This is a genomic window from Sphingomonas sp. ABOLH, from assembly GCF_003951715.1.
Classification (GTDB): domain Bacteria; phylum Pseudomonadota; class Alphaproteobacteria; order Sphingomonadales; family Sphingomonadaceae; genus Sphingomonas; species Sphingomonas hankookensis_A.
Map to the genome: position 1 here is coordinate 1 of NZ_QQWV01000010.1, position 57,671 is coordinate 57,671.

The 57,671-nt window shown below is 67.6% G+C and carries 46 protein-coding genes, 1 tRNA gene and 1 pseudogene (1 of these 48 running past the window's edge); 23 read left to right on the top strand and 25 right to left on the bottom strand.

All coding sequences use genetic code 11. From position 1 onward, the window contains the following. From CA237_RS06840 to CA237_RS06850, 3 genes are all read left to right on the top strand, one after another. Positions 1-1,432, top strand: a 1,432-nt coding sequence (locus CA237_RS06840) for a carboxylesterase family protein (RefSeq protein WP_126013449.1), incomplete at its 5' end; no start/stop codon positions are given. Continuing rightward, on the top strand, positions 1,429-2,163 hold the full coding sequence (locus CA237_RS06845) for a GDSL-type esterase/lipase family protein (RefSeq protein WP_066691785.1): 735 nt from the start codon (positions 1,429-1,431) through the stop codon (positions 2,161-2,163). The genes CA237_RS06840 and CA237_RS06845, both read left to right, overlap by 4 nt. A 257-nt stretch (positions 2,164-2,420) precedes the next feature. Continuing rightward, the gene (locus CA237_RS06850; protein WP_066691782.1) at positions 2,421-2,753 is read left to right on the top strand and encodes a hypothetical protein; all 333 of its coding nucleotides are present in this window, start codon (positions 2,421-2,423) and stop codon (positions 2,751-2,753) included. Between the two features lie 99 nt (positions 2,754-2,852). On the opposite strand, the gene CA237_RS06855 is transcribed toward CA237_RS06850, so the two are convergent. The 4 genes from CA237_RS06855 to asd all read right to left on the bottom strand — a co-directional run bounded on the left by CA237_RS06855 (position 2,853) and on the right by asd (position 7,683). Further along, complete coding sequence (locus CA237_RS06855) at positions 2,853-3,740, bottom strand: ROK family protein (RefSeq protein WP_066691779.1); 888 nt, start codon at positions 3,738-3,740, stop codon at positions 2,853-2,855. A 5-nt stretch (positions 3,741-3,745) separates the two neighbouring features. Then, positions 3,746-5,617: a M61 family metallopeptidase gene (locus CA237_RS06860; protein ID WP_084401668.1), complete on the bottom strand. Its 1,872-nt coding sequence runs from the start codon at positions 5,615-5,617 to the stop codon at positions 3,746-3,748. 178 nt (positions 5,618-5,795) lie between these two features. Then, positions 5,796-6,620, bottom strand: coding sequence for an amidohydrolase family protein (locus tag CA237_RS06865; protein ID WP_126013452.1), 825 nt, complete (start codon positions 6,618-6,620; stop codon positions 5,796-5,798). Between the two features lie 163 nt (positions 6,621-6,783). Further along, positions 6,784-7,683 (bottom strand): archaetidylserine decarboxylase, encoded by a 900-nt coding sequence (gene asd, locus CA237_RS06870; RefSeq protein ID WP_232308015.1) that lies wholly within the window; start codon positions 7,681-7,683, stop codon positions 6,784-6,786. A gap of 35 nt (positions 7,684-7,718) precedes the next feature. On the opposite strand from asd, the gene CA237_RS06875 reads away from it, so the two are divergent. Beyond that, positions 7,719-9,383, top strand: a complete 1,665-nt coding sequence (locus tag CA237_RS06875) for an aminotransferase class III-fold pyridoxal phosphate-dependent enzyme (RefSeq protein ID WP_126013455.1) — start codon at positions 7,719-7,721, stop codon at positions 9,381-9,383. 79 nt (positions 9,384-9,462) lie between these two features. On the opposite strand, the gene CA237_RS06880 is transcribed toward CA237_RS06875, so the two are convergent. The 4 genes from CA237_RS06880 to CA237_RS06895 all read right to left on the bottom strand — a co-directional run bounded on the left by CA237_RS06880 (position 9,463) and on the right by CA237_RS06895 (position 11,737). Beyond that, complete coding sequence (locus tag CA237_RS06880) at positions 9,463-9,657, bottom strand: hypothetical protein (RefSeq protein WP_066691771.1); 195 nt, start codon at positions 9,655-9,657, stop codon at positions 9,463-9,465. 19 nt (positions 9,658-9,676) lie between these two features. Further along, positions 9,677-9,880: a hypothetical protein gene (locus CA237_RS06885; RefSeq protein WP_232308014.1), complete on the bottom strand. Its 204-nt coding sequence runs from the start codon at positions 9,878-9,880 to the stop codon at positions 9,677-9,679. A gap of 519 nt (positions 9,881-10,399) precedes the next feature. Then, positions 10,400-11,011 (bottom strand): hypothetical protein, encoded by a 612-nt coding sequence (locus tag CA237_RS06890; protein WP_126013458.1) that lies wholly within the window; start codon positions 11,009-11,011, stop codon positions 10,400-10,402. 27 nt (positions 11,012-11,038) lie between these two features. Next, complete coding sequence (locus CA237_RS06895) at positions 11,039-11,737, bottom strand: methyltransferase domain-containing protein (protein WP_126013461.1); 699 nt, start codon at positions 11,735-11,737, stop codon at positions 11,039-11,041. A gap of 202 nt (positions 11,738-11,939) precedes the next feature. On the opposite strand from CA237_RS06895, the gene CA237_RS06900 reads away from it, so the two are divergent. Both CA237_RS06900 and CA237_RS06905 read left to right on the top strand, forming a co-directional pair. After that, positions 11,940-12,863, top strand: coding sequence for a UDP-2,3-diacylglucosamine diphosphatase (locus tag CA237_RS06900; RefSeq protein WP_084401666.1), 924 nt, complete (start codon positions 11,940-11,942; stop codon positions 12,861-12,863). Next, positions 12,860-13,915, top strand: coding sequence for a glycosyltransferase family 1 protein (locus tag CA237_RS06905; protein ID WP_066691759.1), 1,056 nt, complete (start codon positions 12,860-12,862; stop codon positions 13,913-13,915). The genes CA237_RS06900 and CA237_RS06905 overlap by 4 nt, the downstream gene beginning before the upstream one ends. Before the next feature lie 126 nt (positions 13,916-14,041). Here CA237_RS06905 and CA237_RS06910 read toward each other — a convergent pair whose 3' ends face one another. The 3 genes from CA237_RS06910 to CA237_RS06920 all read right to left on the bottom strand — a co-directional run bounded on the left by CA237_RS06910 (position 14,042) and on the right by CA237_RS06920 (position 19,181). Next, positions 14,042-15,211, bottom strand: coding sequence for a carbohydrate porin (locus tag CA237_RS06910; RefSeq protein ID WP_066691756.1), 1,170 nt, complete (start codon positions 15,209-15,211; stop codon positions 14,042-14,044). 71 nt (positions 15,212-15,282) lie between these two features. Beyond that, positions 15,283-17,298, bottom strand: coding sequence for a methyl-accepting chemotaxis protein (locus CA237_RS06915; protein WP_066691754.1), 2,016 nt, complete (start codon positions 17,296-17,298; stop codon positions 15,283-15,285). Between the two features lie 209 nt (positions 17,299-17,507). Then, a complete protein-coding gene (locus tag CA237_RS06920) occupies positions 17,508-19,181 on the bottom strand; it encodes a methyl-accepting chemotaxis protein (protein WP_066691751.1) in 1,674 nt (557 codons plus the stop codon). Positions 19,182-19,552: 371 nt separating this feature from the next. Here CA237_RS06920 and CA237_RS06925 point away from each other — a divergent pair, with 371 nt between their 5' ends. Beyond that, the gene (locus CA237_RS06925) at positions 19,553-20,482 is read left to right on the top strand and encodes a DUF808 domain-containing protein (protein ID WP_066691741.1); all 930 of its coding nucleotides are present in this window, start codon (positions 19,553-19,555) and stop codon (positions 20,480-20,482) included. A 195-nt stretch (positions 20,483-20,677) separates the two neighbouring features. Here the strand turns inward: CA237_RS06925 and CA237_RS06930 are convergent, their stop codons facing one another. Further along, a complete protein-coding gene (locus CA237_RS06930; protein ID WP_232308012.1) occupies positions 20,678-21,895 on the bottom strand; it encodes a serine hydrolase domain-containing protein in 1,218 nt (405 codons plus the stop codon). A gap of 212 nt (positions 21,896-22,107) precedes the next feature. On the opposite strand from CA237_RS06930, the gene CA237_RS06935 reads away from it, so the two are divergent. From CA237_RS06935 to CA237_RS06950, 4 genes and pseudogenes are all read left to right on the top strand, one after another. Then, positions 22,108-24,924 carry a TonB-dependent receptor gene (locus CA237_RS06935; protein WP_066691739.1) on the top strand — a complete coding sequence of 939 codons (2,817 nt, stop codon included), beginning with the start codon at positions 22,108-22,110 and terminating at the stop codon, positions 24,922-24,924. 69 nt (positions 24,925-24,993) lie between these two features. After that, entirely contained in the window at positions 24,994-26,076 is a 1,083-nt protein-coding gene (locus CA237_RS06940; protein WP_126013464.1) for an arabinan endo-1,5-alpha-L-arabinosidase, read from the top strand. 1 nt (position 26,077) lies between these two features. Further along, positions 26,078-27,079 (top strand): arabinan endo-1,5-alpha-L-arabinosidase, encoded by a 1,002-nt coding sequence (locus tag CA237_RS06945; protein ID WP_066691735.1) that lies wholly within the window; start codon positions 26,078-26,080, stop codon positions 27,077-27,079. A 14-nt stretch (positions 27,080-27,093) separates the two neighbouring features. Further along, a pseudogene (locus CA237_RS06950) lies at positions 27,094-28,134 on the top strand (glycoside hydrolase family 43 protein); the annotation flags it as partial. Positions 28,135-28,251: 117 nt separating this feature from the next. Here CA237_RS06950 and CA237_RS06955 read toward each other — a convergent pair. Beyond that, positions 28,252-28,342: transfer RNA gene (locus CA237_RS06955), tRNA-Ser, on the bottom strand. A 90-nt stretch (positions 28,343-28,432) separates the two neighbouring features. On the opposite strand from CA237_RS06955, the gene CA237_RS06960 reads away from it, so the two are divergent. Next, positions 28,433-29,299, top strand: coding sequence for a peptidylprolyl isomerase (locus CA237_RS06960; protein ID WP_066691733.1), 867 nt, complete (start codon positions 28,433-28,435; stop codon positions 29,297-29,299). 3 nt (positions 29,300-29,302) lie between these two features. Here CA237_RS06960 and CA237_RS06965 read toward each other — a convergent pair whose 3' ends face one another. From CA237_RS06965 to CA237_RS06985, 5 genes are read right to left on the bottom strand one after another with little or no spacing between them, the layout of a single operon-like run. Beyond that, the gene (locus CA237_RS06965) at positions 29,303-29,917 is read right to left on the bottom strand and encodes a LysE family translocator (protein ID WP_066691731.1); all 615 of its coding nucleotides are present in this window, start codon (positions 29,915-29,917) and stop codon (positions 29,303-29,305) included. 4 nt (positions 29,918-29,921) lie between these two features. Further along, positions 29,922-30,500, bottom strand: coding sequence for an ABC-type transport auxiliary lipoprotein family protein (locus tag CA237_RS06970; protein ID WP_126013470.1), 579 nt, complete (start codon positions 30,498-30,500; stop codon positions 29,922-29,924). Between the two features lie 26 nt (positions 30,501-30,526). After that, positions 30,527-31,495 (bottom strand): MlaD family protein, encoded by a 969-nt coding sequence (locus CA237_RS06975; RefSeq protein WP_066691728.1) that lies wholly within the window; start codon positions 31,493-31,495, stop codon positions 30,527-30,529. Then, positions 31,495-32,346 carry an ABC transporter ATP-binding protein gene (locus CA237_RS06980; RefSeq protein ID WP_198158585.1) on the bottom strand — a complete coding sequence of 284 codons (852 nt, stop codon included), beginning with the start codon at positions 32,344-32,346 and terminating at the stop codon, positions 31,495-31,497. The genes CA237_RS06975 and CA237_RS06980 overlap by 1 nt, the downstream gene beginning before the upstream one ends. After that, positions 32,343-33,452 (bottom strand): ABC transporter permease, encoded by a 1,110-nt coding sequence (locus CA237_RS06985; protein ID WP_066691723.1) that lies wholly within the window; start codon positions 33,450-33,452, stop codon positions 32,343-32,345. The genes CA237_RS06980 and CA237_RS06985 overlap by 4 nt, the downstream gene beginning before the upstream one ends. A gap of 2 nt (positions 33,453-33,454) precedes the next feature. On the opposite strand from CA237_RS06985, the gene CA237_RS06990 reads away from it, so the two are divergent. Then, complete coding sequence (locus tag CA237_RS06990) at positions 33,455-34,189, top strand: HAD-IB family hydrolase (RefSeq protein WP_232308010.1); 735 nt, start codon at positions 33,455-33,457, stop codon at positions 34,187-34,189. Positions 34,190-34,448: 259 nt separating this feature from the next. On the opposite strand, the gene CA237_RS06995 is transcribed toward CA237_RS06990, so the two are convergent. Beyond that, the gene (locus CA237_RS06995; RefSeq protein ID WP_066691722.1) at positions 34,449-34,889 is read right to left on the bottom strand and encodes a hypothetical protein; all 441 of its coding nucleotides are present in this window, start codon (positions 34,887-34,889) and stop codon (positions 34,449-34,451) included. A gap of 129 nt (positions 34,890-35,018) precedes the next feature. Between CA237_RS06995 and ppc the strand changes: the two genes are divergently transcribed. After that, positions 35,019-37,694 (top strand): phosphoenolpyruvate carboxylase, encoded by a 2,676-nt coding sequence (gene ppc / locus CA237_RS07000; protein WP_066691720.1) that lies wholly within the window; start codon positions 35,019-35,021, stop codon positions 37,692-37,694. 633 nt (positions 37,695-38,327) lie between these two features. Here ppc and panC read toward each other — a convergent pair. Continuing rightward, on the bottom strand, positions 38,328-39,167 hold the full coding sequence (gene panC / locus CA237_RS07010) for a pantoate--beta-alanine ligase (RefSeq protein ID WP_066691718.1): 840 nt from the start codon (positions 39,165-39,167) through the stop codon (positions 38,328-38,330). An 84-nt stretch (positions 39,168-39,251) separates the two neighbouring features. Here panC and CA237_RS07015 point away from each other — a divergent pair, with 84 nt between their 5' ends. The 6 genes from CA237_RS07015 to CA237_RS07040 all read left to right on the top strand — a co-directional run bounded on the left by CA237_RS07015 (position 39,252) and on the right by CA237_RS07040 (position 44,466). Further along, the gene (locus tag CA237_RS07015; RefSeq protein ID WP_066691716.1) at positions 39,252-40,049 is read left to right on the top strand and encodes a division plane positioning ATPase MipZ; all 798 of its coding nucleotides are present in this window, start codon (positions 39,252-39,254) and stop codon (positions 40,047-40,049) included. Between the two features lie 6 nt (positions 40,050-40,055). Then, positions 40,056-40,310 (top strand): J domain-containing protein, encoded by a 255-nt coding sequence (locus CA237_RS07020; protein ID WP_126013476.1) that lies wholly within the window; start codon positions 40,056-40,058, stop codon positions 40,308-40,310. Between the two features lie 268 nt (positions 40,311-40,578). Further along, entirely contained in the window at positions 40,579-41,946 is a 1,368-nt protein-coding gene (locus CA237_RS07025; protein WP_066691711.1) for a phosphomannomutase/phosphoglucomutase, read from the top strand. Between the two features lie 144 nt (positions 41,947-42,090). Continuing rightward, entirely contained in the window at positions 42,091-42,846 is a 756-nt protein-coding gene (locus CA237_RS07030) for an exonuclease domain-containing protein (RefSeq protein ID WP_126013479.1), read from the top strand. Beyond that, positions 42,831-43,229 carry a hypothetical protein gene (locus tag CA237_RS07035; RefSeq protein ID WP_126013482.1) on the top strand — a complete coding sequence of 133 codons (399 nt, stop codon included), beginning with the start codon at positions 42,831-42,833 and terminating at the stop codon, positions 43,227-43,229. The genes CA237_RS07030 and CA237_RS07035 overlap by 16 nt, the downstream gene beginning before the upstream one ends. Before the next feature lie 322 nt (positions 43,230-43,551). Next, positions 43,552-44,466 carry a LysR substrate-binding domain-containing protein gene (locus tag CA237_RS07040; protein WP_066691703.1) on the top strand — a complete coding sequence of 305 codons (915 nt, stop codon included), beginning with the start codon at positions 43,552-43,554 and terminating at the stop codon, positions 44,464-44,466. A 265-nt stretch (positions 44,467-44,731) separates the two neighbouring features. Here CA237_RS07040 and CA237_RS07045 read toward each other — a convergent pair whose 3' ends face one another. The 4 genes from CA237_RS07045 to CA237_RS07060 all read right to left on the bottom strand — a co-directional run bounded on the left by CA237_RS07045 (position 44,732) and on the right by CA237_RS07060 (position 51,808). Beyond that, entirely contained in the window at positions 44,732-47,749 is a 3,018-nt protein-coding gene (locus CA237_RS07045) for an FAD-binding and (Fe-S)-binding domain-containing protein (RefSeq protein WP_066691700.1), read from the bottom strand. Next, entirely contained in the window at positions 47,749-49,119 is a 1,371-nt protein-coding gene (locus CA237_RS07050) for a VOC family protein (RefSeq protein WP_066691698.1), read from the bottom strand. The genes CA237_RS07045 and CA237_RS07050 overlap by 1 nt, the downstream gene beginning before the upstream one ends. Before the next feature lie 74 nt (positions 49,120-49,193). After that, the gene (gene astD, locus CA237_RS07055) at positions 49,194-50,615 is read right to left on the bottom strand and encodes a succinylglutamate-semialdehyde dehydrogenase (protein ID WP_126013485.1); all 1,422 of its coding nucleotides are present in this window, start codon (positions 50,613-50,615) and stop codon (positions 49,194-49,196) included. Continuing rightward, positions 50,612-51,808 (bottom strand): aspartate aminotransferase family protein, encoded by a 1,197-nt coding sequence (locus CA237_RS07060; protein WP_066691685.1) that lies wholly within the window; start codon positions 51,806-51,808, stop codon positions 50,612-50,614. The genes astD and CA237_RS07060 overlap by 4 nt, the downstream gene beginning before the upstream one ends. 236 nt (positions 51,809-52,044) lie before the next feature. Between CA237_RS07060 and CA237_RS07065 the strand changes: the two genes are divergently transcribed. After that, positions 52,045-52,932, top strand: a complete 888-nt coding sequence (locus CA237_RS07065) for an aldo/keto reductase (RefSeq protein ID WP_066691684.1) — start codon at positions 52,045-52,047, stop codon at positions 52,930-52,932. A 55-nt stretch (positions 52,933-52,987) separates the two neighbouring features. Here CA237_RS07065 and CA237_RS07070 read toward each other — a convergent pair whose 3' ends face one another. Next, positions 52,988-53,293, bottom strand: coding sequence for a hypothetical protein (locus CA237_RS07070; protein WP_066691683.1), 306 nt, complete (start codon positions 53,291-53,293; stop codon positions 52,988-52,990). Positions 53,294-53,610: 317 nt separating this feature from the next. Between CA237_RS07070 and CA237_RS07075 the strand changes: the two genes are divergently transcribed. After that, positions 53,611-56,040, top strand: coding sequence for a prolyl oligopeptidase family serine peptidase (locus tag CA237_RS07075; protein WP_066691681.1), 2,430 nt, complete (start codon positions 53,611-53,613; stop codon positions 56,038-56,040). 221 nt (positions 56,041-56,261) lie between these two features. Beyond that, positions 56,262-57,671 carry the 5' portion of an EAL domain-containing protein gene (locus tag CA237_RS07080; RefSeq protein WP_066691678.1) on the top strand. It continues 921 nt past the right edge of the window, so only the first 1,410 of its 2,331 coding nucleotides appear in the window; it begins with the start codon at positions 56,262-56,264; the stop codon falls past the right edge of the window.

The following is a 57,671-nucleotide window of genomic DNA, read 5'->3' on the forward strand; positions in this document are numbered from 1 at the left end:
AGCGACAGCCCCGACCCCACCCCGCGTCTCGGTCTCCGGCGGCATCGTCGAGGGCAGGGCCGAGGCCGACCGCATCCTCTTTCGCGGTATCCCCTTCGCCGCGCCGCCGCTGGCCGCCAACCGCTGGCGCGAACCGCAGCCGGTGGTCGAATGGACCGGCATCCGCACTACCACCGCCCGCGCGCCGGCCTGTCTCCAGAACGACTATGGCTGGAACCGCGCCGACCATGTGTTCGCCAGCGAGGACTGCCTGACGCTCGACGTCGGCACCCCGGCGCTGACCGGCAAGCGTCCGGTGATCGTGTGGATTCACGGCGGCAGCAACCGCGCGGGATCGGCGGGCGACATGGCGCTGTCGTCGATCGGCAAGCGCGGGGTCGTCGTCGTCGCCATCCAGTACCGGCTCGGCATCTTCGGCTTCCTGCCCCACCGGGCGCTGGCGGCGGAAGCGGAGGGCAAGAGCGGCAATTACGGCCTGATGGACCAGATCGCGGCGCTGCGCTGGGTTCGCGACAACATCGCCAAGTTCGGCGGCGATCCCGACAACGTCACCATCGCCGGGGAAAGCGCCGGATCGCAGGACGTGTCGCTCCTCCTCGCCTCGCCGCTGGCGCGCGGACTGTTCGCCAAGGCCGCGATGGAGTCGGGCACCCCCGGCTTCGGCCTGCCATGGCGTCCGCTCAAGGAAGCGTTCCGCATCGGCGACCAGTTGGACGTACTGCTCGGCACCCGTGGCAGCGCGAGTCTTCGCACCGTATCGCCCGCCGCGTTGCTGGCGGCCGACCTGAAGCTGCACGATGCGAAGCTGACCGCCGACGATTATCTCTATCTGCGCACGACCATCGACGGCGCGGTCCTGCCCGACACGCCCGACCGGCTGTTCGTCACCGCGCCGAAGCGTCCGGTGATTATCGGCAGCAACGTGCTCGAACTCGACCTGCCCGGCGGCCGTCCGGCACGCGACGGGTTCGTCGACCTGTCGTTCGGCGCCAATGCCGAGGGCGCGCGGACCTTCTACCGGCTCGACGAACCCGATCCGCTGCCGCATCCGCGCCTTGGCACCCGCGACCAGCAGATCGCGACCGACGCCACCTTCCGCTGCCCGGCGGGCAGCCTCGCCAACCTGCTCGCCACCCGCAACTGGCCGGTATGGCGCTACGAGTTCGACATGGCGCGCGACGGCGGGGCGGGGCCGACGACCCATGCGGCCGAGATCGACTATATCTTCAACGATCGCCGCGCCGGGCCGGTCTGGATGCAGGATTACTGGGTCGCCTTCGCCACCACCGGCGATCCCAATGGCGATGGCCGTCCGGCCTGGGCGCGCAGCGTCCGGGGCAAGCCCGCCAACATCCTGTTCGACGCCCGCGGCGCCACCCCGCGCGACGGCGACATCCGCCCGGAACTCTGCCGCCTGCAAGGATCGTTATGACCCCCGATCGTCGCCATTTCCTCGGCCTCGCCGCCGCGTCCGCGTTGCTGCCCGCTGCCGCCTGTGCCGCGCAGGAGGAAAGCTGGGAAGTGAAGCACCAGCGCCAGCTCGCGACCGACTGGCCGTGGCTGGGGCGCTATGCCGCCGACAATGCTGCGCTCGCCGCATCGGGGGCGAGGACCGACATCGTCTTCATGGGCGACTCGATCACCGAAGGCTGGCGCGGCAGCCGCCCCGCCTTCTTCCGCCCCGGCCGGGTCGGGCGCGGGATCAGCGGACAGACGACGCCGCAGATGGTGCTGCGCATGATGGCCGATGTCGTCGCCCACCGCCCGCGCTATGTGCACATCATGGCCGGCACCAACGACATCGCCGGCAATACCGGGCCGATGACGGCGGCGCAGACGCATGACAATCTCGCGATGATGGCGATGATCGCACGTCAGGCCGGCATCGGCGTGCTGCTCGCCAGCGTGCCGCCGGCGGACGGTTTCCCATGGAAGCCGGGCCTCGCCACCGTCGCCCCGATCCGCGCGATCAACGCCTGGGCGAAGGACTATGCCGCGAAGAACCGCATCACCTTCGTCGACTATACCCCGGCACTCGCGACGCCGGCCGGCGCGATGCGGCCGGGCTTTGCCGATGACGGCGTCCACCCGACCCCGGCCGGCTATGCCGCGATGGAGAAGGTACTGACCCCGATCCTGCGCGCCAAGGGCTTGCCGGCCTAGCCGCCCCCAAAACGTCACCCCAGCGCAGGCTGGGGTCTCTCGCGGCTCCTGTCCCGCCGACAACCGGGATACCCCAGCCTGCGCCGGGGTGACGTATGTGGCGGGGCAGGGGGCTTGCCTTCCGTCTCCCGAAAGCTGAACGACCCCGGCCAAGTCGCGACAATCCGACACAATTTTCCGTCCTTTGCGACAAACCCCTGCGACAGCCGTTCGCCATTTTCACCTTCGACCTTGATGGTCCGCAAAGGAGAAAAGGGATGAAGAAGTTCGCACTGATGCTCGCCGGCCTCGGCGCCCTGATGACCGCGCTGCCCGCCGCCGCCCAGCCGTGGCAGTCGGTCAACCAGCGCCAGGCGCAGATCGAACGCCGCATCGACCAGGGTATCCGGAACGGCTCGCTCAGCCGGCGCGAGGCGGTGAACCTGCGCGCCGAATTCCGCCAGATCGCCAATCTCGAACAGCGCTATCGCCGCTCGAACGGCCTTTCGATGCAGGAACGCCGCGACCTCGACCGCCGCTTCGACGCGCTGGCCTACAAGGTTCGCGTCGACAAGCACGACCGCAACGGTCGCCCGGGCTATCGGCGCTGAGCGCGGCAAACCGTATCCCCGCGCAGGCGGGGATCCAGGGCCAGGCACGCTGCGGTAGCATCTGACGCTCTGGACCCCCGCCTGCGCGGGGGTACGGTATCATTTCCCCGCGACGAACGCCCCGATCAACCCCGCTTCGTCGCCCAGCCGCCCCGGCACCACCACCGGCGTCGCGACCGGGGTCAGCAAGTTCGCCCGTACCCGCGCGTCGAGCGCTGCGATCAGACCGGTGGCATTGGCCAGCCCGCCCCCCACCGGCACGATCGTCGCCGACACCGCATGCAGCAGCATCGCGATCGACCCGCCGATCAGGTCGCAAAACCACGCGACCGTCGCATATGCCTTTGCATTGCCCGCCTCAGCACCCCGCGTGATCGCGATGCTGTCGGCGTCCACGCCATGCAGGAAGCGGTGCAGCCGCTCCAGGCCGCGCGCGCTGCCGATCGTGTCGAGACACCCGTGCCGCCCGCAACCGCAGGGGAACACCGGCATCGCATTGGCCGCGACGGGGCTGGCATGAATCACCTGCCCATGGCCCCATTCGCCGCCGATCCCGCCCGCACCGCTGACGATCCGCCCCCGCTCGACCAGCCCCCCGCCGACTCCGGTGCCCAGGATAATGCCGAACACCCGCTCATGCCCTTGGCCCACGCCCATCGCCGCTTCGGCCAGCACGAACGCATCGGCGTCGTTCACCACCCGCACCGGCTGCGCCAACGCCGCGCTGAGATCGCGCGCCAATGCCCGCCCGTCGATGCACGGAATGTTGGCGCTGGTGACCTTGCCGCTCGTCGGATCGACCAGCCCCGCGGTCGCGATCGACACCGAATCGCACGGCACCGCCTGTACCGCATCGGCGAAGGCCGCGACGAACGCCGCCCAGTCGCCGACCGGCGTCGCCGTCTTGCGTCGCCACAGGATCCGCGCATCACCGTCGAACGCGGCGATGTCGATGAACGAACCGCCGACATCGGCGCACAGCCGCACGACGCCTATTCCGCGCCCAGCCAGCCGGCCCGGAACGCCCGCTGCTGTGGCGTCGGCGTCCGCCCGACCGTCTCGCCGCGCACGATCTCCAGCGTCGGATCGGCCGCCGGGGTCAGCGTCGCCACCCGCTCGACCCCGCGCTGGCGATAGCGCAGCTCGGTGGGCGTCCCCGACTTCAATGCCGCAACCCCGGCATTCCACGCGGCCAGATCGCCGACCGGCTGACCGCCCAGCGACAGGATCACGTCGCCGCGATCCGCGCCGGCCGCGAACAGCGGCGTGTTCTGCGCCGGCGACAGCAGCAAAGTCACGCCGTCCTTCTCCTGCGTGGCATTGGTCCGCCCGATCCAGCCCTTGCTTGGGTTAGCGGCACGCAGCACCAGCCCCGCCTGATCCAGCAGCGGCGCGAAATCGGGCAGGAAGCTGCCCTCGATCGTCCGGTCGAAAAACTGGTCGGCAAACGCCTTGTCCCCGGTCAGCGTCGTGAGCGCCGCACGCAGGTCGGCAGGCGTATAGGGCTTTTCCGGCGCGCCATGTGTCGCCCACAACAGCCGCATATAATCGTCGAGGCTCTTGCCCGGAAAGCGCTGGCGCAGCTGCAGGTCGAGCGCGAGGCCGATCACCGCGCCATAGCCGTAATAGGACGAAAAGATGTTCGGCTCGACCGGATCGATCGCGGTCGCGGCATCGACGAACGGCGCGCGGAGACTCATCTCCTGTGGCGAGGCGTTGATCCGCGCGGGCAGGCGCGCCGGGTTGTTGACCACCCCGCTGACCATCCCGCCCATTTCGCCCAGCCATTCATCGACCGACGCCAGCCCGGCGCGGCGGATCGCCAGCGGCCCGTAGTAGCTGGTGAACCCCTCGGCCAGCCACAGCGACGGCGTGGGATTGGCGCGGGTGAAGTCGAACGGCTCCAGTTCGCGCGGGCGCAGCCGCTCGACATTCCAGCTATGGAAGAACTCATGCGCCAGCGTGCCGAGCTGGTCGTCGTTCGCCTGCGCCAGCGAGCGCTGATCGGTGATGATCGTCGAGTTGCGATGCTCCATCCCGTCGCCGGTCACCCACGGGCGATAATCGGCGATGAAGGTATAGGTGCCGAAATCATAGTTCGCCGGCGCGCCGAAGATCTTGATCTCCTCGGCCACCACCTTCTTCGCCTTTTCGGTGAAGCGGTCGAGATCGGCGGCGGTGCCGTCATGGTGCAGCGCCAGGCGGAATGTCTTGCCGGCCTCCTGCCATTCGCGAACCATGTGGTTCGACAATTCGGTCGGGCTGTCCATGAAATATTGCAGGTTCGGCGCCCAATAGCTGCCGGGCGCACTCCCGCCGGGCAGCTGCGTCGCGACCTTCCATGTCGGATCGGGGCTGGTGAAGCGCACGCTGATCGGCTGTGCGTCGTACCCGGTCGCCCACATAAAGGTCGCGGGCATGTTCAGATGCGCGTGGGTCGCATCGATCTGCGCATAGGTGCCATCGCCCCGGTCGGCATAGAGCGTGTAGCTGACGATCACCGTGCCGTCATGCCCGGCCACGCTCCAGCCATAGGGATCGGTGCGGATCAGCTTCAGCGGCCGTCCGGCGCCATCGGTCGCGCTGACGTCATAGACGTTCTTGGCGAATTCGTGGATCGCATAGCGCCCCGGCGACGACCGCGACATCTGCACCCTGAGCGGCCCGGCGGGCACGCCGCGCCACGTCGCGACGATCCGTGCTCGGTGATGCGCGGCTTGCGGGAACGACACGTCGTAGCGCACCGGCGCGTTCGCCCCCGGATCGCTGGCGACGGTCCGCGCGGGCATGACCGGCGCGGTCTGCGCTACGGCGGGCCAAGCGAGGCATGAGGCCAGCAACGCGGCGACCAGCGAACGAACCATGGCAATTCCCCTTCGAGTTGGCGTGCTTGTAGCGGGCGGCGGGGGCGTTTTGAAAGGGTGCGGGTGCCTCCCGAATTGTCGTACCCCCGCGCAGGCGGGGGTCCAGAGCCAGGAACGCCGCCGTTCGCGATGGGAAACTCTGGATCCCCGCCTGCGCGGGGATACGGTTCGACGGAAGCTAAACCCCGTAAAACTCCCGCGCCGCGCCCCCCATCAACCGCGCCCGCGAATCGTCCGACAACCCCGCCGTCAAGCCCTGCGTCGTCGCCAGCCAGTCGCCATACCCATCCCCCGCCGCCGACAGCACCGGCCAGTCGCTGCCCCACAGCAACCGCTCCCCGAACCAATCCACCAGCCGCGCGACCATCGGCGCCAGCGCCAGCGGATCGGCCCCCGTCGCCTGTTCGGTGCGCAACCCCGACAGCTTGCACCATACCGAAGGCCGCTCCGCCAGCGCCGCCATCCCCTTGCGCCAGTCCGCATCCCCCGGCGGCGCCGGCTTGGCGGCATGGTCGATCACGATCGGCAGGCCCGGCCAGCGATCCGCGAACGTCGCCAGCATGCCCAAATGCCGCGGCTGCACCAGCGCATCCAGCCTCAGCCCATGCTCGACCATCGCCGCGACCCCGCGCGCGACATCGCCCCGCAACAGCCAGTCGGTATCGCCGATCGCCTGCAGCATCGGCCGCAGCCCGACGAGCTTGCGCCGTGCCGCCAGCGCCGCGATCCGCGCCGGCGCGTCGGGGCTGTCCAGCGCGACCCAGCCGACCACCCCCGCCACCCACGGATCGCCCTCCGCCAGCTCCAGCAGCCAGTCGGTCTCGCGATCATCGGTCTGTGCCTGGACCAGCACCACCCGATCGACCGGCGCATCGCCCATCGCCGCGCGTACATCGGCCAGGTTGTAGCTGCGATACAGCACGCCATCACTCGGCGCCGGCCAGCCATGGAACGGCGCATCGATCCGCCACACATGCAGATGCGCATCGACGATGCCGCTCATCCCGTCCCCCTCCATCACCGACAGAGTGGCGCGGGGCAGGGGTTGAGCGCAACCCTGTCGTCATTCCCGCGAAGGCGGGAATCCATAGACGCTGACGGTTCGGCTCGATCCGCAACGGTGGCGGTTATGGACTCCCGCCTTCGCGGGAGTGACGAGGGAGACCCTAAATCGCCTCGACCACCGCTCGCTCGAACAACACTTCCCCCGCGCGCACCCGGTCGCCGGTCTGCACCCCGTCCGCCAGTACGAACGGCGCGGGCGTCAGCAGCACGATGGTCGACCCATGTTCGAACCACCCCATTTCCTGCCCCTGCACGACCGGCACATCGACATTGGCGACCGGCTCGGCCCGCTCGCGCAACAGCTTCACCGTGTCGAGGAACGTCAGCCGGATCGCCGCGACCAGGATCGCCGCCACCGGCACCAGCAGGATCGACGTCCCGTCGTCCAGCCGCATGCGCACGGTCGCCCGTTCGTTGCGGCAATACAGCCCGTCGACCCGCTTCAGCGCCGGCGGGTTCACGTTGAAACAATCGCCGGGAAAGTACCGCACCCGCTCGACCCGCCCGTCCTGGGGCGCATGAAACCGGTGATACATGCCGGCGGTCAGCCGCAGCGTCACGAAACTCCCGCCCAGATACGCCTCCCCCTCGCCCCCGGTCAGTTCGGCGATCGAATAGCGCTTGCCCTTGGCCTGCACGATGCTGTCGCCGGTGATCGGCCCGCTGGCGACGATGATCCCGTCTGACGGCGACGCCACCTGATGCGCCTGCGCCGCGAAGGTCCGCGCCCCCGGCCGCAGCCGCCGGATGAAGCAGGCATGCATCGAGCGCCAGCTTGTCTCCGCCGCATCGGACAGGTCGACATCGCAAAAGGTCCGCCACACCGCGATCGACGCCTTCGCCACCAGCGGCTGCTCGACCTTGCTGAACCACCCCATCGCGCGGGTCAGCGTCCGGCGCGGCAGCCAGTTGGTCGCGGCATAGTTCAGCGATTCGATATCGGTCAGCTTCGCGATGGCACGGGCGAGCGGCGAGGGAGCGGTGCGGTCCATGGCCGTCATCAATATTTCCTTATCGGGTCATATTTGCGTCAGCCATGATGGCTCTCGCCCCAGCTCTCGCAGCTACCTTCGCCGCCGGCGTCGCCGGTCTCGCCGCCACCAAGGGCCGCGCCCGTCTGCGGCTCAGCCGCGCCAAGCATGGCTCGCTCACCGGCCATGTCCGCTGGGGCCAGCGCATCGCGCGCCAGATCGCCTTCTACGACTATGACGACGCCCGCTTCTTCGCCGCCGACGACGCACCGGCCAACATCGCTGCGAAGCGCCGCGCCGGCTTCGAACGCCTTTCCGCGCTCTACGCGACCCGCTTCGCCAAGACGGTCGCTGCGACGAAGGCATTGCGCGAGGGGCTCTCCGACCTGCAATTCACCGGCCGCTACCGCGTGCCGTTCCAGTTCAGCGCGAAAGTCCGCGACACCCTAGCGACCGGTGCCTTCTACCAGTCGTCGTCGGGCGTGACCGTCACCGACCTCGACGGCAATGTCTTCTACGACCTTGCCGGCTCGTACGGGGTCAACCTGTTCGGCCATGATTTCTACAAGGACTGCATTGCGCAAGGGGCCGCCCGCGTCGCCGATCTCGGGCCGGTGCTGGGCACCTATCACCCGGTCATCGCCGCCAATGTCGACCGGTTGCGTGCGATCAGCGGCATGGACGAGGTCTCGTTCCACATGTCCGGCACCGAAGCGGTAATGCAGGCGGTGCGCCTCGCGCGCTATCACACCGGCCGCCGTCGCGTGGTCCGTTTCGCCGGGGCCTATCATGGCTGGTGGGGCGATGTGCAGCCCGGCATCGGCAACCCGACGCCTGCCGACAACACGCTGACCCTGTCCGAAATGTCCGACCGCACGCTCCACGTGCTGGCCACGCGCAAGGACATCGCCTGCGTGCTGGTGAACCCGCTACAAGCGATGCACCCGAACAAGGGCGCGCCCTCCGACGGCACGCTGGTCGACAGCAGCCGCTCGGCCCGGCTCGACCGCGCCGCCTATCGCGACTGGCTGGTGAAGCTGCGCGACGTCTGCACGCAGGCCGGCGTGGTCCTGATCTTCGACGAGGTGTTCATGGGCTTCCGCCTCGCAAAGTGCGGCATGGCCGAGGCGTTCGGCGTCCGGCCCGACATGGTGACCTATGGCAAGACGCTGGGCGGTGGCCTGCCCATCGGCGTCGTCTGCGGCCGCGCCGAGCTGATGAAGCGCTTCCGCCCCGAAGCGCCCGCCGACATCTGCTTCGCGCGCGGCACCTTCAACGCCCACCCCTATGTCATGGGCGCGATGGACGTGTTCCTCGAACGCCTCGACTCTCCGCAAGTGCAGGCGATGTACGAGGACGTCGACGCCCGCTGGGACGCACGCCTTGCCCGGTTCAACGAAGCGATGGCGGAGGCCGACCTCCCCGTCCGCGCCGCCGGCATGCAGACGGTATGGACGATCCTCTACACCGTCCCCTCGCGCTACAACTGGCTGCTGCAATATTATGCCCGAGCCGAGGGGCTGGCCCTGAGCTGGGTCGGCACCGGCCGCCTGATCTTCAGCCTGAACTATGACGACGCGGCGTTCGCCGAGGTCGTCGCGCGCTTCGTGAAGGCGGCACAGGCGATGCAGCAGGACGGCTGGTGGTGGACCGCGCCGGGCACGACCAACAAGATGCTGCGGCGACAGGTGCTGAAGGAAACCTTGGCGCGGCGGCTGGGGCGGGGCTAAGGCGTATTCCCGCTCCGCCTCCCGCGTAGGCACGGGACGGCCGGATCGGAGTCGGCGGCACCGCGATCGAGACGGCAGCCTACCCTCGCCGGGCGTCGGACGCCGCGTGCAATGCCTCGATGATCGCCCGGTTCGCCTGATGGCCTGACAGGTCCTGCGCTAGCGTGGCATAGCCCTCGCGACGCAGCGCCTGCCGGATCTGGTTCACCGAAAAAAAGTCCCCCGATGCGGCCAGTTCGACTGCGCGGGTGAGGGCGGGGGTGTCGCGGGTCATCGGGGGATCGCTCGCCGGGTCAGCCGTTGCGGACCCACGGCGTCCGCACGACCGTGCCGGCGATCAGCTTCTTGCCGAACGCCTTGCGCATCGTGTCGGCGGCGTCGCCATTCTTCAGCACGACATGCGTGCCGCCCGAATGCAGCGTCTCGATCGCGCTGATCGATGCGCCATGCTTGCGGCACAGTGACTCGACATCGGTTCGTGCGATGCTCACGTTCATCGCCCGCGAAGTCGTCACCGCGGTCGGGGTGCCCCGTCGCCAATCGTCCTGCATGTCGGTCCAGTCATCATTCGAGCAAACGGACCGCCGGGTCACGTGGAAAGGGTCGACTGGCCGGCGCCGGTAGCGGGTCCAGCCAGTATGGCGGGGCCACTTCCGATATGGGGTCGCGCCAGCGCGTTAACAGGTGGCGGGCGCGGATAATGTTGCAGGAGCGCAACGAGCATGGTCGTTCCGGCGTGGTCGTACTGGAAAGCACTTTCCTACACCGAGGCGCCCTGTCACGCTCGCCGCCGCTCTTTCTCCCGGTTGATCGACCAGCCCAACGAAATGCGACCGGTTCGCAAATGCGCGAAACCGGTCACGAGTGTGAACTTAGTGAACTTATTCCGGAAAAGCGTTTGTTTTCAGTGGGCCGCCACGGGCAAAGCCCGTGTCGTCGTCGGACGGCGCTTTTGGCGCCGCCGGCCGGCCGCCTAATGCGGCGCGGCGCAGCGTTCGCTGCGCCTTGCCCGGCGCTTAGTGCCGTGCAGCCTCCTGCAGATCCGTATCGATCCGCGCGCCCTTCAACAGTTGCACCGGCGCTTTCCGGTACAGGATGAAGTCGTTGAACGGATCGGTCACGATCTTGGTCGCCCACACCAGCCCGGTCATCACGTCACGCTGGATGAACAGCTGCACCACCCGGAACAGCAGCCCGCCCACCGCGAACGCCAGCCACAACAGCGCCAGATGCCGCAGGAACCCGACGAAGCCGACATGCGGTTCGAACACCCCGAAAAAGGTCGGGTCGAGCAGCAACGGGATCGGCGTCGCCGCCCACAGCCCCATGAAGACGACCTTGCGGAACAGGTTGTAGCCGACTTTGATCTCTTCCTTATGCGCGTGCGTCGCCTGGTTTACATGGTCGTAGGTCTTGGGCTCGAAGAAGAAATGCCCCGATTGCCGCGCGGTCATCGCCACCAGCCAACCGAGCAGGCTGGCCACCGCCGGATCGATCCACACCACGACATAGGCGATCAGGAACGTCGTCGCGCTGACGAAGTGCAGCGCCTGGTTGATGATGCTGTGATGGTAATAGCGATGATCGTCCCACCGCTGTTCCTGCAACGCTTCCTTGAATCCGGGCATCGATAAAGCCTTTGAAGATAAGGGTTTTCAGGCGGTCGCGCCGAGCGCGGGCGTCGGGTGGTTGTCCTGTCCGGCAGCGGCCGCGCGCCGGAAGCACACCAGCGAGAAATGGCCGAGCGGGGGCAGTGGCCGGCGCTCGACCAGCTCCGCGTGCGGGTTGCGCGCCGCCCAGTCGCCATAGATCGACCAGGGGAAATCGGTACGCCAGCCCAGCCGACTGGTGATAGGCATCAGCGCGCGCTCGATCCTGGCGCGCATGCCGGCCTCCGCGCCCAGCCGGGTCGCGATCACGATCATGCCGCCGGGCCGCACCACGCGCAGGAATTCGCTCAGGGCACGGTCGGGATGCGGCACCGCCGACACCACGTACTGCGCGACCACCACGTCGAACGACGCATCGTCGAAATCCAGCGCCTCGGCATCGCCGATCGCGATCCGCTCGACATGGTTGAGCTTCAGCCGGCGCACCCGGTCGCGCGCCTTGTCGAGCATCTGGTCGGCGATATCGATGCCGGTGATCCGGCTCTCGGCGCGGTAATGCGGCAGCGAGATGCCGGTGCCGACCCCCACCTCGAGGATGCGGCCGCCGACCGTCTCCGCCGCGTCGATCGCCGCACGGCGACCCCGCTTGAAGACGGGGCCGAACACCAGGTCATAGATGGGCGCCCAGCGATCATAGGCGCTCGCCACGCCGACGCGGTTCAGTTCCTGAGCCAATCCGTGCATTTCCTTGTCCAGCGCCGTGCGGCTTGTCTGGCCAATTACGATGACGGGATTCGATGACAGCCCAATGGCGCGGGCGTGTCAGCAAGGTTTCAGTTTGATGAGAACGGCCGTCACACCCGCGCAATACTATTGTCGCGCGGGGGCGTTACTGCGCCGGCATCGCAAGGACGCAAGTCCGGTCCACTGGCGTGGGGGAAGTACGATGACGACGGCATTTGTATCCCGGACCGATCGAAAGAATACGCAACCGCCGGTAAAGTCGCTGGCGCGCAAGATCCCCGACTGGATCAACGACCCGCAAAGCTATCAGGCGGAAGGACCCAAAAAGTCCTACCGCACCGTCTTCATCTCCGACGTCCATCTGGGCACGCCCGGATGCAGCGCGACCCAGCTGGTCGACTTCCTCCATTCGTTCGAATGCGAGACGCTGTATCTGGTCGGCGACATCGTCGATGGCTGGCAGATCCGTCGCGGCTGGTACTGGCCGTCGAGCCATAACGACGTCATCCGATCGATCCTGAAGTTCGCCCGCCGCGGCACGCGCGTCATCTACATCCCCGGCAACCACGACGAGGCATTCCGCGACTATACCGGCCTTGAATTCGGCGGGGTCGAGATGGTCGAGGAGGATATCCACGAAACCGCCGATGGCCGCCGCCTGTTGGTGCTGCATGGCGACAAGTTCGACGGCGTGGTGCTCTATGCCAAATGGCTCGCCTTCCTCGGCGACCATGCCTACACCGCGCTGCTCAAGGCCAACAGCGTGTGGAACTTCGCCCGGCGCAAACTCGGCCTGCCCTATTGGTCGCTGTCGGCCTATGCCAAGCATCGCGTGAAGAACGCGGTGAACTTCATCGGCCGGTTCGAGGAAACGGTCGCCCATGCCGCTGCCGAACACGGCGTCGACGGCGTGGTCTGCGGCCATATCCACACCGCCGAGATCCGCCGGATCGGCGATATCATGTACTATAACGACGGCGACTGGGTGGAGAGCTGCACCGCGCTGGTCGAGGATCATGCGGGCGCCATGTCGCTGATCGACTGGCGGGCCGAGACCTGGGAAAAGGAACTGGCGAAGTCGTCGGGCAAGGCGCCCGTCCCCGGCCGGGTGGTCGCCACCGCGTGAGGATCGCCATCGTCAGCGACGCGTGGAGTCCGCAGGTCAACGGCGTCGTCCGCACGCTCCAGACCACGATCGGTCGCCTGCAACAGCGCGGGCATATCGTCGAGACCTATACCCCCGACGGCTTCGCCACCCGGCCATGCCCTGGCTATCCCGAAATCCGGCTCGCCTTTGGCTGCGGACCGGAACTGGGGCGGCGGATCGCGGCGTTCCGGCCCGATGCGATCCATATCGCCACCGAAGGACCGCTCGGCTGGGCGGCACGGCGCTGGTGCCGGCGGCATGGGCTCCGCTTCACCACCTCGTTCCACACCAATTTCGCCGACTATCTGGCGATGCGCACGCACCTGCCCGCCGGGCTGTTCTGGCCGTTCCTGCGCCGCTTCCATGCGGCGGCCAGCGGAGTGATGACCGCCACCGCCCGCGTCGCCGCGTCGCTGCGCGACCATGGCATCGCCCATACGAAGCGCTGGTCGCGCGGTGTCGACCTGTCGCTGTTCAAGCCCGATGGCGGCCAACTCGACGTCGCCACCCTGCCGCGCCCGATCCTGCTCCATGTCGGGCGGATCGCGGTCGAAAAGAATATCGAAGCGTTCCTGTCGCTCGACGTGCCCGGCACCAAGCTGCTGGTCGGCGACGGCCCGGCGCGCGCCGAGCTGGAGCGCCGCTATCCGCTCGCCCGGTTCGTCGGGTTGAAGCAGGGTGCGGCACTCGCCGCTGCCTATCGCGCCGCCGACGTGCTGGTCTTCCCCAGCCGCACCGACACGTTCGGGCTGGTGATGATCGAGGCGCTGGCCTGCGGCACCCCGGTCGCGGGCTATCCGGTACCCGGGCCGCTCGACATCATCGGGACGGACGGCCGGGGCGGCGGCTCCGCACGGATCGGCGCGGTCGACGACGATCTGGCGGCGGCCGTTACCCAGGCGCTGACCGCCGACCGCGACGCCTGCGCCCGTGCCGGCACCGCCTATTGCTGGTCGCATTGCACCGACCAGTTCGTCGGCAATCTGGTCGATGCGGGATTGGGGACGCAGCCGACGCTGGCGGCGGCATAGCTTCGTCACCCCGGACTTGATCCGGGGTCCCGCTTCTTCTTCTGCGCGGTAAAACGCGGGAGGCCGGGTCAAGCCCGGAGCGACGCGTTGTGGAGCGTCGCGGCGCGCTCCACGTGCTGACCCGCCCTACAGCGCCTTCCAAGCCACGATCGCGCGCAGCCCCAGCACCACCGCATCGTCCGCATCCTGCAAACCACCCGGCCGGCGGACATATTGCACGTCGGGCTGCAGCGTCAGGAACGGCAGCACCGCGTCGCTATAGGTCAGCTCGACCATCCCTTCCGATCCGGCCAGCGCCGGTTCGCCCGGCGGATTGGCCTGGCGATAGGGGGTGCTGAGGTCGGCGCTCGCCACGCCGATCGACAGCTGGCTGCCGGGCCGGTCGGGAACGATGCCCCGCCCGGTCACGCCGAGCTGGAACCCGCCGGCAAAGGGAGTCGTCCGCCCATCGGACCATCCGGCGCGGGCAAAGGCGCGCCAATGCCCTGGCTGGTCGGCCTGTCCGGCCAGATCGGTCTCGACCGAGGCATAGACGCCGTGCGACGCCGCCTCGCCCGGGCCGGTGGTGACGCCCGGCGGGATGATGCGCGGCTGGCGCCGGCTATAGGCCCAGCCGCCCAGCGTGAACGACAGCCGCCCCTGCCACCCGGCCTCCGCCACGAACAGCGTCGAACGCCGGCCGCCATCGTCGGTGGTGCCGCGCGGCGCACGGATCGCGACCGCCTGGACATAGTTCCGCTCGTCCCCGGCGCGCAGCCGGATGGCAAGGTCGGTGCGCGGAAAGATCGACGGGCCGTTGGGACCGGTCGCCGCCAGTTCGGACCCGATGCCGAATGCCGGCGCGATCAGGTGCGACGCGGCGTCGTTGGCGTAGAATTCGCTGTTCAGGTCGTATCTGCCGACCAGCACCGACAGCCGGTCATCGGCGAAACTCTGCTGGATCCATGCCTGGTACAGCAGCAGGTCGGCCCCGGCGACCTCGATATTGTTCACGCCCTGCAACGTGCCGGCGATGTCGTTGGGCCGCCCGCCCAGATTGTTGAGCAGGCTGGCAAAGGCGGTGCCGCCCCGCCAGCCGACCGCGCGGTCGAGGTCGAGCGAGGCGAGCAGGTCGAGATTGTCGAGATAGCGTGCCCCGCGCGCATCGCCCGCCGCCACCCCGACCACATCGCCTTTGTACACCAGGTCGATGGCCAGCGGCCCGGCCGCTTCGTCCTGCGCCCGTGCCGGCGTGACCAGCATCGCCATCGCCATCGCCGTCCCGATCGCCGCATTCCCCAACCAGTTCCGTCCCATGCAACGTCCCCCTGTCGATGCCTGCGATCGCGACGGCCGCCCCCATGGCGGGGGGCGGCGCGCCGGTCAGGTCAGGCTGCCTGTCCGAAAGCGTCGTCGTCGTCGTCCGGCCCGCCCTGCGTCAGGTCGAGCGCAAAGCCGCGCGCGCGGGCCTGCTGGTCGGCGACGGTGTTGATCCTCGTCTTGGGCGCCGCCGCCTTGGCCGGCTTGCGCACCGGGCGCCGCGTCGCTTCGTGGCGTTCGGCCTTGACCCGGAAGAAGGCGATGCTCGACTGCAGCTCCTCGGCCTGACCCGCCAGTTCCTCGGAGGTCGAGGTGATCTGTTCGGCTGCCGACGCGTTCTGCTGCGTCACCGTGTCGAGTTGTTGCAGCGCCTGGTTGATCTGCGATGCGCCGATATCCTGTTCGCGGCATGCGGCGCTGATCTCGGCGACCAGCTCGGCGGTCCGGCGAATGTCGGGGACCAGCTTGGTCAGCATGTCGCCGGCCTGCGCCGCCGCCTGCACCGTATCGCTCGACACCGAACTGATCTCGGCGGCTGCCGCCTGGCTGCGTTCGGCGAGCTTGCGGACTTCGGATGCGACGACCGCGAAGCCGCGGCCATGTTCGCCGGCACGCGCCGCCTCCACCGCTGCGTTCAGCGCCAGCAGATCGGTTTGACGCGCGATTTCCTGCACGATGCCGATCTTTTCGACGATGGTCCGCATCGCACCTACCGCGCGATCGACCGCGATGCCGCTCGTTTCGGCGTCCTTCGACGACTGGCGCGCGATCTTTTCGGTCTGGGCGGCATTGTCGGCATTCTGTTTGATGTTCGCCGCCATCTCTTCCATCGAAGCGGAGGCTTCCTCGGCAGAGGCGGCCTGTTCGGTCGCGCCCTGGCTGACCTGTTCCGACGAGGCGGAGAGCTGCTGGCTGCCGCCCGCGACATTGTCGGCAGCGGCGGTCGCGTCGCCCACGACATTGCGCAGCCGCTTGGTCATCGACACCAGCGCGTTGCCCAGCTGGTCCTTGTCCGACAGCGGCTGGTGATCGACGGTCAGGTCGCCCGCGGCGATGGTATCGGCCAGCGCGGCCGACTTGCGCAGACCGGCGAGCATCGACACCACCGCATGGCCCAGCTGGTCCTTGTCCGACAGCGGCTTCGCATCGACCGACAGGTCGCCCAGCGCGATGGTGTCGGCCAGTGCCGCCGACTGGCGCAGGCCGTCGACCATCTTGACCATCGCATGGCCCAGCCGGTCCTCGTTCGACAGCGGCTTGTGGTCGACCGACAGGTCGCCCAGCGCGATCGTATCGGCCAGTTCTGCCGACTTGCGCAGCGACGCGGTCATGCGGTTGACGGTGTCGACCAGGTCCTTGATCTCGTCATTGCTGGTGACGACGACCTCCTTGTCGAGGTCGCCGACCGCGACCGCGTCCAGCGCGACGCTGACCCGCTTCAGCCCCTGCGCAACGATCCGGCTGATCCACAGCGCGCCGGCGATGGCGATTGCGCAGGCGAGCAGCCCGGCAACGATCAGGATCAGGCGGGCCTGGCTATAGGCTGCGGCGGCCTCGGCCTTGGCCTCTTCCATGCGCGACGTGCTGCGTCCGATCAGGACGTCCAGCGTCTTGGCGATCGTCACCACCCGGTCGCGTGCATCGGTCAGGCTCAGGCGCGCGGCCTCGGCATTCCTGTTTTCCAGGCCCAGTTGGCGGATCCGGGCGTTGATCGCCTTATATTCGTTCCAGTTGTTCGCGACCGTCGCCCAATCGGCCTTCGACCGTTCGGTCGAATTGGCCATCGCATCGCTCAGCAGCGAATCGAGTTCGGTAACCCGGGTGGCCGCGCTGTTTGCGAATTCGCGATTCTGGGCGTCGTCATCGGTCAGTGCCATGTTCTTTTCGAACCGCACGATATCGAGCAACGCCACCTTGATATTGAGATTGCGAACCTGTCGCGTCGCCGGGCCTTCGATCACGTCGACCAGGCCGCTGTTCATCGCCGACATTCGCGAGACGCTGAGGATGATGATCGCCAGCATCATCAACAATACGACTCCGAATGTCGCGGATAGCTTGGTCTTTATCGTAACGCGTTTCATCGAATTCCCTAACATGTCTGGTTTCCGGTCACCCATTATTCCCCGGGTGTTGTCCGCCAGACTAAATCTCAAAAATTGAGATATTGTTTGCGGGCGTTTGATGCGTGGTCCCTTCGCCGTTGGCGTGACGCGCCGTCGCGAAGGGGAGGGCGATCCGCCGGCTTTGGTGAAAGACGCGGCGGATCGTCGGTTCGGGCGGTGCCGTCCGGTCAGGCGGCGTGTTCGAAGGTCACGTCGTCGCTATCCGGGCCGCCCTGGGTCAGGTCGAGCGCGAAGCCGCGCGCGCGGGCCTGCTGGTCGGCGACCGAGTTGGGCTTGGCTCGGGCGGCCGCCTTGGGCTTGGCGGCCACCGGCTTGCGTGCCGCCGGGCGCTTCGCCGCCTTGCCGCTGCCGTCGTCGACGCGGAAGAAGGAAATGCTCTGCTGTAGCTCCTCTGCCTGACCCGCCAGTTCCTCGGAGGTCGAGGTGATCTGTTCGGATGCCGACGCGTTCTGCTGCGTGACGGTGTCGAGCTGTTGCAGCGCCTGGTTGATCTGTGACGCGCCGATATCCTGTTCACGGCATGCGGCGCTGATCTCGGCGACCAGTTCGGCGGTCCGGCGGATGTCGGGGACCAGCTTGGTCAGCATCTCGCCTGCCTGTGCCGCGGCCTGCACCGTGTCGCCCGACACCGCGCTGATTTCGGCAGCGGCGGTCTGGCTGCGTTCGGCCAGCTTGCGGACTTCCGATGCGACGACCGCGAAGCCGCGACCATGTTCGCCGGCGCGCGCCGCCTCGACCGCCGCGTTCAGCGCCAGCAGGTCGGTCTGGCGGGCGATTTCCTGCACGATGCCGATCTTCTCGGCGATGACCCGCATCGCACCGACCGCACGGTCGACCGCGACGCCGCTCGCCTCGGCGTCCTTCGACGACTGGCGCGCGATCTTCTCGGTCTGGGCGGCATTGTCGGCGTTCTGCTTAATGTTGGCGGCCATCTCTTCCATCGAAGCGGATGCTTCCTCGGCAGCGGCAGCCTGTTCGGTCGCGCCCTGGCTGACCTGTTCCGACGAGGCGGAGAGCTGCTGGCTGCCCCCCGCGACACTGTCCGCCGCCAGCGAACTGTTGCCGACCACGCTGCGCAGCCGCTCGATCATCGAATTGGTCGTGTCGACCAAATCCTTGATCTCGTCGTTGCTCCGCACCGTGATCGTCTGGGTCAGATCACCACCGGCGACCTGGGTCAGCGCGCTGCCCAACTGCTTCAGGCCACGCGACACGATCAGGCTGACCCACACCGCGCTGCCGACCGCGATCAGGATTGCAGCAATGGCGACACCGACCAGCATCGTCCGCGCATCTTCATAGCTGGCGGCGGTCTTGGTCTTTGCCTCGGTCATCAAGCCATCGTTGATCGAAACGATTTCGTCGAGCGAGCCGTACATATTCTTGACGGCGTCGCGGGATTGAGAAAGCGACAGGAGCCCTGCATCGTCGCCCTTGCCTGCAAGAGCAAGGGTGCGGACGTTCTGATTGATCTGTTTGACTTTTTCCCATGCCACCGAGACTTCGGTCCAGCGCGGCTTCGCGGTCGCCGACGCGTTTTCCACCGCCTGTCGGATCAGGTCGCTGGTCGCCGCGATCTTGGATAGCGATTCCTGATCGAACTCGCGGACCTGTGCCGGATCCTTCGACAGGGCCATGTTCTTTTCGAGGCGAATGATTTCGTTCACCTCAACCTGTACGCGCAGCGACCGGGCCTGTCGCTTGGCCGGGCCGTCGATGACGTCGACGATATCCGTATTCATGTGCGACATCTGACTGACGCCGATCGCGACGATGGCAATCAGCATCGTCACGATGATGGCGAACGTCACTCCCAGCTTCGCCTTGATTGTCGACCGCATACTTCTCTCCCGACCTTATGCGAGAGCCGAAGTCCGCAAATTACGGAATTAGGCCTACTCGTATACGACACCACGTAGAGACCCGGCTTTAAGAAGACCTTGCCGGGATTTTAACTATTCCCGAAGGGATGTTAACCGCGGACCCGCAAGACGCCGATACTGGCCTCGATGTTATGCGTGTGTCGATGACGGCACTTTCCATAAAGCGGCGCGCCAGCAATGGTTTGATACGATCGCGCATCAAATTTGTCATGCTTGGCGGACGTCGTCGAGCCATTCGACCCGTTAACCAAAAAATTTGTGGCCCACTGTCCATGGCGTTGCCGCACGGCTGCCGCTACCGGTCGGGCCGAGGAACTAGGGGACAGGCGATGGCTGGTGGATTGGTTGCGCTGCTCGACGATATCGCGGCGATCGCGAAGCTGGCGGCGGCATCGCTCGACGATGTGAGCGCGGCGGCCGGACGCGCCGGGGCCAAGGCGGCGGGCGTGGTGATCGACGATGCTGCGGTCACCCCGCGCTATGTCGTCGGCCTGTCGCCTGCGCGCGAACTGCCGATCATCGGCAAGATCGCGCTGGGGTCGCTGCGCAACAAGCTGCTGATCCTGCTGCCCGCCGCGCTGATCCTCAAATTCTTCGCGCCCTGGGCGATCACCCCGATCCTGATGGCGGGCGGCGCGTTCCTGTGCTTCGAGGGGGCGGAAAAGGTCCTCGCCCCGCTGTTCGGCGGTCATCATGCCGAGGAAGCGGCGACCCCGACCGACCCGGCCGAGCTGGAGCGTACGCAGGTCAGCGGCGCGATCCGCACCGACATGATCCTGTCGGCGGAAATCATGATCATCGCGCTCAACGAACTGCCCGCGCTGTCGATCTGGATGCAGGGCATCGCGCTGGCGGTGGTCGGCATCGCGATCACCATCGGCGTGTACGGCGTCGTCGCGCTGATCGTGAAGATGGACGATATCGGGCTGGCGCTGGCCCGCCGGTCGAGCGCGCTGGCGCAGAGTGTCGGGCGCGGGCTGGTGAAGGCGATGCCGGTGGTGCTCAAGGCGCTGGCGCTGATCGGCACGGCGGCGATGCTGTGGGTCGGCGGGCAGATCATCCTGCACGGGCTGGAGGAGTTCGGCTTCGCCACGTTGCCGCACCTCGTCCACGACACCGCGCATCATGTGGCCGAGGCGGTGCCGGGGCTGGGCGGGGTGCTGGAATGGATCGTCAACGCGGCCGGCGCGGCGGTGTTCGGCGTCCTGATCGGCGGGGTCATCGCCGGCGTACTGCACGTCCTGCCGAAGAAGCATTGAGGGGCCACGTCCGCTCGGTTTTGTTACCCCCGTTCGGTTCGAGCAGTTTCGAGCTTGTCGAGAAGCGTCCGTCGAGAACCCTGTGTTCGGGGCAACCCCTTCTCGACTACGGTTCTCGACAGGCTCGAACCTGCGCTCGAAGCAAACGGGGTCGGGGGTCGGGGGTGGGGCGCGAAGGGAGCAGGGGAGGCAAAATCACCTTCCCCGTGCCAACCGCTCCTCGGTCGGCGTAAACGCCGACCCCGTCGCCGCCGCCACCGGCACATCGGTCGCGAAATAGGCGACGCCGGTCCCGCGCCGCAGATCGACCCACAGCCCCGAGCGCAGGCCATAGGCGTCACCGGCATGACCGATCCGCATCCGCCCGTCGCCGAACGGGTCGTCACGGCACCCCCGCACCGGCGTCGCAAGGAACGTCACCGCCAACCCATAGCGGCACATGAACCCCGCCTGTTTCGCTCCCGTCGTCGCATCGCTGCCGGTGTCGCCGTTGGTCCCGTCCCAGGTCCATTGCGGCGTGGTCAGCAGGGCAAAGGCGCGTGGGGACAACAATCGCCCGCGGTCCCCCTGGCCCCGGCGCAACAGCATCCGCCCGATCGCCGCCAGCCCCCGCGCCGAGATGCGCAGCCCCCCTTGCGGCGAGAACATCGCCCCGTTCACCCCCGCACGCCACCGCGACAGGTCGCACGAACCGTCGCGCGCCGGCTCGACCGGGCAGGCGGGCGGGCGGCCATGATGGTCGTCCTTGGTCGGCTTGCCCGCGCGATACTGCACCACCGCCCGCGCCGACACGCCCGGCGCGCAACTCGCCCAGTTATAGCAGGCCTCGATACCCAGCGGCGCGAACACCAGCCGCTGCATCGCCCGGTCGAACCGTTCGCCGGTCGCGCGTTCGATCACGCTCGCGACGATCGGGAAGTTCAGATTGGCATAGGCGAACCACGTACCCGGCGCATGGGCGGCGTCCCATGCTTTCGGATCCGCTAGCACCGGGGCCAGTTCGGCATCGAGCGGCAGGACATAATCGACCCCGTCGACGATCCCCGCCCGGTGCGACAGCAGCATCCGCAGCGTGATCGGCACGTCGGGAAAACGCGGATGCCGCAGCCGCCAGCCGAGCAGATCGGATACGTCCGCATCGAGATCGAGCCGCTTGGCATCGACCAGTCGCAACACCGCGATCGCCGTTACCAGCTTGGAAATGGACGCGACGCGGACCGGATCATCGGCGGTGACCGGACGGTTCGCGGCGATATCGGCCAGTCCACGCGTGACGACCGCCGTTTCGCCCTGTCGGTCGAACGCGACGCGCACTTCGGCAACGGGTTGCGCCGTGGCAGCGGCGAGCAAGGCGACGATCGGCATGACGCCTTCGTACCGCTTCGCCGCCGCCGCTGCCACTATGCCGGTCATGCACCATCGAGCATATCGACCATCGGCATCCGATAGTCAGACAAACGAATCCGCCGAACAGTCCGGCCTCTCTTCGGTAATCGCGTCCAGTTGTTGTTAGCGATAACGGCGCGATGATCCGAAGCTGTGCCGCTTTTTTTCGATTGCCAACACGCAATCAGCTGATATTTGTCAGAGTATTATAAAAACAGAAAATCGTTTGGGGGGGATATATGCGCGGCATAGCTACGATTCTGGCGTCGGTTTCGGCCTTGGCATTTCTGCCATCACCGGCATCGGCACAGGACACATCGGAAGTCCAGTCGTCGCCGGATGTCGCGTCGGTCACGTCCGAAGCCGAGGATGAAATCGTCGTCACCGGGGTCCGCGCCTCGATCGTCGGCGCGCTGAACGTCAAGCGCAACGCGACGCAGGTCGTCGACTCGATCGTGGCCGAGGATGTCGGCAAATTGCCCGACAACAATGCGATCGAAGCGTTGCAGCGGATCAGCGGCGTGCAGGTCACGAACCGCACCGGCGGCGAAGCGGCGGCGATCTCGATCCGCGGCCTGCCCGACGCGCTGACCACCATGAACGGGCGCAACATCTTTACCGCATCGGGTCAGGCCTTTGCGCTGGCCGATATTCCGGCGAACCTCGTCAAGCGGATCGACGTGTACAAGACGCGCGCCGCCGACCAGATCGAAACCGGCATTGCCGGACAGATCGACGTGTTCACCCGGCGTCCGTTCGATTTCAACGGCTTCGCCATCTCGGGCGTCGCGCGCGGCATCTACAACGAACAGGCCGACAGCTTTAACCCGAACGTATCGGGCCTGATCAGCAACCGCTGGGAAACCGGGATCGGCGACATCGGCGTGCTGGTCAGCGGCAGCTATGCGCGCACGAAGTTCCGCGACATGAGCGTGACGTCGGGCGCGATGGTGCCGTTTGTGACCGAAAACCCGCCGCCGGGCTTCACCCCGTTGCAGCGGGTCTTCCCCGAAAGCGGCGCCTGGGTGCCCGGGACCGAGCGCGGCCTGCCCTATGCCGCCGGATCGACCTTCCTGCTCGGTGGGCGGCAGGTGCCCTATTATCTGTCGCGCGACGCGGTGTTCAGCCCCGACGTCGCCGGCACGCGCGAGCGTCCGGCGGTCAACGCCGCGGTGCAATGGTCGCCGAACAACAGCTCGACCTACACCGCCGAAGTCTTCTGGAACCAGTTCAGCGCGACGACGCAGAACAGCCTGTTCTTCAGCTTCGTCGACTGGTGGGGGTCGCTTGGCGCCAACCCCAAATCGACGATCGAGCTGTATCCCGACACCAACATCATCAAGGCGCGCTCGGTCGGCGACGTCTATGGCTTCAACAGCGGCGACTATACCCGGTCGAAGACCAACAGCTTCGTCTATGCGCTGAACGGCGACTGGAAGGTCGGTGACAATGCGCGGATCACCGCCGACTTGTCGTACCAGAACAGCCAGTTCGACACGCAGTTCCTGGCGATGCGGATCGATCGCGTGGCCAAGCGGATCGATGTCGACTTCAACACCCGCAACGGCATTCCCGCCTATAATTTCGACAACAACGCGCTGCTGACCGACCCGACCCAGTGGAATGTCGGCGAATTCTACGACAACGCCAACCGGTCGAAGGGTGACGCCCTTACCCTGCATCTGGATGGTGAGAACCGCTGGGACGAAGGCTTCCTGCGCCGCGTGAAGGCCGGCATCCGCATCGACGATCGCAATGCGATGGATTCGGTGCGGGCGCAGGACGCGCCCGGGCTCGGTCGGCGGTTGTCGACGCTCGATCCGGGCCTGCAATTGCTCAACAAGGACTTTTTCGACGGGCGCGCCAGCGTGCCGACGTCGTGGCTGGTCCCCAACGGCACCTATATCTACGAAAATGTCGATGCGATCCGCCAGCTCTACAAGGGCAGCGTCGCACCGGGGTTCAAGCTGTCGAACGCGCTCAGCCTGACCGATGTGTTCGACATCAACGAGATCACGATGACCGCCTATGCGATGGCGGACGGGCAGTTCGACCTGTTCGGACGACCGTTCTTCGTCCAGGCGGGCGTGCGCTACACCGATGTCGACACCAATTTCGTCTTTACCGACCGCTATAACGGCCGGGTGACCAGCGCGTCGAACGGCACCAGCCGTTTCCTGCCGAGCGCCACGCTGCGCTACGAGATCACCGACGATTTCCGCATCCGCTTCAATTATGGTGAGACGCTGCGCCGTCCGGCGTTCGGCGATCTCAACCCCAATCCCAACCTGGTCGGCGACCTGACCAATGTCGGGCGCGGCAGCGGCAGCGCCGGCAATCCGAACCTGCGCCCGACCACCGCGCGCAACTACGACTTGTCGGCCGAATGGTATTTCGAACGCAACAGTGCGCTCTACGCCACCGCCTTCCGTCGCGAGATCGATGGGCTGGTCGTGCCGGTCACCTCGCTGCTGGTCATCCCCGGCACCGGGCTGAACACCAACCGCTTTGCCGTGACCCGTCCCGAAAACGCATCGAACGGCGTGCTGAAGGGCATCGAGCTGGGCCTGACCTATTTCCCGACCTATCTGCCCTGGGTGCTGGACGGCTTCGGCTTCCAGGGCAGCATGACGCTGCTCGATTCCAAGCAGAACATCCCCATCTCGGACCAGAACGGCAACATCGTCGCCGAAACCGAATCGGCATTCTTCGGCGTGTCCGACCTGTCGTACAATGCAACGCTCGCCTATGATAAGGGCGGTCTGGGCGCCCGCCTGTCCTATGTCTGGCGCAAGGCGTTCCTCGGCAATAACGAGGCGCGGCTGTTCGCCAACCCGATCGGCGTATGGCGGCGGCCCGAAAGCAGCCTCGATTTCCAGCTGACCTATGACGTCACCAAGCGGCTGGGCCTGACGCTGGATGCGGTCAACCTGACCAGCCAGACGCAGCAGAACTATTACAAGTTCGAGGATGCCGGGAACCAGAACCAGTTCAATCTCGGCACCACGCTGTTGTCGCGGACCTTCGCGGTCGGCCTGCGCTACGCGTTCGACTGACCGGGCGGGCGGGGCCAGCGCCCCGCCGCCCTTCGCGATCCCATTCTATTCTGACGGAGTGACCCACCCATGATCCGGTCCACCCTTCCGCTCGCCGCCCTCGTCCTTCTCGCCGGCTGCAACGGTATTTCCGGCAGCGATGCCAGCGGCAATATCAAGGCGCCCGCCGCGCCGGCCCCGACGCCCACGCCTACACCGACTCCCACGGCCAGCCCGACGCCGGTCGGGCTGGCGCTGACCGGCGATACCATGCCTGTACACGACCCTGCGATCATCAAGGACGGCAACACCTATTACCTGTTCGCGACCGGTTCGGTCAGCGATCGCGAAGGGCTGCTGGCGACGCGCACCTCGACCGACCTGAAGGGGTGGACGTGGCGCGGGCCGGCCTACACGGCGTTGCCCGCCTGGGCGACGACGGCGGTGCCGGGCACCAGCGGCATCTGGGCGCCCGATATCGTCAAGCGCGGTGGCGAGTTCCGCCTCTATTATTCGGTCTCGACCTTCGGCAGCAACCGCTCGGCGATCGGCCTGACCACCACCAATGCGTTGAACACCAACACCCCCTCGACAGGCTGGACCGACAAGGGCCCGGTCATCCAGTCGAGCACGTCCGACAATTTCAACGCGATCGATCCGGCGGTGTTCACCGATGCCGATGGCCGCGAATGGATGGCCTTCGGCAGCTTCTGGAGTGGCATCAAGATGGTGCGGCTCGATCCCGCTACCGGCCTGCGCCTCGCCAGCGACCAGACGGTCTACGCACTGGCCAGCCGTCCGTCGCCCGGCGCGATCGAGGCGCCGTTCGTGGTGCGGCACGGCGACTATTATTATCTGTTCGCGTCGTTCGACAGCTGCTGCAAGGGCGCGGACAGCACCTACAACACCGTCGTCGGCCGGTCGAAGACGCCAACCGGTCCGTATCTCGACAAGAGCGGCAAATCGATGCTCGACGGCGGCGGCACGCTGGTGCTGGCATCGGGGCAGGGGACCAATGCCCGCTATGTCGGGCGCGGCCATGTCGCCGTGTTGCAGGAATCAACCGGTGATCACATCGTCTATCACGCCTATGACCGCGAACGGAACGGCGCGCCGACGCTGCAGATCCAGAAGCTGGTCTGGGATGCCGATGGCTGGCCGGTGGCGCAGTAACATGGCCCGGTTCGTCGCGCCGCTCGCCGCGCTGCTGCTGGCCGGTGGCTCGATGGCCCAGGCCCCGGCGCCTGACGGTGACATCCGCCCGGTCCATGATCCGGTCCTGATCCGGCAGGGCGGCACCTGGCACGTCTTTTCGACCGGGATCGGCAAGGACGGGCAGGGGCTGATCGCGGCGCGCACCTCGCCCGACCTCGTCCACTGGCGCGCCGGCACGCCGCCCTTCGCCACGCTGCCCGACTGGGCGGTGCTGGCGATACCGGGGGCGAAGAACATGTGGGCGCCCGACATATCCTTCGTGAACGGGCGCTACCGGCTCTATTATTCGGTTTCGACCTTCGGGTCGAACCGCTCGGCGATCGGGCTTGCCACCAATATGACGCTCGACCCCGCCGCGCCCGGCTATGGCTGGCGGGACGAGGGGGTGGTGCTGCAGTCGATGCCCACCGACGACTACAATGCGATCGACCCGGCGTTCATCGCCGATGGCCAGGGGCGGCACTGGCTGTCCTTCGGCAGCTTCTGGAGCGGGTTGAAGCTGGTCGAGCTGGACCGCGCCACCGGCAAGCCACTGAACCCGCGCGCCAGACCTTTGACGCTCGCCAGCCGCCCGGTGCCGGCCGGCGCACCGTCGATCATCGAGGCGCCCTATATCTTTGCCCGTGGCGGCTATTACTGGCTGATCGCCAGCTACGACTATTGCTGCAAAGGCGTGAACAGCACCTATTACACCGTGATCGGCCGATCGAAGTCGATCACCGGCCCCTATCTGGGCAAGGACGGCAGCTCGATGCTGGCCGGTGGCGGCACGATCCTGCTGCGCGCCGACCTGCAGGAACAGAGACGGTTCCGCGGGCCGGGACACGCCGGCCATTATCGTGGGACCGATGGCGTCGACCGCCTCGTCCATCACGCCTACGACAAGGACAATGACGGTGCGCCGACCCTGCGTGTCGCGACCCTCGAATGGGGCCGCGATGGCTGGCCGACCGCGCAATGAAGGAGAAGATGCCCGTGACCGATCCGCTATCGCGCCGCCTGTTCCTGAGCGGGGCGGCCGTTACTGCCGCCGCCGCAACGCTGCCTGCCTTCGCGCAGCGCCGCCGCCCGAACGGCATCGTCAACCCGCTGGTCAAGAACCGCGCCGATGCGCAGGTTTTTCGCCACACCGATGGCTGGTATTACCTGACCGGGTCGGTACCGGAATATGACCGGCTGGTGTTGCGGCGCGCGCGGACCATCGGCGGCCTGACCAACGCGTCGGAAAAGGTGCTGTGGCGGCATGAGGCGAAGGGGCCGATGTCCGGCTTCCTGTGGGCGCCCGAGCTGCACTGGATCGACGGCAAGTGGATCATGTATTTCGCCGCCGGCCCCAGCGGCGGCGGCGAGGATGTGTTCCGCATCCGCACCTATGCCGTGGTGTGCGATGGCCCCGATCCGATGATGGGCAACTGGACCGTGCTGGGCCAGCTCCAGACGCCATGGGACAGCTTCAACCTTGATTCGACCAGCTTCGTCCATCGCGGCACCCGCTATCTGGCGTGGGCGCAGCGCGAGCCGGGAATCGACACCAATTCGAACCTGTACCTCGCACCGCTGGCGACGCCGCTGACGCTGGCCGCGAAGCCTGCGCGGCTGACCGTGCCGACGCTTCCATGGGAAATCCGGGGCTACAAGGTTGCCGAGGCGCCGGCGCTGCTGGCGCGTAACGGGCGGCTGTTCATGACCTATTCGGCCAGCGCCACCGATGCGCGCTATTGTCTGGGGATGCTGACTGCGCGCGACGATGCCGATATCATGGACCCGACGGCGTGGACCAAATCGCCGGTACCGGTGATGAAGACCGATCCGGCCCGCAGGATTTTCGGTCCCGGCCACAACAGCTTCACCGTCGACGAACGCGGCCGCGACATGATCGTGTTCCACGCGCGCGACTATGAAAAGATCACCGGCGACCCGCTATTCGATCCCAACCGCCATACGCGGGTCCAACCGGTCCGCTACGATGCCGACGGCGTCCCACAATTCGACCCGCCCGTCGCCAACGGTCCGCTGCGGGTTTGATCGAGCGGTCGCATCTGACGGGCGGGGGCGTCCGTCGGATGCGACTGGCTGACCGGCATGTCGCTGCCTGCGGTTGCCCTAGCGGGTTCGGCCTAAGACCTTGTCGAATGGCGGAGCGGGAGGGATTCGAACCCTCGATACGGTTTTGCCGTATACTCACTTTCCAGGCGAGCGCCTTCGACCACTCGGCCACCGCTCCGCATTGCCGGAAGGTGGGTTCCCTAGGGCGCGGCGCGATTTCTGGCAAGCGGCAGTTGCAGGACAGACGATATGCGTGCCAGCATGGCGCATGCACATCGTCTCGCTGATCGCCGCCCTGCTCCAGTCCACTGCATCTGCCGCGGCGCCGCCTGCGCCGGCCGATCCGGTCGAGGCCGACTGGCGGGCGATTCCCGATGACGAACTGATGGTAATGACGCTTGCCGGCAACCGACGGGTCGTGATCCGGCTGGCGCCGCGCTACGCGCCGGTCCATGTCGACAATCTGCGCAAGCTGGCGCGGGCGCATTGGTGGGACGGGACGTCGGTGTACCGCGTGCAGGACAATTACGTCACGCAATGGGGCGACGTGACCGAGAAGAAGCCGCTGCCCGCCGGTGTCGTCGCCAATCCGCCCGCCGAATATGTCGGCAGCCGCTATGATGCGGTGACGCGGATGACGCGGCCGGACCCCTATGCGGCGAAGAGCGGGCATAGCGCGGATGGCTGGCCGGTGGCGAGCGATGGCAAGGCGGCGTGGCTGACGCATTGCTATGCGATGGTCGGGGTCGGGCGGGACATGGCGCCCAGCACCGGTAGCGGGGCGGAGCTGTACACCGTGATCGGCCACGCGCCGCGGCATCTCGACCGCAATATCGCGTTGGTTGGGCGGGTGATCGAGGGGATGGAGTTTCTGTCCTCGTTGCCGCGCGGGACCGGCAATATGGGCTTCTATGCGCCGGATCAGGTGCCGACCCCGATCCTGTCGGTGCGGCTGGCCAGCGACATGCCGGCTGCGCAGCGCCCGCATTATCAGTTTCGCGCGGCCGACAATGCGCGGTTCGCCGCATGGCTGCGCGGGCGGGAGAATCGCGAGCCGCCGTTCTTCACGGTGCCGGCGGGCGGGGCCGATGTGTGCAATGCGATGCCGCCGGTCCGCAAGGCGCCGGTCCGGTAGAAATCAGACGCGCGAGGCGAGCAGCGCGGCGCTGAAGCCGAGGAAGATGCCGCCAGTCGCGCGGTCGAACCAGCGGCGGACGCGCGGGCGGGTCAGGTGGCGGGCGATCGATCGGCCGCCCAGCGCATAGGCGGCGTACCACAGGCATTCGACCAGCGCGAAGGTCGCGACGAGGATCGCGAACTGCGGTGCCTGTGGCCGGGCTTGGTCGACGAACTGCGGCAGGAAGGCGGTGGCGAACAGCAGCAGCTTGGGATTGCTGATCCCGACCAGAAAGCCGCCGCGGAACAGTCGCGCGGGCGGCAGCGCCGGCAACGGCGCATCGGCCGATGCGGCGCGTGTGGTCAGCGCGCGAAAACCGAGCCATGCGAGATAGGCTGCCCCCGCATAGCGCAGCACGTCGAACAGGCCGGGTACGGCGGTCAGCAGCGCGGTCAGCCCCGCCGCGGATGCCGCCAGCACCCCGACCAGAGCCGTCAGGCACCCGGCCATCGCCGGCAAGCTGCCGCGCCAGCCCAGCGCCACGCTGCGGGAGAGGACATGGAGCATGTTCGGGCCGGGCGTGCCGCACAGCACGATCACGGCGGCCACGAACAGCAGCCAGTTATGCAGGGGCATCAGATCAGCGACGAACCCAGTCGGCGACGGCGGTGGCGACGGTGTTCGCGGCCTGATTGATCGCAGGGCCGGCGTTGTTCGCGTCGATCACGGTTACCGGCACGCGCGCTTCGAAGCGGCGCTTTTCGAAGGTCGTCGCGTTCACGCGCTGGAGCGTCGCGTCATAGACGACGACCGCTTCGTTGCGGGTTGCGTCGATGCCGAATTGTCGCAGTTCGCCCGACAGCTGCGCGCCGGGATCGGTGAAGCCCTGCCGCGGGCTGAGCACGACCATGTTCGCGCGCGAGGTCAGCGTGTCCGACAGCAGCCGCGCGAACAGGCGCGCGGGCGGTTCGACCCATTGCGCTTCCTTCACATAGGCGATGGTCGTCGGGCTGGACTGGACCGGCACGCGGGTCACCGCCAATTCCTGCGGGACGACCGGCACCTGCACGGTGATCGAGCGCGCAGCGGCCGAGTTCTGCGTCTGCCCGGCGGCGACCGGCGCGGCCGGGGTCAGCGTCAGCAGTGCGGGCGGCGGTTCCGCCCCGAAGCGGATGCACGCCGCGAGCGGCAGGAGCAGCAGAACCGAGAGCATCTTCATGGCGGGCCTCATCCTCGTCTTCCGCGTCACTTCTTTTTCGGGTCGTAGTCGGGCAGCTTCGAGCGACCGACCAGCGCCGTGGCGCCGCCCTGATCGACCTTTTCCGCGACCGAGGCGAGCGCACCGGTCATCGCGCGCAGGTCGCCGACCAGCTGGTTCACCTGCGGGATCGTCTGCTTGCTGAACGCCTGCAGCCCCGGCTTCGCATCGCCGATCGCTTCGTTGAGCGTATCGGCGCTCTTCTGTGCGCTGGCGATGGTGCGATTAAGCTGCTGGATCGTGGGCTGGATGTCGTTGGCCAGCACGCCGTTGGTGGTCGCGGCCAGTTCGCCGATCTGTTGCGAGGCGACCCCGGCACGCTGGATGGCGATGCGGGTTTCGGCCAGCGTCGCGGCGATTTCGGGACCGCGATCGGCGAGCGCATCGGTCAGCCGGTTGGTGCTGTCGAGGATCGCGGCGATCGAGTTCTGGTTGCGGTCCGACAGCACGTCGGCCAGCCGTTCGGTCAGCGTCGTGACGCGTTCGAGCAGCTGCGGCGCGGAGCTGAGCAGCGCAGCGACGCCGCCGGCCTTGGGCGGAATGACCGGCACGCCCATCGGGCATTGCTGTTCGGGATTGGTTTCGGGGCAGGCGATCGGCGGGGCGCCCCGGACCGCGCCGTCGAGCGTAATGGTCGACACGCCGGTGAAGCTGCCGACGATGGTCGCGGTCGTGCCGAGCAGGACTGGGGTTTCGTCCTTGACCTTCAGCCGGACGCGCACGAATTGCGGATCCTTCGGCCACAGCGCGATATCTTCGACCTGACCGACCGGCACGCCCGAGAAGGAGACCGGCGAGCCCTTCGCGAGGCCGTCGACGGCCTGTTTGAAGAAGACGTCATATTCCTTTTCACGGCCGCCGCCGATGCGGGCGAGCCACACGGTGAACAGCGCCAGCATGACCAGCAGGATCAGCACCACCGCGCCGACAAGGACATGGTTCGACCGGGTTTCCATCAGCGCCTCTGGGCTTGCGGCGAGGCCGGTTCGGTTCCGGCATCGCGATTGTGGTCATGCGCCTTTGCAATGCGATCCTGTGCATCGGTGGCGGCACGGCCACGGGGTCCATTGAAATATTCCTGAATCCACGGGTGATCCAGCGCGAGCAATTCGTCGATCGTGCCGACGGCGATGACCTTTCTGTCCGCCAGCACCGCCACCCGGTCGCAGATGGCGTGCAGCGTGTCGAGGTCGTGGGTGATGAGGAAGACGGTAAGCCCCAACGTCTTCTGCAGCGAGGCGGTCAGTTCGTCGAACGCCGCCGCGCCGATCGGGTCCAATCCCGCGGTCGGTTCGTCGAGGAACAGCAGCTGCGGATCGAGCGCCAGCGCACGGGCGAGGCCGGCGCGCTTCTTCATCCCGCCCGACAGTTCGGACGGATATTTCGGGCCGGCATTGGCGGGCAGGCCGGTCATGACGACCTTGTACCCGGCGATCTCCTCCAGCAGCGCAGGCTTGAGCTTCGGGTAGAATTCCTTGAGCGGGACCTGCACGTTTTCCGCGACGGTCAGCGTGGAGAACAGCGCACCGCCCTGGAACAGCACGCCCCATTTCTTGCGGATCTCGGTCGCTTCGGTCTCTTCGCGGCCGATAGTGTTTTCGCCGAACACCTCGATCGTGCCGGCGGCAGGCGTTTGCAGCCCGATGATCGAGCGCATCAGCACCGACTTGCCGGTGCCCGACCCGCCGACGACGCCCAGGATTTCGCCCCGCCGCACGTCGAGGTCGAGATTTTCGTGAATGACCTGTTCGCCGAACTGGTTCTTGAGGCCGCGCACGCGGATGATGGCGTCGGTGTCGTCGCTCATATCCAGCCGATCCATGCGAAGAAGATGGCGAAGAAGGCGTCGAGCACGATCACGAGGAAAATCGCCTGCACCACCGCCGCGGTCGTGCGGTTGCCGACCTGTTCGGCGTCGCTTTCGACCTGCATCCCGTGGAAACAGCCCGAAATGCCGATGATCGCGCCGAATACCGGTGCCTTGATCAGGCCGATATAGAGGTCGGTGATGGGCACCACTTCGCGAATGCGGGTGACGAAGGTGATCGGCGGGATGCCAAGCTGCGCCCAGCTGAGCAGCCCGCCGCCGATGATCGCGATGATCGATGCGTAGAAGCCCAAGAGCAGCATCATCACGATCGCGGCGATGACGCGCGGCAGGACCAGCGCCTCCATCGGCGACACGCCGATGGTACGCATTGCGTCGATTTCCTCGGTCAGCTTCATCGTGCCGAGCTGCGCAGCGAAGGCCGATCCGGAGCGCCCGGCGACCATGATCGCGGTCATCAGCACGCCCAGTTCGCGGAAGGTCAGGCGCCCGATCAGGTTGATCGTGAACACCTCAGCGCCGAACTGGCGCAGCTGTACCGCGCCCTGCTGCGCGATGACCATGCCGATCAGGAAGCTCATCAGTCCGATGATGCCCAGCGCCGAGACGCCGACGACCTCGAAGCGCTGCACCGTCGCGTTGAAGCGGAAGCGGCGCGGATGGCGCAGCACGTTCAGGAAGGCGAGGACGGTCGCACCCATGAAGCCGAGCAGGCCGAGCAGCTGGCGGGCGCTGCCTGTGACCGCATCGCCGATCTCCTCCAGCGCGCGCAGGGGCGGGCTGAGCGCCTTGTCCTTGCGCACGACGGGATCGTCGGCGGCGGCCACCTGGTCGAAGAGATGCTGGCTGTCGGCGTTCAGCCCGTCGATCGTGACGTTGCGGTCGCGGGCGAAGCGGTGGATGACCCATGCGCCGACCGTATCGATGCGGTCGACCCCCGACAGGTCGATGCGGTCGACCTTGCCGTCATAGCCGCTCAGCCGGTCGGGCAGGTCGCCGACCGTGCTGAGCGACAGGTTGCCGGTGAACCGCAGCACGTCACCGCCATCGGTCCGGTCGTGCGAAAAATCGGCGGAAGCGCTCATCAATGGCATCCATCGGCGATTTGCGACGTCGCGGCAAGGTGGTACGCGCAAGCGCCATGGGCCACCGCGACCTCGCCATCTATGACATGGACAAGACCATCACCCGCGTCGCGACATGGACGCCGTTCCTGCGCCACGCGCTCAAGGAACGGGGGCGCGGCGCGCTGTGGCTGCTGCCCATCGCGGGCATCGCGGTCGCGGGCTATGCGCTGAAATTCTACGGTCGCGACCGGTTGAAGGAGATGACCCACCGCCTCGTGCTCGGCCGGGCGGTGCCCGATGCCCGGCTGATCGAAACGGCGCGCGCCTTTGCGCGAGCGACGGTCGCCACCGGTCTGCTCAACGGGGCGAAGGCACGGATCGAGGCGGACCGGGCGGAGGGGCGGATGCTGGTGCTCGCCACCGCATCCTACCGCTTCTACGCGCAGGAGATCGCACAGCTGCTGGGGTTCGACGCGGTGATCGCCACCGATTGCGCGCGGGGCGATACCGGCGACGTGCTGGCGCGGATCGACGGCGAGAATTGCTATGGCGCGGCCAAGCTGCGCGCGATCGAGGCGTGGGCGCAAGGGCAGGGCATCGCGCGCGGCGATGTCGCGGTACGCTTCTACAGCGACCATGTGTCCGACGCGCCGGTGTTCGAATGGGCGGACGAGCCGTTCCCGGTCAACGCCCATGCGCCGCTGAAAGCACTGGCACGCAGGCGCGGCTGGCCCGTGCTCGACTGGCGCAAGTGATGCGGCGGGGCGGGGCGGAGGAATGGCGCGGGTCGTCCTGAACGAAGGTCTGACCGCTTAAACGTTACGCGCGGCGAACGGTTCAATGTGCGGTTGCGGACTCTTTTGGGGGACCGGTCCCAGTCGCTCTATGTCACCCATATTCGTCACTCCCGCGAAGGCGGGAGTCCATAGACGCTGACGTCCCGATGTAGACGAACCGTCGGCGCATATGGATTCCCGCCTGCGCGGGAATGACGAAAAGATCTATGGCAATGGCTTACCGCTTCGCGCCCAGCCGCTTGGCGTTCGCCGTCGCCTTGGCATGGATCGGGGTCAGCGCGCGGCCGCCCGCGCCGATCATCCCGGCCGCCAGCCGCATCGCGCGGTCGTTGCTTGCCGCCACGCGCTTGGCCGAGGGCATGCGGCCGGCGGTGCCGAGCAACCACGCGTCCTGCATCGCCTGAAACCACAGGCCCTGCATCGCCGACATGTCGGCCGCCAGCGAGTCACCGGCCTTGGCGAAGGCGGTCGCCTTTTCGGTGACCATGCCGGTCAGTTCGACATGATCGGCGGTCCACGGATTGCGCATCCCGGCGTCGATCATCGGCATCCGCCGATCGATGACCACGGCGGAGGCGGCAAGCGTTTCCCAGAATTGCAGCCCGGTGCGCGCGGCATCGGTCCAGATCTGCCACCAGGCAGTCATCGGCGTCGGCATCGGTCAATTCCCTCGAACGGTCCGCCGCGAGCATGTGCAGCGTGAGCGATGTACGCGATGGCAAGGCTTTAGGCCACCCGCGACATCGTGCCTTGACCCGCATCCTGCCGCATTGCAGCAAGTGTCCCCATGACGACTCTGCCCCCCATCACGAACAATCCCGACATCCGCTTCCTCGGCCGGCTGCTGGGCGATGTCATCCGTACCTATGGCGGGGAGGCGCTGTTCAAGCGGATCGAGCATATCCGCTCCACCTCCGTCGACCGGCATCGCGGCGTGGCCGGGGCGGATACGATCGACCTGGGGCTGGACAGCCTCAGCCTCGACGACACCATCGCGTTCGTGCGCGGGTTCATGATGTTCTCGATGCTCGCCAATCTGGCCGAGGACCGGCAGGGCATCGCCGCCGAGCCGGGGGCGGATGTCGCCACCGCCATCGAGAAACTGAAGGCCGAGGGGATCGGCGCGGATGCGGTGCGGGCCTTGCTCGACCACGCCCTGATTGCGCCGGTGCTGACCGCGCACCCGACCGAGGTGCGGCGCAAGTCGATGATCGACCACAAGAACCGCATCGCCGACCTGATGGAACTGAAGGACCAGGGTCGCGACGAGACGCCGGAAGGCGACCGGGTGGACGAGGCGATCCTGCGCCAGATCGCGCTGCTGTGGCAGACCCGCGTGCTGCGGCGTGAGCGGCTGTACGTCGCCGACGAGGTGGAGACGGCGCTCAGCTATCTGCGCGACATCTTCCTGCCGACGCTCCCGGCGCTCTATGCCCGGTGGGAGCGGGTGCTGGGCGAGCGGCCGCCATCGTTCCTGAAGCCCGGCAGCTGGATCGGCGGCGATCGCGACGGCAACCCGTTCGTCGATGCCGCGGCGATGCGCCTGGCGCTGGCCAAGGCGGCGGAGGCGGTGCTCGGCTATTATCTGGACCAGCTCCACAGCCTGGGCGCCGAGCTGTCGATCTCGACCGAACATGTCGCCGTGGACGAGGCGATCGCGGCGCTGGCCGACAAGAGCGGCGACAATGCCGCATCCCGTGCCGACGAGCCGTTCCGTCGGGCGATCAGCGGTATCTATGCCCGGCTGGCGGCCACGCACCAGAAGCTGACCGGCAAGGCGGCGCCGCGTCCGGGCAACCTGACCGGCGAGCCCTATGCCGATCCGGCGGCGTTCCGCGCCGACCTCGCCACGCTGGCGCGCGGGCTGGTGCAGCAGGGCAATGGGCCGTTGTCGACCGGCGGGGCGCTCGGCCGGCTGATCCGTGCAGTCGAGACGTTCGGCTTCCACCTCGCCACGCTCGACATGCGCCAGAACAGCGTGATCCATGAGAGCGTCGTCGCCGAACTGCTGAAGGTCGCGGGCGTCGAGGACGATTATGTCGCGCTGGACGAGGAGGCGCGGGTGGCGCTGCTGCGGCGCGAGCTGGAAAGCCCGCGCCCGCTCGTCAGCCCCTATGCCGACTATTCGGAGCAGACCGCCTCCGAACTGGCGATCCTGCGCGAGGCGGCGGCGGCGCATGCCCGCTACGGCCGCGAGTGCATCCGCCACTACATCGTGTCGATGGCGCAGTCGGTGTCGGACCTGCTGGAGGTTCATCTGCTGCTGAAGGAATCGGGCCTGTACGTGCCGGGCGGGGAGCCGCAGGCGCATATCATGGCGATCCCGCTGTTCGAGACGGTCGCCGATCTGGAAGCCGCGCCCGACATCATGACCAAGTGGCTGGCGCTGCCCGAGGTCGCCGCCATCGCCCGCAAGCGGGGTCATCAGGAAGTGATGATCGGCTATTCCGATTCGAACAAGGATGGCGGTTACCTGACCTCGACGTGGCAGCTGTCGAAGGGGTCCACCGCGCTGGCGCCGGTGTTCGAGGAGGCGGGCATCGGCATGCAGCTGTTCCACGGGCGCGGCGGCGCGGTGGGGCGCGGCGGCGGGTCGTCTTTCGCCGCGATCCGGGCGCAGCCGCATGACACGGTGCAGGGCCGCATCCGCATCACCGAACAGGGCGAGGTGATCGCCGCCAAGTACGGCACGCGCGACAGTGCGGTGACGAATCTGGAGGCGATGACCTCGGCGACATTGCTCGCCAGCCTCGAACCCGAAATGCTGTCGCCCGCAGATGCAGCGCGCTTTGCGGCGGCAATGGACACGCTGTCGGATACCGCGTTCAAGACCTATCGCGGCCTCGTCTATGGCACCGAGGGGTTCACCACCTTCTTCCGCCAGGCGACTCCGATCGCCGAGATCGCCGGCCTGAAGATCGGATCGCGCCCGGCGAGCCGGAAGAAGTCGGACGCGATCGAGGATCTGCGTGCGATCCCGTGGGTGTTCAGCTGGGCACAGGCGCGGATCATGCTGCCGGGCTGGTACGGGGTCGGCGCGGCGCTGACCGGGTTCGAGGACAAGGGGTTGTTGCGCGAGATGGCGACCGCATGGCCGCTGTTCGCCGCGACGCTGGCCAATATGGAGATGGTGCTCGCCAAGTCCGACATGGACGTCGCCGCGCGCTATGCGGGTCTTGTCGAGGACAAGGCGCTGTCGGATGCGATCTTCGGCCGGATCCAGGGCGGCTGGCAGGCGACGCATGACGGGCTGTTGTCGGTCACGCGCCAGACCCGGCTGCTGGAGAAGAGTCCGGCGCTCGAGGCATCGATCCGGTTGCGCACGCCCTATATCGAGCCGCTGAACCTGTTGCAGATCGAGCTGCTGAAACGGCACCGCGCGGGCGAGGCGGATGCGCGGATCGGCGAGGGCATCCTGCTGTCGATCAACGCGATCGCGACGGCGCTGCGCAACAGCGGGTGAGCGGCAAAGTTCACTAAGTTCACACTCGCGCGCAGTTTGCTTACATGACCGGTGTGGAGCTTTTTGCGGCCAAAGTTCACTAAGTTCACACTAGTGGCGTTTTTGTGCGTCGTTGCATTTCTCGTCACCCCGGACCTGATCCGGGGTCCCGCTTCTTGTCCGACGTGAGAAGAAGGAGCGGGACCCCGGGTCAAGCCCGGGGTGACGTGTGGGGTGGGCTTGGGGAAGCGAAAGTTGACGGCTGGCGCTGGCGTTGCGCGCCGGGGTTGCTGGTCGTTCGACGATGGCAAAGAACCGCCGGAGCGTGGCAGGGCTTGGGGTTGTAGGAAAGCGGATGGGCGTTCGAGGCGCTTCGTCGCTGGTCTGCCGCGACGCCAAGGAAGAAGAAGGTTGGTTCACGCGGAGGCGCGGAGGCGCGGAGGGGTTGCGCTCTTGGTGATCGTTTTGCGAACGGGAGACCGCATTTCCCGTGGCAACCGTGGACGGAGGCCGCTGTCGCGGGTGACGTTGCGCAGGTCGCAACCCCTGCGCGCCTCCGCGCCTCCGCGTGAACCCATTCTTTCTCTTTCGAAGCGATGCGTTTCCCAACCGGGAGACCCCAGCCTTCGCTGGGGTGACGTTGATGGAAGTGCCCTATTCGAACTCCACCGCGATATTGTCGATCAGCCGCGTCGAACCCAGCCGCGCGGCGGCCAGCAACCGCGCGGGTTTGCCGCGCACCGGGTCGCGCAGCGTGTCGGCGTGGACCAGGGTGACGTAATCGGGTTCGAATCCGGCGCGGGTGAGCGTCGCGATCGCGGCGGACAGGGCGGTGGCGACGTCGTCGCCGCGCTCGATCGCGCGCTTCGCCTCGCCCATCGCGCGCGGCAGGGTGACGGCGCGGGCGCGTTCGGCCTCGTCGAGATAGATGTTGCGCGACGACAGAGCGAGGCCGTCATCCTCGCGCTGGGTCGGTACGCCGACGATTTCGACGCCCAGGTCGAGGTCGGCGGTCATCCGGCGGACGACGGCGAGCTGCTGGAAATCCTTTTCGCCGAACAGCGCGACGGCCGGGCGGACCTGCCCGAACAGTTTGGCGACCACGGTCGCGACGCCATCGAAATGGCCGGGGCGGTGCGCGCCGTCCAGCACCTCGCTGACGCCCGCCACGCTGACGTTCGTCGCGAAGCCCGACGGGTACATTTCCTCGACCTCGGGTGCCCACAGGATGTCGACGCCGGCGTCGGACAGCATCTGCGCATCGGTCGCCTCGCGCCGGGGATAGCGGGCAAGGTCTTCGTTCGGGCCGAACTGTTTCGGGTTCACGAAGATCGAGACGACCACGCGCGGGGCGAGGCGGCGGGCGGCATCGACCAGCGCCATGTGGCCGGCATGGAGCGCGCCCATGGTCGGCACCAGTGCCACGGCCTCGCCAGCCTCGGCAAACGAGCCAAGCGCTTCGCGAAGCGACTCCAGTCGACGGATAATTTGCACGGCCGATGGCCCTTCGATATGGACGGGGGAGGCGGCTTCTATGGGGCAAGCCGCTGCGGATCAACAAGCTTGGGTTAGTGCGCTTTGGACGAAGCTTCGGATCGGTTGCACGTCATCGTGTTCGCCAATGAAAAGGGCGGCACCGGCAAGTCGACGACGGCGGTCCACGTCGCCATCGCGCTGGCGGCGAAGGGCGCGCGCGTGGCGTGTTTCGACCTCGACCATCGCCAGCGCACGCTGGGCCGCTATCTCGACAATCGCGCCGAGACGATCAAGCGCACCGGGCGCGACCTGCCGATGCCGGTCTATGAGACGCATGACGGCGAGAGCATGGCGTGGTTCAACGACTGTCTCGGCCGGTTGGGCGAACATGCCGAATATATGGTGATCGACACGCCGGGCCGCGACGATCGCTTCGCGCGGATCGCCGTGACGAATGCCGATACGCTGGTCACGCCGATGAACGACAGCTTCGTCGATTTCGACCTGATCGGCCAAGTCGACCCCGACACGTTCAAGGTGACGCGGCCGAGCTTCTATTCCGAGCTGATCTGGGAAACGCGCAAGCATCGCGCGAAGATCGACGGGTCGACGATCGACTGGGTCGTGTTGCGCAACCGCTTGCAGCATATCGAGGCGCGCAACATGCGCCGCGTGTCGGAGGCGATCACCCAGCTGTCGAAGCGGGTCGGCTTCCGCGTCACGCCGGGCTTGTCGGAGCGCGTGATCTATCGCGAGCTGTTCCCCTCTGGCCTGACCATGCTCGACCGCAACGAATTCGGCGAGATGGGGCTGGCGCATGTCGCCGCGCGGCAGGAACTGCGCGAGATGATGGGCGGGTTGCAGCTGCCCGAACCGGCCGGTTCGCCGCTCGTCGCCTGACGACCGATGGTCAAGCTGGTCCTGATCGTCGCGCTGCTCGTCGCCTTCTGGCTGTGGCTGCGCGCCAAGCCGAAGAAGGTGGGGAGCGAGGCGGAGGCTCGGGCGATTTTGGGCGTGGGGGCGGATGCGAAGGTGGGCGAAATTCGCGCCGCGCATAAGCGGTTGATGCAGGCGGTGCATCCGGATCGGGGTGGGTCGGCGGATCTGGCTCGGCGGATTAATGCGGCTCGGGATGTTTTGCTGGGGCGGTTGCGGCATTAGTTCGTAGAGGAAGGTAGGGGTTCGCGCGGAGGCGCGGAGGCGCGGAGGGGGTTGCGTCCGGCGCGACGTCACCCGCGCCAGCGGCCTCTACGTACGATCGCAGCGAGCGATAGGGTCTCCCGGTCGCGGAAGGCTCGCCCGGCGCGCAACCTCCTCCGCGCCTCCGCGCCTCCGCGCGAACCCCTATCTTCTTCCAAAAAGACGACCCTACTCAGCCCGACCGCTTCGGCCTAAAGTCCGCGCCCCGTAACCGCCCAGGATTTGCCGCATGTCCCACCATTTCCACCCCAGTTCGCTGCGCGAGTATGATATTCGCGGCATCGTCGGGCGGACGCTGGGCGAGGCGGATGCGCGGGCGATCGGGCGGTGTTTTGCGACGTTGCTGCGCCGCGCGGGGGGTACGCGGGTGGTGGTCAGCCGCGACGGGCGGCTGTCGTCGCCGGCGCTGGAGGCGGCGCTGGTCGAAGGGCTGACGGCGAGCGGGGTCGATGTCGTCCGCATCGGCCTGGCCCCCACGCCGATGCTATATCATGCCGAAGCGATGCTGGAGGTCGATGGCGGCATACAGATAACCGGCAGCCATAATCCCGCCGATTACAATGGCTTCAAGATGGTGATGCAGCGGCGTCCGTTCTTTGGACCCGACATCCAGCGGATCGGGGCTATGGCGGCGGCGGGGGAATGGGACGACGGGCAAGGCTCCGTTTCGGACCATGATTTCACCGACACCTATGTCGGGCGCCTGATCGCGGGCTATGCCGGGGGCAGCTATCGCATCGGCTGGGACACGGGTAACGGGGCCGCCGGGCCGGTGATCGAGCGGCTGGTCCAGCTGTTGCCGGGGGAACATCACCTGCTGTTCACGGACGTCGACGGGCATTTTCCGAACCACCATCCCGATCCTACCGAGGTCGAGAATCTGGCCGATCTGCAACGACTTGTCGCCGAGAAGCAGCTCGATTTCGGACTGGCCTTCGACGGCGATGGCGACCGGATCGGTGCGGTCGACGGGCAGGGGCGGGTGCTGTGGGGCGATCAGCTGCTGATGATCCTCGCCGAACCGGCATTGCGGGAAACGCCGGGGGCGACGATCATTGCGGACGTGAAGGCCAGCCAGGCGCTGTTCGACCGCATCGCCGCATTGGGCGGTACGCCGCTGATGTGGAAGACCGGGCACAGCCCGATGAAGACCAAGATGCGCGAGACCGGCGCGCCGCTGGCGGCGGAAATGTCGGGGCATATCTTCTTCGGTGGCGAGGATTACGGGTTCGACGATGCGCCGTACGGGGCGGTGCGGCTGATCCGCGCGATCCACCTGAGCGGACGGTCGCTGAGCGAATTGCGCGATGCGATGCCGGCAATGGCGAACACGCCCGAGCTGCGCTTCCGGGTGAGCGAGGAGCGCAAGTTCGCGGTGATCGACGAAGTGCTGGCGCGGTTGGCGGCGGCGGGGGCGGAGGTGAACACCACCGATGGCGCGCGGGTGACGACGGCGGACGGATGGTGGCTGCTGCGCGCGTCGAACACGCAGGACGTGCTGACCGCGCGGGCCGAGGGGCGGGATCAGGCGGCGCTGGCGCGGTTGGTGGCGGAGGTCGACGCGCAGCTGGCGGCGTCGGGGGTGGTGCGGGGGTAGCCTCCCGTCACCCCGGACTTGATCCGGGGTCCCGCTTTTCAACTGGCGGTGGACGAAGAAGCGGGACCCCGGGTCGAGCCCGGGGTGACGAGGGGGTGGCTGCCCGGGGTGGCTTTTCCGCTGCCGAAGCGCCATTTGTGACCCATGGCCCAAGCGCAGATCATCCGTGTCGTCGACCTCGAAACCACGGGGCAGGCCCCGCCGGTGCATGGCGTGTGCGAAGTCGGCTGGCAGGATGTCGCGCTGGGCGAGGACGGGCGCTGGGAATTGTCGGGCGAGGGCGGGCAGCATTTCGTCAATCCCGGCCGCCCGATCCCGCCGGTGACGCAGGCGGTGCACCATATCCTCGACGAACAGGTCGCCGATGCGCCGTGGTGGCAGGATATCGCGCGCCGGGTGCTCGACCCCTATCCGCGCCGCATCGCGCTGGCGGCACATCGCGCGGATTTCGAACAGAAATTCTGTACCGCGCAGCTGACGCATGGTGCCGACTGGATCTGTACGTGGAAATGCGCGCTGCGGCTGTGGCCCGACAGCCCGGGCTTTTCGAACCAGATGCTGCGATACTGGCGCAAGCCCTATGGCATGGCGCATGAGCGCGGACTGCCCGCGCACCGGGCGTTTCCCGATGCCTATGTGACCGCGTTCCACCTGCGCGACATGCTGAACGAAGCGTCGATCGCGCAGCTGCTGGAATGGTCGCGCCAGCCCGGCTTGCTGCCGCGCGTGCGCTATGGCCCCGATCGCGGGCGGGCATGGACCGAGATCGACGACGACTCGCTCGAAGGGTTCCTGACCGACCGCGACGAGGACGTCCGCTTCACCGCCGAGACCGAACTGGCGCGGCGGCAGGGCGGCGGCGAGGTCAAGCGCAGCCGCAATGATTGGCTGCTGCTGTGATGCGGATGCAGGTGGTGCGGGTGCATTGTCCCGTGTCGGGCAATCTATTGGCGCGGCTGCAGGCGGGCGAGGCGGCGGCGCTGGCCGACGATGCGGTGCTGAGCGCGGTGATCGCGGTGATCCGGGGCAGCGACGTGCTGGGCGCGATCGGGCCGTATCGCGGGGTGTTCGAGCTGGGGTTCGGGCTGGAGAGCTTCGTGCCGCAGGCGGAGGCGGTGCCGACGACCGGGCGGGCGGGCGAGGCGGCGGTGGTGCCGACGGTGGTGGTGAAGAGCTATGCGCCTGAGGGGGCGGATATCGCGCGGGAGCTGGCGGCGATCGCGGCGGCGCATCCGTGGGAGATTCCGGTGATCGAGGTAGGGGTGGTGGGGTTGGTGGGTTAGTCCAGCCCATTCTCCGTTCGGTTCGAGCAGGTTCGAGCCTGTCGAGAAGCGGTAGTCGAGAACGCCCCGTTCGGGGCACCCCCTTCTCGACTTCGGTTCTCGACAGGCTCGAACCTGCGCTCGAAGCAAACGGGGATGGGACTGAGTTGCCCCTAGGCGACCGAGTTCTCGACGGACGCTTCTCGACAAGCTCGAAGCTGCTCGAACCGAACGGGTAGAGTTGAGAAGGGAGTGTTTCCCTGATGCGTTCCCGGCATGTAGCGCTTGCCGCATACGGCGCGTAGTAGCAGCGTCCGCACCTCATAAGTCCGAACCACCGCAGATGCCCAACGATCATCACGACGTCCATCGCCGCGAACTCCCGCCGCTGCCCGCGCTCGCCAGCTTCCTGGCGGCGGTCGAGACCAGCAGCTTTTCGCGCGCGGCGCAGCGGATGGCGCTGACGCAGAGTGCGATCAGCCGGCAGATCGCGCTGCTGGAGGACTGGCTGGGCGTGCCGTTGTTCGAACGGCGGGGGCGGCGGGTGACGCCGACGCCGGCGGCGTTGGCCTATGCCGAGGCGGTGGGTCCGGCGGTCGAGAAGCTGCGCAGCGCGACTCGGCGGCTGCTGACCCCCGTCGCCGACCGTGCGCTGACCATCGCGACGCTGCCCAGTTTCGGGATGCGCTGGCTGGCGCCCCGGCTGCCGGGGTTGAGCGCGCGGCATCCCGAATTGCTGGTGAACATCGCGGCCAGGTCCTATCCGTTCGATTTCGCCGAGGAACGCTTCGACGCGGCGATCCATTTCGGCCTGCCCGACTGGGCGGGGGCGGACCATGCGCTGCTGTTCCATGAGGATGTCGTGGCGGTGTGTTCGCCCGACTGGCTGGCGCGCCATCCGGTCGCGACGCCGGCCGACCTGCTACCGCATGCGCTGCTGTCGCTGGAGGCGCGGCCCGATGCATGGGCGCGGTGGTTCGCGGCGGCGGGCATGGCGGATGCGGCGATCGGCGATGGGCCGGTGTACGAGCATTTCCTGATGCTGGCGCACGCCGCGGCGGCGGGGATGGGGGTGGCGCTGATCCCGTCCTTCCTGATCCGGCCGGAGCTGGCATCGGGGGCGCTGGTCACGCCGCTCGACGTGGCGCTGCATGCGTCGGAGGCCTATTATCTGGTGTGGCCGCGTGGCGGCAGCCACAGTCCGCTGTTCGAGCGGTTTCGTGCGTGGTTGCTGGACGAGGCGCGGGCGGAGGCGTGAGCCCTTTATCCGGGGGCCCGCGCTTTAGAGCGGTTTCCGACCAGATTGAACCATCGTCATCGCCCTGCGGGCGCCCGCTTCGCGGCGGGGGGATTTCGCGCCGGGACGGCGTTGCTCGTCGGTCACGATGCGACTGCATCGCTCCCTCGTCGCGCCTTGCCCCGAACCGGAATTCCCTCCGTGCCGACGATCCAATCCGGTCGGAAACCGCTCTGGAAGGAAGAAGCGGGACCCCGGGTCAAGCCCGGGGTGACGGGGAGGGGAGCTACCCCGCCAGCACCCGGTCGATCAGCTCGACGGGATGCAGCGGGCGGCGGCCGGTCAGGCGTTTGGTCTGGCAGCGGCAGGAGAAGCCGGTGGCGAGCATCGCATCGTCCTGCGTCGCGTCCGCCCAGCTGAGCGCGAAGATGTCGCGCGACAGTTTCTGGTTCGCCGCTTCGTGGCCGAACAGCCCCGCCATGCCGCAACACCCCGTTTTGATTGGGGTGGCGGTGATGCCGAAGCCGGCCAGTGCCTGTGCCCAGGTCGCCAGCGCCTGCGGGCGGAGCGCCTGTTCGGTGCAGTGGCCGAGCAGGCGCTGGGCCGGGACGGTTTGCGTCGCGGTGGGTGCGCGGCCGTGGCTGACCGCTTCGGCGATGAGGGTTTCGAGGCCCGTCACGTCGACGCTGTCGCCGGTCATCTCGGCAAATTCCTGGCCGAACATCAGCGCGGTGGCGGCGTCCGGTCCGGTCAGCCGCACGCCCAGATCGGCCAGCGCGCGGGCTTCCGCCATCCGCCGGCGCGCGATGCGGGCGAAGCGGGTGCGTAGCCCCAGCAGGTACAGCACCTTGCCGTTGCTGCGCGGCGGCAGGCGCAGCACGCGATAGCCGCAGGCGGTCAGCACCCGGGCGGCGGCGGCGATGACGGGGCCGTCGAAGCTGGCGGTGAAGCTGTCTTCGACCAGCACGACCACGCGCGCGCGTTCCTCGGCCGGTAGCGCCTTGAGCTTTGCTGGCGAGGCGACTGGCGGCAGGGTGCCGGGGTCGGCGACAGCGAAGGGGGGCAGGTCGACATAGCCGAGCGTGCGTTCCAGCGCGGCGTGCGCCCGCTCGCTGTCGGCGACGCGGTTGGCGAGCCCCGGCATGGCGCGCGCGGCGGCGAGCATCGATTCCATCTGCGCGACGACGCGGTGGCGCAGCGGACGGGGGCGTTTGGCCCAGTGGCGTTCGGCGAAGCGAGACTTCATCACCGGCACGTCGACCTTGACCGGGCAGAGCGTGGTGCACGCCTTGCACGACAGGCAGGTGGCGAGCGAGGCATGGGTGTCGGCGGCCAGCGCGTCGCGTTCGGCGGCTTCGGCCGGGCTGGGTTGCGCGATCGAATCCAGCCGGGCCCAGGCACGCAGCAGCGAGGCGCGGCCCTTGGGCGATTGCGCGCGGTCGCGCGTTGCCTTGTAGGACGGGCACATCACGTCGAGCGAGTCCCAGGCGAAGCACGCGCCATTGCCGTTGCACGCGACCGCGCGGTCGAAGTCCTTCGCGCGGGCCGGATCGATTTGCCGGTCGGCTTCACCGCGCAAGGGCACGCCGTCGATCCGGTCGACGGGCTGCCCGGCGGGAGCGGCGAGCTTGCCGGGGTTGAAGCGGTTATGCGGGTCGAACGCGGCTTTCAGCGACTGCAATTCGGGATAGAGGCTGCCGAAGAACAGCGGCGAAAATTCGCCGCGATAGCCGCGACCATGTTCTCCCCAGAGCAGACCGCCATAGGCCTTGGTCAGGCGCGCCACTTCATCGGAGATCGGGCGGATCAGCGCCGCCTGTGCAGGATCGCGCAGGTCGAGGAACGGGCGGACGTGGAGGCAGCCGACATCGGCATGGCCGAACATGCCGTAGTTCAGGCCGTGGCCGTCGAGCAGCGCGCGGAACTCGGCGACGAAATCGGCGAGCTTTTCGGGCGGGACAGCGGTATCCTCGACGAACGGAATCCCCTGTCGCGCGCCGCCGAGCCGGGCGAGCAGCCCGACCGACTTTTCCCGCAGCGTCCAGAGCTGGCCGATGGCGGCATCGTCGCGGATGATGCGCATGTCGCCCTGCGGACCGATGGCGGTCAGTGCGGCGAGGCCGGCGTCGATCGTCGCGTTGTCGTCGGCGGCAAACTCGACGAAGTTCATCGCGGCGAGAGTCTGATCCTCGGAAGAGGATGCGGTGCCGGCCCGCTCCCCCACCCGACCACCCACAGCGTATTCTGACTGGGTGGTCGGGTGGGGGAGCGGGCCGGCACCGTGCTGATCCGGCTGTGCCGGATCAGACTTACCGACCACATCGCTCGCACCGCCGAGCAGCCCTTCGACGCTCGACCAGATGATATCGCTGCGCGCGACGCCCAGCACCTTGTCGTCGAGGATTTCGATCGCGACCGGATCGGCGGCGATCAGGCGCTGCACGTCGCGCATCGCGGTGTCGAACGCGGCGTAGCGGATGACCGCCAGCGCGCGCTTCTTCGGCTTATGGGCGACGCGTAGCGTGATCGAACGGGTGATCGCGAGCGTGCCTTCGGACCCGGCGAGCAGGAACCCGAGGAAGAAACGGTCGGCGGCCGCATCCCATGTCTTTTGCAGATTATAGCCGGTCAGACCGCGGTTCATGTCCGGGAAGATCGCGGCGATATCGTCGGCGCGGCTGGTGACGATGCGCAGCGCCTCGCGGTGGATGTCGGCGACGATGCCGCTACCGGCGGCGATCGCCTCGGCCTCGGCACGCGTCATCGGTTCGACGCGCCACGGCGTGCCGTCGGACAGGGTGACGTCGAGCGCGACGAGATAGTCCGACGTCTTGCCCCAGCGGCGCGATCCCTTGCCCGATGCATCGGTCGCGACCATGCCGCCGATCGTCGCGCGGCTGGCGGTCGACACCATCGGCGGGAAGAAGCGGCCATGGGGTTTGAGGAAGGCATTGAGCTGGTCGAGCACGACGCCCGGTTCGACGGTGATCGTATCCGTGTCGGGATCGAACGCGCCGATCCCCCGCATGTGGCGGGCGAAATCGACGATGATCCCGTCGTTCAGCGACTGGCCGTTGGTGCCGGTATTGCCGCCACGCGCCGTCAGCGACAGGCCGGTGTCGGCGAGTGCGCGCACCAGCAGCGTCACATCGTCGCCGCGGCACGGATAGAGGATCGCGGTCGGGCGAACCTGATAGATGCTGTTGTCGGTCGATGCGACCTGCCGCGCGCCGATGCCGTCCTCGGCATCGCCGGAAAAGCCCGCCTGATCCAGACGGCGCAGCAGATTGGCGACCGCCGCCATCAGGCCGCCGCGACCCCCCGCAAGGCTTCGCGGACCGTCATGATCGAGCGTGCCTCCATGTCGGCATAGAGCGCGAGTTCGTCCTGCACCGCATCGCCCATCGCGTCCTCGAACGCGGCACGGGCCGCCGATGCGGCATAGCTGCGCTGTTCGGTGCCGCCCAGGTTCGACTGGAAGATGCCGGCGGCGCTGACCGGCAGGAAATCCTCGTACACGATCGGCACGGCGCGGACATGGCCCGCCGCCACCCACGCATCGATATCGCCGGCCGGGCGAACCCCGCTGCCCACCAGCCGCTGCCCGGCGTCGGTCAGGTCGTAGCGGAACCAGGCGAGGCCCTGTTCGCGAAGTTCCTCGATCGTGTCGGGAAAGGCGGTGAAGGCGGTGGCGAGCCGTTCGGCATAGCTGGCCCCCTGCGACCCCTGTTCGCCGCGGGCGGTGGCCAGCAACCGGTCGTACAGCGCGCGGCCCTTGGGCGTCAGCGCGGCGCCGCGCTGTTCGATCTCGCCGAAGCGGGCGGTGTGCTGGCCGGGCTGGTCGCCGGGAAAGGTCACGTCCTCCTCGATTGCCTTGAAACTGGTCTGGCGCAGCAGGATCGGCACGGCGCGGGGCGGCGGCCCCTCGATCACCGCCTTCGCATCGATGCCGCGCGCCTGCATCGCGCGCTGTGCCGCATCGATGTCGAGCGTGCGCGGGGTCAGGTGGTTGATGTGCGGCCCGCGGAACGACACGACGTCGGCGATCAGCCGGTGGGCGTCGTGCAGCCGGTGATAGGTCGTGGCATCGACCCGTGCATCGCCGTGCCAGCGAAAGGTTTCGAGCAGTTCGGCGACGAAGCGGTCGGCGTCGGCATCGTCGAGCCCGCCCTCTGCCGCGTCCTTTTCGATCAGGCGGATCGCTTCGTCGGTGAAGATCCGGCGGGTCGACAGGATCGCTTCCGCCTCCGCCCGCAGCCCTTCGTCCTCGATCAGGTCGAGGCGCAGCAGTGAGGTGAAGACGCGGAACGGATTGGCGTTCAGCGCATCGTCGTCAACCGGACGGAAGGCGGTCGAATGGACCGGCACGCCCGCCACCGACAGGTCGTAATAGCCGACCGGATACATCCCCATCACCGCAAAGGCCCGGCGCATCATGTGCAGTTCGGCCGCAGTGCCCAGCCGGATCGCGCCGTGGCGCTCGACGTCCAGCCGGTCGAGTTCGCCGGCCATTTCCGCCGCGAGATCGGGGCGGGTGGCGAGTATCTCGGCATTCACCTCCGCCACGATCGACAGCAGGTCGCCGTAGAGCGGCACTTCGGCGCGGTACATCGCCGACATCGCTTCGGAAAAACGGGTGCGGATGGCGTCGGGATGGGTGAAGCGGTGGGTCATGGTCGCCTTCGAGATAGGATCGGGACGCGGCAAAGAGAATGGGGTGCCGATCCCGGTGCCGCGCAGGAGGATGGTCAGGGCTGGCCGGGTTCGACCACGGGCTTCAGCGCGTCCCAGTTACCCGCCGCGCTCCCCGCCTCGAAGCTCGCCATCGGATAGGCGCAGTAATCGGCGGCATAATAGGCGCTGGGGCGGTGGTTGCCCGAATCGCCGATGCCGCCGAACGGCTGCGCCCCCGCCGCGCCGGTGGTCGGGCGGTTGCGGTTGACCACCCCGGCGCGCGCCTCGACCACGAACCGCTCCCACAGCGCGTCGTCGGTGGTGAGCAGCCCGGCGGACAGGCCGAAGCGGGTGTCGTTGGCGGCGTCGATCGCGGCGTCGACGTCGGCGACGCGGATCACCTGCAGGACGGGGGCGAAAATCTCCTCGTCGGGCACCGCCACGCCGGTCACGTCGAGCAGCGCGGGAGTGACGAAGGCGGCGCTGCGTCCCTCGATCCCGCCGAAGCGCACGATGGCGCGGGCGCCGGCGGCCTCCAGCGCGGCGACTTGCGCGCGGGCGGTGGCGGCGGCGGCGTCGGAGATCAGCGGGCCGATATAGGGGTTTTCGTCCCAGCGGCCGATGGGCAGGCGCGGGATCAGCGCGGCGACCGCGTCGATGACCGCGTCGCCGAACGCGCCGTGCGGCACGATCAGGCGGCGGGCGCAGGAGCAGCGCTGGCCGGTGGTGATATAGGCCGACTGGACGATCAGGGCCGCGACTTCGGTCACGTCGCCGTCCCACGCGATCAGCGGGTTGTTGCCGCCCAGTTCCAGTGCGAGGATCACGTCGGGCCGGTCGGCGAAGGCGCGGCGGAAATGCGCGCCGGTCGTCGCCGATCCGGTGAACAGCAGCCCGTCGATATCGGCGGCGACCAGCGCCGCACCGGTTTCGCGCGCGCCCTGCACGACGCTCAGCACGCCGTCGGGCAGGCCGGCCTGGCCCCAAGCTTCCGCCATCGCCGCGCCGACCGCCGGGGTCAGTTCGGACGGCTTGAACACCACCGTGTTCCCGGCGAGCAGCGCCGGCACGATATGGCCATTGGGCAGGTGGCCGGGGAAGTTGTACGGCCCGAGCACCGCCATCACGCCGTGCGGGCGGTGGCGCAAGACGGACTCCCCGAACGGCATCGCGCTTCGCTTTTCACCGGCACGCTCGGCCTGTGCAGTGATCGACAGTTCGACCTTGCTGATCATCGTGCCGACTTCCTGCGTGGTTTCCCACAAGGGCTTGCCGGTTTCGCGCGCGATCAGTTCGGCGAGCGGTGCGGTGCGTTCTTTCAGCACGGCGGCATAGGCGCGGGCGATGGCCACGCGTTCTTCGAGCGACGTACGCCGCCAGTCACGAAAGGCGGTGCGGGCGCGGGCGATAGCGGCGTCGACATCGGCGGCGCTGGCACTCGGGCCGGACCAGACGGTCTCGCCGGTCGCGGGGCAGGTGGAGGTCAGCATGCTCATGCCGCCTTAGCCATCGTCCCGCGCGCCGCGACGCAGGCGGCTTCCAGCCGCGTCACCGCCTCGGCAATTTCCTCCGCCGAGATCAGCAGCGAGGGGAGCAGGCGCACGCAATTCTCGCCGCCGCCCGCGACCAGAATGCCGTGGTCGCGCGCTACCCCCATGAACTCGCGATTATTGAAGATCATCTTCAGGCCGATCAACAGCCCCTTGCCGCGCACCTCCGCGATCACGTCGGGGAAGCGGGCGCGGAGCTCCTCCAGCCGTTCGAAGAAATTGGCGCTGGCGGCGCGGGCATGGGCGAGCGTGTCCTCGTTCGCGATCGTGTCGAACGCGGCGATGCCGACCGCCATCGCCAGCGGATTACCGCCGAAAGTCGTGCCATGGACACCCGGCGTCATGCCCTTCGCGGCCTCACTGGTGGCAAGACAGGCGCCGACCGGGAAGCCCGATCCCAGCGCCTTGGCCAGCGCCATTATGTCGGGCGCCGCGCCGTCGAACCACTGGTGCGCGAACAGCTTGCCGGTCCGGCCCATGCCGCTCTGCACCTCGTCATGGATCAGGAGGACGCCGTGATTGCGGGTCAGTTCGCGCAGGCGCAGCAGCCATTCGCCCGACAGCGCGCGCGCACCGCCTTCGCCCTGCACCGGTTCGACGATCACCGCCCCCGTGGTCGGGCTGGCGATCGCCGCCTCGATCGCCGCCGCGTCGTCGATCGACAGCTGGACGAAGCCCGGCAGGCGCGGGCCGCAACCCTCCATATAGCCGGCATTGCCCGATGCATTGATCGCGGCATAGGTGCGGCCGTGGAACGACCCGGCGAAACCGACGATATCGATCCGCTCGCTTTGGCCGTTTACATGGTGATAGCGCCGCGCGGTCTTGATCGCGCATTCGACCGCTTCGGTGCCGGTATTGGCGAAGAACACGCAGTCGGCAAAGGATGCCCCCACGAGCCGCTCGGCCAGCGCCTCCTGTCCCGGAATGCGGAAGATGTTGGAGACATGCCACAATTTGCCCGCCTGCTCCGTCAGCGCCGCGACGAGGGCGGGATGGGCATGGCCCAGTGCGTCGGTGGCGATGCCGGCCACGCAGTCGATATAGCGCCGCCCCTCGGTATCGATCAGCCACACGCCCTCGCCACGCTCCACCGCGATCGGCGCGCGGTTGTACAGGTTCATCAGGGCGTGCGTCATGGCGGTTCCTTCCGGTCGATCCGGGAATGGGCGCGTGGGCAATCCGTTCGGCGTGCCGCACCCGGGGGGTCGTATGCGCGGTCTAATGAACCCGTCGGGCCGGCCCCCGCAAACGCAATGGCGTCATCTGCTGATGACGGATCGGAATGAAGGGCACTGCGCAATCGGGCGAAGCATGGCGACCGCCCGGAATTTTCGGCATTGCCGGCAGGGACGTAGCGCCTACACCAGCGGCCATGTTCACGCCCGATCCCCATCCCCGCCCGCTCGGCAAGAGCGATATCCTCGTCTCCCCCCTCGCCTGGGGCATGTGGCGCTTTACCGGCGAGGTCGCGCCGGCGCGCGTGCTGGTGGAGGCGGCGCTGGAAGCAGGGATCACCCTGTTCGACACCGCCGACATCTATGGCGCGGATACGCCCGCCGGCTTCGGGTCGGCCGAGGCGCTGTTCGGGCAGGTGCTGGCCGAGGCGCCGTCGCTGCGCGACGCCATGGTCATCGCGACCAAGGGGGGCATCCGGCCGGGCAATCCCTATCGGTCGGATGCCGGCTATCTGCCGGAGGCGGTCGACGCCTCGCTTGGCCGGATGGGGATCGAGCGGATCGACCTGTACCAGATTCACCGCCGCGACTTCCTGACCCATCCGCAGGAGGTCGCGGCCAGCCTGACGCGCATGGTCGAGCAGGGCAAGGTGCGCGGGATCGGCGTGTCGAACCACAGCCCGGCGGAGGTCGATGCGCTCCAGGCGTTCCTCGACCTGCCGATTCTCAGCACTCAGCCGGAATTTTCGCCGCTGCATCCCCAGCCGCTGTTCGATGGGGTGCTGGACCAGGCGATGACGCGCGGGATGGCGGTGCTGGGCTGGTCGCCGCTGGGTGGCGGGCGGCTCAGCGGTGGCGATCATCCCGCCACGCTGCTGCTGCGTGATCACGGCCAGCGCTTCGACGTCGATGCCGCGACCGCCGCGCTGTCGTGGAGCATGGCCCATCCGGCGGGCGTCATCCCGATCGTCGGATCGCAGAATGCCGACCGCATACGCGCCGCCGCCGGGGCGCTGCGCGTCAGCTGGACCCATGCCGAATGGTATGCCGTGTTGCAGGCGGGGATGGGCGCGACGCTGCCCTGACAGGGCGACGGCCGCACCCCTTGCGGGATGCGGCCGTGGTCGATGTGTCGAAAGATCAGTAGCCGGCGAGGGCGCGGTCCAGATTGATGCCCTTGGCCTGCCAGCCTGCGCGCGTGTTGCACTGGGTCCGGCGGAAACGCGATCCGACCTGTTCGGTAACGAAGCAGTAGCGTGCGTTCGGACCGGCCTTGTACGCGACGGCGGCCGGGCCGGCGGCCAGCGTGATCGTCGTCGCCATCGCGCTCGCACCGGCAACGCTGGTTGCGACGGGCGTCGGGACTTCGTTGGGTTCGGCGGCGAAGGCCGAGGTCGTGGCGACCAGGCCGAGGACGATCGAAGCGGCGAAACGGATGGCGGTCATGATGGTGGCTCCCTGAATTTTCCGGTTGGTTCCGGTGATGCCAACTACATTGCAGCCACCGTGCCAGTTTTTCACAGCAGGCAAATTCAATGGTTTAGCTTTCGACTACAGATGTAGCTGTGGGATGTGCCGCTATTAGGTCGGAAATTTCGCCAGAGTTTCGCGCAGGGGGTTCGGCCTCGATGAAAGCCGCAACATCATTCTGAAAATTCGTCACCCCGGGCTCGACCCTCGCGAACTGGTTTCGCTTGTAACCGCCTAGCGCCCGGCGCCCGCGCATGTCAGGATGAACGCCAAACGACCACAAGGGGGTATGAATGCGCGCTGGTGCCTGTCTGATCGCTCTGCTGCTTGCCACGACCGCCCATGCGCAGGAACCGGCCACCGGCTATCACCGTGCGCCCGATGCCATTGCGAAGATTTTGGAAACCCCGCCGACGCCGGGGGTCGCGGTCAGCCCCGACCATCGCACGCTGGCGATCCTCGGCCGCGAGAATTTGCCGAGCATCGCCAATCTGTCGAAGCCGATTCTGCGCCTTGCGGGCTATCGCATCGATCCGGCGACCAATGGGCAGGCGGAGATGCGCGTCCAGTGGCTGAACGCGCTGAGTTTCAAGGATATCACGACCGGCCGCAGCGTCGCGGTGAAGCTGCCCGCCGGCACGCGCTTCGCCGCGCCCGACTGGTCGCCCGATGGCGCGCGGATGGCGTTTTACGTGCAGGAGGCCAATGCGCTGTCGCTGTGGATCGCCGAGCGTGACGGCAGCGCGCGCATGGTTGCGCGGGGCTTGAACGGGACGTTCGGCACGCCGTTCGCGTGGACGCCCGACAGCAAGGCGCTGATCGCCTATATGGTCCCGACCGGCCGCGGCGCGGCGCCGGTCGCCGATCCGACCCCGACCGGGCCGGTGGTGCAGGAAAGCATGGGCCGGGTGTCGGCGGCGCGGACCTATGAGGATCTGTTGCGCAATGCCACCGACGAGGCGTTGTTCGACCATTATTTCACCGGACAGCTGGTCCGCGTCGACCTGACCGGCGCGATGCAGCCGATCGGCCAGCCGGGCCTGATGACCGATTTCAGCGTGTCGCCCGATGGCCGCTACCTGCTGACCGAGCGGCTGAAGCGCCCCTATTCTTATCTGCTGCCCGCCAGCTTCTTCCCGACCGAGATCGTGGTGGCGACGATCGATGGAACGCCGGTCAGGACGCTGGTCGACCGGCCGCTGGCCGACGACCTGCCGGTCGATTTCGACGCGACGTTCAAGGGCCCGCGCGAGACGACATGGCGCGCCGATGCGCCGGCGACCCTCGTCTGGGCGGAGGCGCTGGACGGCGGCGATCCCAAGGCGAAGGTGGCGTTCCACGACCGGGTGATGATGCAGGCCGCACCGTTCACCGCTGCTCCGGTCGAACTGGCGCAGACGCCGGCGCGCTTTGCGACGGTGTTCTGGGGCAATGACGATTTCGCGATGGTGGTCGACCGCGAATGGCGCACGCGCACCGAACATCGCCTGGGCGTCTCGCCCGGCCGTCCCGGGCCGGCACGCACGCTGCTGACCCGCAATTATCAGGATCAATATGGCGATCCCGGCTTTCCGATCACGCAAGAGAATGCGGCGGGCAAGCCGGTGATGCGCTTCACCCCCGCGCGCGACGCGGTGTACGTCACCGGCGACGGCGCGACCAAGGCCGGCGCCTTCCCGTTCCTGGGCGTGATGCCGGTCGCGGGCGGCGAACAGAAGCGGCTCTGGACCGCCAGGGCACCCTATTACGAAACCGTCGTCGCGCTGCTCGACGACAAGGGGCAGCGGATGCTGACGCGGCGCGAAAGCGCGAAGCTGGCCCCCAACTACATGCTGCGTCCGGTCAAGGGCGGCAGCGCGAAGCCGGTCACCGATTTCGCCGATCCCGCCCCCGCGCTGGCCGGCGTCACCCAGCGCACGATCACCTACAACCGCGCCGACGGCCTGCCGCTGTCGGGATCGCTCTATCTGCCCGCCGGCTATGATGCGAAGCGCGACGGGCCGCTGCCGACCCTGCTCTGGGCCTATCCGGCCGAATATACCGATGCGAAGGTCGCCGGGCAGACGGTCGACCAGGGCAATCGCTTCGTGCGGCCGCGCGGGATCAGCCATCTGTTCCTGCTGACCCAGGGCTATGCGATCCTCGACGATCCGTCGATGCCGATCATCGGCGAGAATGGCGCGGAGGCCAACGACACCTATGTCCAGCAGCTGCGCGCCGATGCGCAAGCCGCGGTCGATGCGGTGGTGAAGCTGGGCGTGTCGGACCGCGATCGCATGGCGGTCGGCGGGCACAGCTATGGCGCGTTCATGACCGCCAACCTGCTGGCGCATACCGACCTGTTCCGCGCCGGCATTGCCCGGTCGGGCGCGTATAACCGCACGCTGACCCCGTTCGGGTTCCAGGCGGAACAGCGCACCTATTGGCAGGCGACGTCGACCTATACCGAGATGAGCCCGTTCACCTATGCCAACAGGATCAAGGAGCCGATCCTGCTGATCCATGGTGCGGCGGACGACAATAGCGGCACCTTCCCGATCCAGTCGGAGCGGATGTACGCGGCGCTTAAAGGAAATGGCGCGACCGTGCGCTATGTCGTGCTGCCCAACGAGGCGCATGGCTATCGCGCGCTGGAATCGACCGAAGAGACGCTGTGGCAGATGACCGACTGGCTCGACCGGTATGTCAAGCCGAAGGTGGCGGCGGTGCCGGTGCAGAAATAGCGCCGGCATCCGACGATGGATACCGAATACTAAGCAGTTGAAATCGTTCTGGCGACAGAACAGTGTTTAGCAGTTGCGTAAATTCCGTAACTCGTTGCTGAGGATGGTCGGGAAAGTAAGGACTTTTCCGCCATTCCGTCGAATTGACGATATACCGATATTTAATCGCCGCCCCCCATCCTGTACGACAGGAAGCAGCGCCGGATGGGGGTCCTGGCTGAATGTCGTACCTGTTGGACATGATCGTCTCGCACCATGACCTGCCGGTGGTCCTGCTGGCATTGTTGCTGTGCATCGTCAGCGCGCTGTCCACCTTTGCCCAATTGCAGCGGTCGTTCGAATGCGTGGTCGAACGTCGCCTGCTGTGGCTGAGCTCGGCGGCGGTCACCGCCGGGGGCGGGGTGTGGTCGACCCATTTCATCGCGATGATCGCCTATCGCAGCCCGTTCGCGCTGCAGTTCGACCAGTTGCTGACCGCCGTTTCCGCGACGATCGCCATCGGCGCGTTCGGCATCGCCTTTGCCCTGTTGCGCCAGGCGCGGGGGTTGCCGCTGGTGATGCTGTGCGGGGCGGTCGCGACGCTGGGCATTCTCGGCATGCACCTGACCGGCATGGCGGCGATCGCCAATGCGATGGGCCACCGGGTCGATCACGGCATGATCGCCGGCGCGGTGCTGGTCGGATGGGTGCTGTTGTCGGCGGCGTTCGCGCTGTTCCTGCGGCTGGAAGGGCGGCAGCGGATGATCCTGCCCGCCGCCGGCATGGTGCTGGCGACGGTGACGATCCATTTCGTCGCGATGGCATCGGCGACGATGGGCCAGCATGGCGGGGCGGTGGCGCAGGCCGGCGGGCGGTCGCAATGGCTGGTGCTGTGGATCGTCGCGGCGGCGCTGCTGCTGGTCGCGCTGAGCGCGGTGGCATCGGTGCTCGACCGGTTCCTGACCGACCTGCGCGGGCTGGCCGATGCGACGTCCGAAGGACTGCTCATCACCAGCGACGACCGCATCCTCGACGCCAATGAACAGGCGTGCGCGCTGCTGGGCGTGGACCGCGCGGCGCTGGTCGGTACGTCGACCGCAGCGTGGTTCGAAACGGTCGCCCGCGACGCACTGCGCCCGCATCGCGGCGATGCGACCCGCGCCCGCATCCGCGGCAGCGAGATCGAGGACCAGCTGGTCGAGCTGACCGCGCGCGCCATCGAATATCGCGGTCGCGCCGCCACCGTCATCGCGATGCGCGACCTGACCGAAACCGCGCGGGCGCAGCGGGCGATCGAGCATCTGGCGTCGCACGATCCGCTGACCGGGCTGGTCAATCGCGCCGCGTTCGACACCGCGCTGCACGAAGCGGTGCGGGCCGACACGCCCTTTGCCCTGATCGCGGTCGATCTGGACCGGTTCAAGGCGGTCAACGACCTGTTCGGCCACGGCGCGGGCGATGCGATCCTGATCCGGGTGTCGCGCATCCTCGACGACTGCATCCGTCCGCAGGACCTGGTCGCGCGGATCGGCGGCGACGAATTCGTCGTCCTGCAACGCGATATCGCATCCCTGGACGATGCCCGCCGGCTGGCGGGCCGCATCCTGTCGGGCTTTGCCGCCGAGATGGATTCGACGCGCGATCCGATGGCG

Bases quoted from the DNA above. Each gene is read 5' to 3' on its own strand.
- ppc (WP_066691720.1), top strand. From the start codon at position 35,019: ATGACGACTCTGCCCCCCATCACGAACAATCCCGACATCCGCTTCCTC.
- CA237_RS06935 (WP_066691739.1), top strand. From the start codon at position 22,108: ATGCGCGGCATAGCTACGATTCTGGCGTCGGTTTCGGCCTTGGCATTT.
- CA237_RS06850 (WP_066691782.1), top strand. From the start codon at position 2,421: ATGAAGAAGTTCGCACTGATGCTCGCCGGCCTCGGCGCCCTGATGACC.
- CA237_RS06965 (WP_066691731.1), bottom strand. From the start codon at position 29,917: ATGCCCCTGCATAACTGGCTGCTGTTCGTGGCCGCCGTGATCGTGCTG.
- CA237_RS07025 (WP_066691711.1), top strand. From the start codon at position 40,579: ATGTCCCACCATTTCCACCCCAGTTCGCTGCGCGAGTATGATATTCGC.
- CA237_RS07065 (WP_066691684.1), top strand. From the start codon at position 52,045: ATGTTCACGCCCGATCCCCATCCCCGCCCGCTCGGCAAGAGCGATATC.
- CA237_RS07020 (WP_126013476.1), top strand. From the start codon at position 40,056: ATGGTCAAGCTGGTCCTGATCGTCGCGCTGCTCGTCGCCTTCTGGCTG.
- CA237_RS07070 (WP_066691683.1), bottom strand. From the start codon at position 53,293: ATGACCGCCATCCGTTTCGCCGCTTCGATCGTCCTCGGCCTGGTCGCC.
- CA237_RS06995 (WP_066691722.1), bottom strand. From the start codon at position 34,889: ATGCCGACGCCGATGACTGCCTGGTGGCAGATCTGGACCGATGCCGCG.
- CA237_RS07030 (WP_126013479.1), top strand. From the start codon at position 42,091: ATGGCCCAAGCGCAGATCATCCGTGTCGTCGACCTCGAAACCACGGGG.
- CA237_RS06865 (WP_126013452.1), bottom strand. From the start codon at position 6,620: ATGAGCGGCATCGTCGATGCGCATCTGCATGTGTGGCGGATCGATGCG.
- CA237_RS06895 (WP_126013461.1), bottom strand. From the start codon at position 11,737: ATGCACGGATTGGCTCAGGAACTGAACCGCGTCGGCGTGGCGAGCGCC.
- CA237_RS06890 (WP_126013458.1), bottom strand. From the start codon at position 11,011: ATGCCCGGATTCAAGGAAGCGTTGCAGGAACAGCGGTGGGACGATCAT.
- CA237_RS06915 (WP_066691754.1), bottom strand. From the start codon at position 17,298: ATGAAACGCGTTACGATAAAGACCAAGCTATCCGCGACATTCGGAGTC.
- CA237_RS07075 (WP_066691681.1), top strand. From the start codon at position 53,611: ATGCGCGCTGGTGCCTGTCTGATCGCTCTGCTGCTTGCCACGACCGCC.
- CA237_RS06990 (WP_232308010.1), top strand. From the start codon at position 33,455: ATGGCATCCATCGGCGATTTGCGACGTCGCGGCAAGGTGGTACGCGCA.
- CA237_RS06970 (WP_126013470.1), bottom strand. From the start codon at position 30,500: ATGAAGATGCTCTCGGTTCTGCTGCTCCTGCCGCTCGCGGCGTGCATC.
- CA237_RS06920 (WP_066691751.1), bottom strand. From the start codon at position 19,181: ATGCGGTCGACAATCAAGGCGAAGCTGGGAGTGACGTTCGCCATCATC.
- CA237_RS06925 (WP_066691741.1), top strand. From the start codon at position 19,553: ATGGCTGGTGGATTGGTTGCGCTGCTCGACGATATCGCGGCGATCGCG.
- asd (WP_232308015.1), bottom strand. From the start codon at position 7,683: ATGACGGCCATGGACCGCACCGCTCCCTCGCCGCTCGCCCGTGCCATC.
- CA237_RS06930 (WP_232308012.1), bottom strand. From the start codon at position 21,895: ATGACCGGCATAGTGGCAGCGGCGGCGGCGAAGCGGTACGAAGGCGTC.
- CA237_RS06940 (WP_126013464.1), top strand. From the start codon at position 24,994: ATGATCCGGTCCACCCTTCCGCTCGCCGCCCTCGTCCTTCTCGCCGGC.
- CA237_RS06885 (WP_232308014.1), bottom strand. From the start codon at position 9,880: ATGAACGTGAGCATCGCACGAACCGATGTCGAGTCACTGTGCCGCAAG.
- CA237_RS07050 (WP_066691698.1), bottom strand. From the start codon at position 49,119: ATGACCCACCGCTTCACCCATCCCGACGCCATCCGCACCCGTTTTTCC.
- astD (WP_126013485.1), bottom strand. From the start codon at position 50,615: ATGAGCATGCTGACCTCCACCTGCCCCGCGACCGGCGAGACCGTCTGG.
- CA237_RS06875 (WP_126013455.1), top strand. From the start codon at position 7,719: ATGATGGCTCTCGCCCCAGCTCTCGCAGCTACCTTCGCCGCCGGCGTC.
- CA237_RS06980 (WP_198158585.1), bottom strand. From the start codon at position 32,346: ATGAGCGACGACACCGACGCCATCATCCGCGTGCGCGGCCTCAAGAAC.
- CA237_RS06860 (WP_084401668.1), bottom strand. From the start codon at position 5,617: ATGGTTCGTTCGCTGGTCGCCGCGTTGCTGGCCTCATGCCTCGCTTGG.
- CA237_RS06900 (WP_084401666.1), top strand. From the start codon at position 11,940: ATGACGACGGCATTTGTATCCCGGACCGATCGAAAGAATACGCAACCG.
- CA237_RS06880 (WP_066691771.1), bottom strand. From the start codon at position 9,657: ATGACCCGCGACACCCCCGCCCTCACCCGCGCAGTCGAACTGGCCGCA.
- CA237_RS06945 (WP_066691735.1), top strand. From the start codon at position 26,078: ATGGCCCGGTTCGTCGCGCCGCTCGCCGCGCTGCTGCTGGCCGGTGGC.
- CA237_RS06960 (WP_066691733.1), top strand. From the start codon at position 28,433: ATGCACATCGTCTCGCTGATCGCCGCCCTGCTCCAGTCCACTGCATCT.
- CA237_RS06985 (WP_066691723.1), bottom strand. From the start codon at position 33,452: ATGAGCGCTTCCGCCGATTTTTCGCACGACCGGACCGATGGCGGTGAC.
- CA237_RS06975 (WP_066691728.1), bottom strand. From the start codon at position 31,495: ATGGAAACCCGGTCGAACCATGTCCTTGTCGGCGCGGTGGTGCTGATC.
- CA237_RS06910 (WP_066691756.1), bottom strand. From the start codon at position 15,211: ATGGGACGGAACTGGTTGGGGAATGCGGCGATCGGGACGGCGATGGCG.
- CA237_RS07060 (WP_066691685.1), bottom strand. From the start codon at position 51,808: ATGACGCACGCCCTGATGAACCTGTACAACCGCGCGCCGATCGCGGTG.
- CA237_RS06845 (WP_066691785.1), top strand. From the start codon at position 1,429: ATGACCCCCGATCGTCGCCATTTCCTCGGCCTCGCCGCCGCGTCCGCG.
- CA237_RS07040 (WP_066691703.1), top strand. From the start codon at position 43,552: ATGCCCAACGATCATCACGACGTCCATCGCCGCGAACTCCCGCCGCTG.
- CA237_RS07045 (WP_066691700.1), bottom strand. From the start codon at position 47,749: ATGGCGGCGGTCGCCAATCTGCTGCGCCGTCTGGATCAGGCGGGCTTT.